The following is a 41623-nucleotide window of genomic DNA, read 5'->3' on the forward strand; positions in this document are numbered from 1 at the left end:
GTCCGGCCCCACGGGTGGGTGGGCACAACCGGTGAGCAGTGCGCTTGCCGCCGTGGCGGCGGCCAGGAGTCGGGACATGGCGTTCATCCGCGGTTCTCCGAAGTCCGGGCCGTGGCAGTCGTGTTCCGGGCAGTCTCGAGGATTTCAACGGTGACCGTCTGGCCTGCCACCAAACGCGCGCCTGAGGACGACTGATCGAGTTTCACGCGCACGGGAACGCGCTGTGCAAGCCGCACCCAGTTGAACGTGGGATTGACGCTGGGAAGCAGGTTGGCGCTGGTGCTGCGGTCACGGTCTGCGATTCCGGCCGCGATGCTTTCGACGGTGCCCTCGAGCGCCGCGGCGCCCATGGGCGTGACTCGTACGCGGTCGCCCTGATGAATCCGAGCCAGCTTGTTTTCCTCGAAGTAGCCTTCGACATAGATGGAACCCGCGTCAACCAACGCCATCACCGGGTGGCCGGCGCTCGCATAGGCGCCCTGGCGCAGGTCGAGATTGGTCACGAGCCCAGCGACGGGTGCGCGCACCTGGGTGCGTTCCAGGTTCAACGTCGAGGTATTCAACGCGACCTGCGCCTGCCGCAATGCCGCTTCGGCCGCTTGAAGTGCGCCTTTGGCCTGGTCAACCTTCAGGCGCGACTGCTCGCGAGCTTCCAGCGAGATCAAATCGCCCAGGTCGGAATTGCGCTTGCTCTCGCGCTGCGCCTGCGCGAGTGTGATGCGCTGGTTGCTGATCGCGATGCGCTGCGTCGCGACGGCGGCCTGGGCCTGCTCTCGCGCCAGTTCGAAGCGGGCCTTGTCCACCGAGAACAGCAAGGCGCCAGCGGCAACGGACTGGTTGTCGTGCACCGCCACATTCGCGACCATGCCAGACACGTCAGGCGCGACTTGCACGACGTTGGCCCGCACGCGTCCGTTGCGTGTCCACGGGGCGAGTTCATAGTGGTCCCATAAGCGCCAGCCCGCCCAGCCGGCTGCGGCCACCATCAGCACGGTGACCAACAGACGAACGACGGAACGGGCAAGACGGGAAGTCCAGATGGGCAAGGGGAGGGCGTCAGATTTCATGGATTGAAGCGGGCCGGGTTTCAAGACGAGGCGGTGGTTGCGCCGGTGAGAGAAGCCAAGGCGCAGAGCAGCAGGACGTACAGCGCAACGTCAAACAGGGCGGGGTGCCAGATCCATCGGTAGGCACCGACGATGGCCAGCAGGCGGCGCGTTGCCCAGGCACACGGCAGCGCGCCGGCTGCCAGCAGCAAAAGCCAGGGCAACTGCACGCCAAGAAGGTTGACTTCGATCATGGTTGGAGCGCGGCGGGAGCGGTTGGAAAGAGGTTGCGTCGAAGGCCCGCAAGTGCCGCGACGGCAGGCCGCTCGGCGCCCGTCATCAGGGCGTCAAGCAACAGCCGATCGATATGCGGCAGCAGCGATGCATGACGCGGTGGCGCTCCTGCCACCTGGGCGCGGAAGACGAGCGCCAATTCCCTGAAGAGGCGGCTGACCGGTTCTCCCGGAAGGCGCCCGCGATGCCGCTGCAGCGCAGCGATGTCTGCCCCCATGCGCAGTTCGCGGAGCGCGCTGTGTGCTGCGATCTGGACTGCTTCGGGACCGTCAGGAGCGACGCGCGGCGCCAACAGCGCGATCCTGTCGAGCATGCGTGAGGCAAAGGCGTCTCGGGCGGATGCTTCCTGCGGAGGGGCGGCCAGATCGGCGAGGTCGTGCCATGTCGCACGGCGTATGCGCCTGGCCGTCCAGTCACGCCCCACGCTGCGCATGAGAGCGGTGACGCGGGCCGCGATCACCGAACCCACGAACAAGGCCAGGTTGGAACTGATGAAGCTCACCCAATCGGCGGTGGCCGTATCTTGAAGGGCGAGCGTTCCGGCGACGCCGAAGAACATGCCAAGGGCCGACAAGGAACTGGCCGGTCGTGCCATGTAGCACCCGACCACCAAGAACACAGGCGCGATGCACAGCACCAGCATGCCAAAGTCATGTGCCAGCGGCATGACCCCCAGGACATAGAAAGCCGACACGGGCAACGACCACAACAGCGCCGTGATGAACTTGTGCATGGCAGGCACTGGATCGTCCATGGTGGCGAAGAAGCTGCAAAAGACTGCAGCGCCCATGGCCATGGCGGATCCCGAGGGCCAGCCCGTCGCAATCCAGAGTGCGCACGAGAGGCAGGTGCCCAACACCGCAGTGATCGCCGACCGCAACGCGAGCCCTCTGTCCAGGTGAAGCACCCTGCGACCCAGGGCCGCGGTGCGCTGCAACGGCACCGGGTTCCCGGCAATACCAGCGTCGATATCGTTGCGCAACGTGGTGCAGGCATCCCAGTGCGCGACCAGGTCCTCCAGGCGGGTTGCCAGATCGATCCGCAGCGCGCGGACCCACGGCGAAGCGGCCGGACCGTCCGCGATGGCGCGAAAGGCGGCGCGCGCTTCGTCCACTCTCGCGTTCGTCGCGCTCGGGGCCAGCCAGCCCGAATGCTGCGCGAAGGTCGAGCCGATGTCATCCGGCACACCGCCTGCGGCGGTGCATAGCGCTTGCAGGCAATCCTCCACCGCCGAGAGCTCCGGGGTCAGGGCGGCGATACGGTCTTGCAAGGCGCCGATGGCGCCCCCGCTCCAGCGCAGAGTGGTGTCAAAGGGCACATGCGTGGACAGCAGACGCAGTTGTGTGATGTCCAGGGCCAAGCGCTGGCGGTCCGCTGCAATTCGAGCGTTCTTGGCTTCGGCCGGTGCCTCGCGCAACAGGTCGGTGAGCCATTGCCGCGCATCGCCAAGTGCGCGATCCATCACGCCCAGCAGGGATGGGGCCAGACCGGCAGGAAGCGCGATGCTGTGGACCACGCTGGCACACAGGATGCCCAGCCCGATTTCAGTGACCCGTGCGACGGCCGTGTCGAACATCGCCGCGGGCGCTTCTACCAGAGGAAAGCCGATCAAAGCGGCTGAGTAGCCAGCCAGCATGAAGACGTAAGAGCGCGCGCTTCGGTCCAGCAGCGAAAGATATAGGCACAGTCCCACCCACAGCGCCAAGGCCAGCGACAGGAGTTCCGGGGACCCGGACAGCGAAGGGACGAGCACCACGGTCGCTGCGCACCCCAGCAAGGTGCCCAGAAAGCGATAGAGCGCCTTGGAGCGCACATGGCTGGCCACAGGGTGGGCCACGATGTAAGCGGTCATCATGGCCCAGAAGGGCCGGGGTAACCCGAAGCGGCTCGACAGGTAAAGCGCAAGCATGGCGGCGACGAAGCTCTTGAGAGAAAAGAGCAACTCCTGCCGAGAGAAACGCGGCAGCGCGATCATGCTGCACCCCGAGAAATCGCGCGAGCACGCTTCCATGGGAAACGCGAGCGCAAGCGCAAACCGCCGAGGGTGATGCTGGCAGAAGCGCGAAGCCATTGATGGGCGGGGCCAGCCAGCTGTGCCAGTTCCTGCGCCGGAATCGTTGGACACAGCGGCGTGCTGAAGCGCAGCGAGATCGATTCCGGCGGGGCGCCTTCCGCGGTACAGCATGACCAGCTCGCAGCGCCAATGAGCACCAGGCCGATGAGAAGAATGAGCAGTGGCAGGGCCGAAACCATTTCATTCTTGTTGCGAATCATTTTCATGCAACGATGCTAGTGACCGGCACTCGAGCCGAGAATTGCAAAGTTGGACGAATGACTTCTCTTTTCGGTCATCGCTGAGACGGGCGTGCCCTGGCAACGATGAGGAGCCTGCACCAACGCGATCCGTTCTCGTTGGGCTTGGGATGGGCGGACCTTGCCCTTCACCACGGCCGGGGTACAGGCGCTGCAGCGTGGCGGCTGTGTGCCTTCGACTCAGCAACTGGAACAATGGCCGCTTGGCCCATGCGCCGATCTCACCCGTTTCGAGCCGAGCACCGATTCCAATGCAGGAACAAGCCGCGATGGCGGGAGCAACACCAACCTTTTCAATATGCGAAGTGCAGAATTCAGCGAACCAGGTCTGGACTATGAACCGTCAGTACCCGTGATGGCACTGCGTGTGGACGTGGCAGCGCGCGAGCGAGAGATTCCTGTGCACGAGCACCGGTCCGGCCAGCTCGTGATCGCATTGCGCGGTGCCGTCTCTTGCGAGGTGACCGGTGCCCTGTGGATGGTTCCGCCCCAGGCTGGCGTGTGGATTCCGGGCGGCACTCCGCACAGCAACCGAGGAACGGCGAACGCGCTGATTTTCTACCTCTTCGTGGAACCTGGCGCTGCCCCCTTGCCTGATCGTTGCTGCACCTTGCGCATCAGCCCGATGCTCAGCGAGATGATCCAGTACCTCGCAGGATTGCCGCCTTTGTATGAAGCCGGCGGGCCGACCGATCGAATGGCGCAGGTGCTGCTTGACCAGCTTTGCGCGATGCCCACGGAAGAAATGTTCCTGCCGATGCCCGAGGATGCAAGGCTTAGAAAGATCTCAACGGCGATGATGCTCGATCCCTCCGATCGCAGGACCCAGACGAACTGGGCAAGCGAGCTGGGCATGAGCGATCGAACGTTGAATCGACTGTGCACCTCGTTGACGGGCCTGAGCTTTGGCCGCTGGCGGCGCCAGCTGCAGATGATCGTGGCGCTTCGCGAGCTGTCCGGTGGCGCGACCGTCCAGCAAGTCGCCTACGAGCTGGGCTATGAATCGCCCTCTGCCTTCAATACGATGTTCAAGAAGGCTTTTGGAAAGCCACCCGCTACCTACATCAACGACCGCTTTCGGGTCGGTGGATGACACGTGATTTCCGGTCAGCGCGTCGCGGACACCAGCGGCCATCCCATGGACACACTCACCTGTAGGCCCGGGCGTGGGTCACACCACCGTCCACCACCAGGGTAGCGCCCATCACGTAGTCACCTGCGCGCGACGCCAGGAAGATCGCAGCGCCTGCGATGTCCTCTGAAGTGCCGATGCGTCTGGCGGGTATGTGTTCGGACAGTTCGTCGCCGCGGTCGCGCGCGTTGCGGTTCATCTCGGACGGAAACGCACCAGGTGCAATGGCGCTGACCGCGATATTGTCCTGCGCCAGGCGCAGCGCCATTCGCCGGGTCAGGTGGATCAAGCCCGCCTTGCTGGCGACGTAGGAGTAGTTCTCCTGAGGGTTGAGCGCAATGCCATCCGTGGAGGCAATGTTGATGATCTTCCCCACACGCTCCTTGGCCGCCGCGCGCAGCGGTTCGGACAGTGCCTTCGTCAAGAAGAAGGGTGTCTTCATGTTGAGATCGACCACCTTGTCCCAGCCGCTTTCGGGGAAAGCATCGAAGTCCTCTCCCCAGGCGGCGCCGGCATTGTTGACCAGGATGTCCAAGGTGCTTTCATGCTGCGCGTAGGCAGCGGCCAGGGCCTGGCAGCCGGTGAGCGTGGAGACGTCGTGCGGCAGCGAGACGCAATGGCCGTGCTTCGACAGCTCCGAGGCCGCCAGATCGCATGCCGCGGCTTTGCGCGCGCTGATGTAGACGCGTGCACCTTGCGCCAGGAATCCCTCGGCGATCATGCGACCGATACCGCGTGAGCCACCCGTGACGAGAGCCGTGCGGCCTCGCAGAGAAAAAAGATCTTGCGTCATCATTGCAATGTCTCGGCAGTTCGGTGAGATCAACCAACCTCGAGGAGGGCTCGCCTCACGTAGGCGGTTCCGTCAAACAGCCGCCGAGCGGTTCGAGTGAAGTGCACTTCTCGGACCGTCCACTCGTCGTCGGCAGTGCGAGCCACGTTCGCAAAAATTCCGATCACACCACTCGGATGGCCGATGTGGATGCGCGTCGGGCCGGCATGACTGCCTCGCGCCTCAGCCGGGATCGTCCCTGCGATCTGTGCTGCCACGGAAAGGCAGACCGAGCCCCCGCCTGGAAAGGCCTTGTGCATCGCGCCGCCATTGAGAACCATGCGCGCAACGAAGTCGACCTCCGACGACTTGACGATTCGATCGCCGCCGATGGTTCGGTAGTCCTGCGCTGCGCTGATGAGGATCTGGTAGGGCGTGAGGGTTCCTGACGCTGGCAGGTTGCAACGATCGGCGGCCCAGCGCCTGACTTCCTCGGCCATCTCGTAGATATCAGGATTGAGCTGACCGGGAAGCTCCGTGCCGGTAACGCCCAGATCCGCGGCGCGGATGAAGACACACGCCGTTCCCACATCGACGATCGAGACGGGTATCTCGCGGCCGAGTTTGGAGACGTAGACCGAATCACGTGCCTGCTCGGTGGGCAGCAACCTGCCCGTGGTGGCACCGCTGGTGCCGGAGTAATCCAACGCGACCTCGGCGCCCTTGGCGGGCACCCCATCCACTTCGGTGTCGCCTTCCACGCGCGGCTCGCCGTGGGCACATTGCACCACCATGCGCAGAATCTTGCCGGTGTTGGTGTTGTGCACTCGCACGGTGGTGGCGGGCTCCTGCACGGGAATCAATCGCTCCTGCAGCGCGTAGACCCCGGTGGCCGATGAAATGTTGCCGCAGACGATCTCGAAGCTCACGCTCGGCTGATCGATCCCGATCTGCACAAAGGTGTAGTCGATGTCTGCGTCAGGTCGCGAGGGCGGCCCGATGATTGCGCATTTGCTGGTGAGGATGTCGGCGCCTCCAAGCCCGTCGATCTGGCGCACGTCCGGGCTGCCGAACAGAGCCAGAAGGAATCGCTGCAGCGCTTGTGGATCGGAGGGCACGTCACGCTGCGCGAGAAAAACAGCCTTGCTTGTGCCGCCGCGCATCAAGGTGACCGGAACGCTGATTTGTTCTTTCATTCATTCAGTATGCGCGTGCGCAGGGCGCGCGTCCTTGCAGTTCGGCTGCTCTGGCTTTAGCAGAACTACACGCTTTGCACGCTTTAGGAAGGCTAAAGAATGCGCAGCACAAATCCAATGACGGGGCGGCCCTGGGTCACCACACTTCCTGTTGCCGTGGCCATCGCCACCGGAACAGGAGACACCTTTGAAGATCATCAAGCGCACGGATTCCCACATCCGTGACACCCCCGGCGGCATGGTGCTTGTGGCCACACAGGCAGGCGGCCAGCCACCCCAGTTTCCGCCGATCGAGTTCGTCCACCACGACCAGCCGATCGAGGAAATCGAGCTCGGCCCGACCGGGTCCCTCTACAGCTTCACGGTGGTCCATCCCGGCAAAGACAAGCCCGCCTACGCACTGGCGATGGTCGACTTCGAGTCGGGCGTCCGCGCCTTCGGTCGGCTCTTGTTCGATGGAAGTCCGCCTGCGATCGAAAGCCGCGTGCGAGTGGTGCCCTTCGCGTTGCCGGACGGCACACCCGACTACGCCTTCCAGGAGCAATGAAATGAAGCAACCAATGATCACCGGCGTGGGCATTACCGACTTCGGCCGCTTTCCGGAGCTCACCGAAGAGGCCATGGTCCAGTCGGCCATTCTTGGCGCCCTGGAAGATGCCGGCACGCGACTTTCCGAAGTCCAGGCGTTCTACTGCGGCAACGCGCTCGGGGCCATGCTGCCGGGGCAGCGTGCACTGCGTGAACTGCATGCGCACGGGGGCGCCGTCTACAACGTGGACAACGCCTGCTCCAGCGGCGCGACCGCATTGAATCTTGCATTGCAGGCGCTCAAGGTCGGTCAGTACGACACCGTCCTGGTGTTCGGAATGGACCATCTGAGCGGTCTGGGGGGCGGGCCGCTGCAGCTGAGTCAGCAAGACTGGAACAACAGGCGGGGGATGATCATGCCCGCCTTGTACGCCATGCGCGCTCGGCGATACATGCACGACCACGGGCTCAAGCTCGAGACGCTCGCGGATATCTCCGTGAAGAACCGAAAGCACGGTGTTCTCAATCCCATCGCCAAGTTTGCAAAGCTGGCGACCCGCGAGGAGATTCTTGCGTCCCGCCCCGTGGCCGAGCCGCTCACGCTGCTGCAGTGCTGTCCCGCCGTGGTCGACGGCGCAGCGGCCCTCGTGCTCAGCACCAAGCCTACCCGAGGCGTTGCAAAGCCGGTTCAGGTCCTGGCGTCCGTGGTGCAGTCCGGCTTGTTCGAAACCACCCCGGTCGATATGACGGAGGCCGAGATCACGGCGCGTGCCGCCAGGCTGGCCTATGAGCAGGCCGGTGTGGGACCGCAGGATCTCAGTCTGCTCGAAGTGCACGACGCCTTCACTATCTCCGAATTGCTCTACTACGAGGCGCTGGGGCTTTGCGATCGCGGCGATGCGGCTGCGTTGCTGCACAGCGGTGCGACCGCCCTGGGCGGGCGGGTGCCTGTCAATCCGAGTGGCGGCCTTCTGGCAAAGGGACATCCGCCCGGCGCAACCGGTGTCGCACAGATCGTGGAAGTCTGCGAGCAGTTGCAAGGCCGCGCGGGAGCACGGCAAGTGCAGGGGGCGCGCATCGGCCTCACGCAGGTGACTGGCGGCGGTATCTGGGGCGTGGATCACGCCGCCTGCGCCATCCATATTCTTTCGCTCTGATCGGGTCGACATGAACCAGACAAATCCAACCGCGCCTGCTTCGTTGCAAGGCCTCGTCGCCGTCGTGACCGGAGGGGCGAAGGGCATCGGCCTTGGCATCGCCCGCGAACTGGCGCTGGCCGGCTGCCGCATCGCGCTGTGGGACTTCGACGACGAAGCCCTGCAAACCGCCCAGCGCAGCCTTGCGAGTGAAGGGGTCGACGTGAAGACCTTCAAGGTTGACGTGAGCTCCGTGGAGCAAGTGGAGTCGACGGTGGCCCAGCTGCTGGCCTCCCATGCACGCATCGACATCCTGGTCAACAACGCCGGCATCGGTGGAGACAAGCTTGTTTCCAAGATGGATCTGGCCTTCTGGAGCCGCGTGATCGAGGTCAACCTCCATTCGCAATTCATTTGCTCCAAGGCGGTCTTGACCCAGATGGCGGAGAACCGGTTCGGACGCATCATCAATATCGGTTCCCGTGCCTGGCTGGGCAATCGCGGCCAGGCGGCCTATTCCGCTTCCAAAGGCGCCGTGGTGAGCCTGACCCGCTCACTGGCGCTGGAATATGCGCGCAAGGGCATCACGGTGAATGCCATTGCGCCGGGCATCGTCGAGACCCCGCTGTTTGAAACGCTCACCGAGGAGGTCAGGCAGGGTCTTCACAAGACCGTGCCGATGGAGCGCATCGGCCAGCCAGAAGACATCGGTCGCGCCGTTCGATTCTTCGCGGAGCCAGGCTCCAGCTACGTCACGGGGCAGCTGCTGTACGTTTGCGGCGGACGCAGTCTCAGCAGTCCGTCGGTGTAATGAACCGATGCGAACCCAACAAGAACATCCAACGAGATCGAAGGTCGCATGCTCGCTAATGCATTGGGCGGATTGAAGGTGATCGACTTCACCCAGGTCATGGCGGGTCCCACGTGCACACTGTGCCTGGCCGACCTGGGGGCCGATGTCGTGAAGGTGGAAGCCCCCACAGGCGATCTTTCGCGAGCGCTGTCGCCCTGGGTTCATGGCGAGGGCGTTCCTTTCCTGGCGCTCAATCGCAACAAGCGCAGCATCGTGCTCGATCTGAAGCAGCCGACCCACCGGCAAGCGGCGCTGCGGCTGGTCGCGCAGGCGGACGTGCTGGTGGAGAGCTTCCGCCCGGGCGTGATGGAACGCCTGGGGCTTGATTACGCCACGGTGGCTGCGGCCAATCCGCGGCTGATCTATTGCTCCGTCTCCGCGTACGGTCAGCACGGGGCCGCAAGAGACCTGCCCGGGGTGGACGGTGTGCTGCAAGCCGTCAGCGGCCTCATGAGCGTCACCGGCACGCCCGATGGGCAGCCGTGCAAGGTGCCAGTGCCCGTTGTCGATCTTGTCACGGGGTCGTTCGCGACCATCTCGATCCTGGCTGCCCTCGCGGATCGCCAACGCACGGGGTTGGGCCAGCACGTGGAAGCAAGCATGTTCGCCAGCGCCATCGCGCTACAGCATGTGAGTTTCGCGTCCTATTTCGCAGACGGCCATGTGCCCGGCCCGCAGGGAAACGCAGCGCCGTATTCGACGCCGAACGAGGCCTTGCGTTGCGCCGACGGGTGGATCATGGTGGCGGCCTATCACCCCGCCCGATGGCAGGCCTTGTGTACCGCAATCGGTGCGCCTGAGCTTGTATCCGACCCGCGTTTCGCTGAGAACAAGGATCGGTTGCAGCACCGTGAGGCGCTGTTGCGCCTGCTCGAAGCACGCATGCTGGCGCATCCCCGTGCCTTCTGGCTCGAGCAGTTCGCGGCCGTGGACATCATCTGCGGTCCGATCAACAACTATGCCGAGGTCGCGCAGTCCGCGCCCTTCGTCGAAGCGGCACTCACAGAGACCTTGCTGCACCCGGTCGCAGGTGCGTTGACGCTGCCACGCAGCGTCATCGGTGCGGTTGGCGAGCGGCCTCAGGCGCGACGGGTCGCTCCAACACTCGGACAGCACACCCGCGAAGTGCTGGCCGAACTCGGCATGCCGCCAGCAAATATCGAGGCGGTCATCGCCGCCGACTCTCCTTCGAACTGAGACAAACCCATGCCCATCGTCAAAACAGTCCAGGATGGCGTCGCCATCGTCACCCTGAATCGGCCCGAAGCCATGAATTCCATCGACCCGGAGTCCAACGAGCAGCTGCTCGCGATCTGGGACGAGGTCTCGAGCGACGAGGAAATCCGCGTACTCGTGCTGACGGGCGCGGGTGAGCGTGCGTTCTGCACAGGTGCAGATCTCAAGAAAACGATGCCGCCGGCCGACAGTGCAGCCCGGCAGGTCTTTCGCGCCGGTACCCGGCATTCCAATTTCGGCACGCTGCAGACCGACAAGCCTGTCATCGCCGCGATCAATGGCTATGCCCTGGGCGGTGGACTGGAACTGGCTTTGCTTGCGGACATCCGCATTTGTTCCGACAACGCGCAGTTCGGCTTGCCGGAAGTGCGTGTCGGCAGCATCCCAGGCGCCGGGGGCACGCAGCGCCTGATTCGCGCGGTGGGCCAGTCGGACGCGATGTGGATGCTGCTGACGGGCGAACGCATCGATGCCACCGAAGCGTTGCGGATCGGATTGGTCAGCAAGGTGGTTGCCCTCTCCGAGCTGCAGGAAACGGCGATCAACCTGGCACGCGCAATGGCCGCCAATGCGCCATTGGCGATGACCGCGGCCAAGCGTCTGGCGATGACCGGACGGGAGCTGCCGCTTGCCGGTGGACTGGAACTGGAGCGCCAGGCCTTTGGAGTGCTCAGGGACAGCGAGGACCGACTGGAGGGGCGCCGTGCCTTCGCCGACAAGCGCGCCCCGGTTTTCCGGGGTCGCTGACTTGACTTGCACAGAGGGCGCAAGCGTCGTGGGTCGCTCTGCGCCCGAATCTCTCGAGTGGCCTCGTGCCGACGTCGCAACAACCGACGTGACTTAGCTGAATTTCCCTGGAGCAGCTCTTGAACAAACCGAGTACCGCCTGGCTCTGTAGCCTCGCACTCATCGTTGCCGCGTCCTTCGGCACGCCGTCGGCCATCGCGCAGTCAGCCAGCCGACCGCCCGCAAGGATTCTGGTGGGCTTCTCGCCTGGCGGGACACTCGATGTCGTCACACGGACGCTTGCGGATCAGCTGCATGAGCCGCTCAACCGCACAGTCGTGGTGGAGAACAGGCCCGGAGCCGGCGGAAAGATCGCGATCGATGCGCTGCGTGCCGCCCCCGCCGACGGAAGCGTGGCCATGTTGTGTCCTGACTTCCTGCAATCGATCTACCCATTCGTCTTCAACAAACTCAACTACGCTGCGCAGCGGGATATCCTGCCGGCGTCGACCGTGGTTGAGTTTCCGATGGCGCTGGCCGTACCCGTATCCTCGCCCGTCAAGACCTTTGCCGAATATGCCCAATGGGTGCGGGCCCATCCTGAGCATGCCAACTTCGGCCATGCCGCACCGGGAGGCCCGACCCATTTCTTGGGATTGCAGATCGCCAAAGTCATCGGGACCCCCCTACAGGACGTGCCGTTTCAGGGCGCTGCCCCGATGATCGTGAACCTCGTCGGCGCCAATGTCGCAGCGGGAAGTTCAACTGTCGGAGACTTTGCACAGCACCACAACGCCGGCAAGCTTCGCGTGCTGGCAGTCACCTCTGCGCAACGCTCGCCGCTTCTGCCTGACGTTCCTACGTTCGGCGAGCTCGGCCGAAAGGAGCTCACCGCAGCTGGCGTATTGGCCATATGCCTGCCTCCTGGAACGCCTGCAGTCGTCGTCTCCGAATGGAGCACTGCGATCCGGAAAGCCGTTGCAACGGAGCAGTTCGCGCGCAAGATCCGCACGCTCGGCTTTGTGGAGACGGGAAGCTCGCCGGCTGAGGCTCGAGCCAGGTTCAGCGAAATGCGTGCCTTTTGGGAACCTGTGGTCAAAGCTTCGGGATTCAAAGCGGATTAGGGCTGTGGCGGCTTGTGATCGCACACCGGCTGGACAGCAACTCGACTGAGGATTGCGGCGCCGAAGAGGAAGAGGCGCGACAGTGCGCTCATCGGCCGCAGCAGGATCAGCCAGGGCCGTCACTCGCGGCTGCAAGCAGCGGCACCAGGATATCGCTGATCGGCGTGGGGATGCCCAGAGCCCGGCCGCGACGCGCGACGACACCGTTGCGGATATCCCATTCGAGCGGCCGCCCGGCTTCGCGATCCGTGAGGATGGAGGTGCCCATGTCTGCGGGAGAGGCCTGGAATCTGTCGAGAATCTCCTGCGGCACCCCGTCGTCGAGTTCTGCGCCCTCGGCGCGCGCCACGGCCAGGCATTCCCGCAGATAGGCAAGGGCGAGCTCGGCGATATCGGACCGGCCGAACATGCCCGAGCGGCGGTGCGTGAGCACCATGAGTCCGGCCACCGCGTTCTGCAGCAGCTTGCGCCAGGCCAGTGTGCGGAAGTTCGCGGCCAGCTCGACATGGCACCGTGTACCTTGCAGCGCCTCGGCCGCCACGCGGGCGTGCGACGCGTCTGGCAGGCTCAGGCGCATGTCTGCGCGCAGGCGCACCGTGCCGTCGGATTGGGCTTGCACAGGGAACCACACGATCGCGGGAACGATCTGCCCGGCCCGGGCATGCGGCGCGATCCGCTCCAACTGCTCGACGCCGTTCTGCAAAACGCACACGACGGTCTTCGGGCCGCTCAACGCGGTGAGCCATCCTGCCGCCGCCTCGATCTGTGTCGCCTTGACCGCCAGAAAGACGAGGTCGACCGTCCCCCCGATTTGTGCGGGATCCACCCGCACCGGACCGGGAACGGTGATGAGGCGATCGCCATCCTGAAGCGTCAGGCAATCCCGGGGTGTGCGGCCACACAGCAACGGTGTGCGACCGACTTCGTGCAGTGCTGCCGCGACCGCGGTGCCGATGGCACCCGGACCCACAACGGCGATGGATGCAGCCCTTGTTGTATTCATGAACACAGACTCCTTCAAGCGTCTCGCTCAGCGTTCGCGCACGCCATGCTTGCGTTCGTCACGAGCGTGACGTAATCTATTACGCATAATGGAAGAATATGGTAACGGAGTTTCAGGCGACGCGCGCTTGTTGCAGTTGATCGGAAGCATCCAGGCCCGAGCTGGCGATCTCGCTGCCAGCGAGGCAAAGGTCGTCGAGCTCCTGCTCGCCGATCCCTTGTTCGTTGGCGCGAGCACGACCGCGCAGGTGGCTGCCCGCGCTGGCGTTTCGCCGCCGAGCGTGATTCGCGCCGCGCGTGCGATCGGATTCAGCGGTTTCACCGAACTGAAGATCGAGATCGCGCGTGCCCGCGGTACCACCGGGTTCTTTGCACCATCTGACGTGCTCACCGCGGATGCGACGACCGCTGCGGTGCTCGAGGCCTCGATCCGCGCAGGCACTGAAGCACTGACCGCGCTCGGCGGAGCCCTGGAGCTGTCGGCGCTCGAGCGGGCGGTCAGCACCATCGAACAGGCGCGCCAGGTGATCGCATTCGGAGCCGGCCCCTCGGCGACGGTCGCCGCCGATGCGGTCTTCCGTCTGCGGGCGGTCGGCGTGACGACCGTCGGCATTGCGGACCATCTGTCGGCAATGATCGCGACGCGGCTCCTGGGCCCCGGTGACGTCGTCATCGCCATCAGTTCGACCGGACGCACTTCGACGACGCTCGCCATCGCCGATGCGGCATCTTCTGCCGGCGCCTCGCTCATCGCCATCACCAACCAGTACGGCACACCGCTGGCGACCCTCGCGAACATCGCGCTTGTCGTCGGCGGTGCACCACTGACGGCCCAGATGGCCGCGGCCGGGAGTCGGCTGGCGCAGCTCGTGGTGGTTGACGCGCTGGTCGCGGCTTTCGCGCTGCGCGACCCGCAGCGCACCCGCCGCGCGGAACGGGCGGGCATCGACCTGCCTGATATCGCCTGATGCCACCCGGCACCGTCGCGATGGTCCTTGCCGCGGCGGTAGCCCATGCGGTATGGAACCTGGCCTCGAAGTACAAGCGCGGTGATGCCTTGCTGTTCGTCTGCGCCTATACCTACGCTTCGGCGCTGCTGTGCGTCCCGATCCGCCTCGTCTTCATGGCGAATGGGCAGCAGGTGCTCAACTGGCAGCTCGCGGCGGGCGCCGCTGTCTCGGCCGTGTTGCACACCGCTTACTCTCTGACCTTGCAGGCGGGCTACGACCGCGCCGAGCTGGGGGTGGTTTATCCGGTCGCCCGCGGCACCGGGCCGATGCTGGCGATGCTGTTCGCGATCCTGCTCCTGGACGAACAGGTCACCGCTGCGGCGATGTTCGGCGCTTCGCTTGTCGTGGCGGGCATGCTCGTCGTCACCGGCAACCCGTTCAGAAGCGCAAGCCGCCGGCCACTTCAGGGCTTGCTCTGGGGCGCCGCGACGGGGCGACGATCGCCGCCTACACGGTCTGGGATGGCTACTCGGTCATCGCGCTGCACCTGGCGCCCGTGAGTTACTACGCGGCCACGCTGCTGCTGCAGAGCCTGATCCTGACCCCCAGTTTGCTGCGCCGACGCCATCGCATTCGAGCGGCCATCCGTGCCGACGCCATGCCGATCCTCGTCGTGGCTGTGTTCTCCCCGCTCGCCTACATCCTCGTTCTCACCGCCATGCTGAAGGCGCCGGTGGCGCTCGTCGCGCCACTGCGCAAGTCCTCCATCGTCATCGGCTCACTCGTTGCATGCAGACTGTTTGGCGAGGGTGATCTTGCGCGCCGCATTGCCGGCGCGGTGATCGTGCTGGCCGGGATCGCAGCGATCAGCCTTTGACGCCTTCTTTGAGCCAGCTCCGCACGCGGTAGCGGGGCTCATGGGTGATGGCTGAGGCCCGTTGCTACCGGACAGAACGGATCCAATCTCTGAAAAGCTTCACGGGAGCCTCTGCGGCTTTCAGCGGATCGCAGACCAAGTAGTAACCGGACTCCGTTCTGGCGACGTGATCCACGGCAATGACGAGCCGCCCGCTGCGGAGGTCGTCATCCACGTAGGCTCGCTGGGCAATGGCGATCCCCAATCCATCAGCCGCAGCCTGGTAGCACAGCGCAGCATTCGCCAAAGTGATTCCATGCAGACGCGGGGAATCTACAAGTTCGACCGAACTGAACCATAGCGACCAGGCTTCCGGTCGCATCATCGAGTGCAGCAGGTTGGCTTGCAGCAGATCCCGAGGTGTCTTCAAATGCCTGGCCAGGTGGGGTGCGCAGACAGGAAGAAATTCGTCGTCGAAGAGGTGGTCCAGCTCGACATCGGCCCACTCTCCCATGCCATGCCGGATCGCGCAGTCGGCGCCCTCGAGCCGGATGTCGTCGGCCATTGCAATGGTCGAAATCTCGAGGTCGATGTCGGGGTGTTGCGCGTAGAAGCCGCGCAGGCGAGGTACCAGCCATCGGATGGCAAGGCTCGGCGTCACTTTCAGGCGCAGCCGCTTGTCCAGCTGGATATCGACCACGTCATTGAGCGCATCGTTCAGGCGATCGAAAGCATCCGAGACGCGGTGGGCCAGTCGTTTGCCCACCGCGGTGAGCTCGATCTCGCGGCCGGATTTTTGAAACAGCTGCGCTCCGAGCCCGACCTCCAGCTGCTTGACTTGCTGGCTGACTGCTCCGGGCGTTACATGAAGCACCTGAGCGGCGCGCGTGATCCCCTTGGCGCGGCACACTGCATCGAACACGCGCAGCGGGCCGAGGAGCGCACGGAGGCTGTGCATTGCGAGCAAACGGAAGGCGCAGCGAACTCAGCGCTCGCTCGAACCCGCCGCTGGGGCCATGCCGCTCAGGTTCTTGGCGGCCCGACGCTCCGTGAGGCAGATCATTGCGGCTGCAAACAGAAGTCCTGCTGCCAGACAGAGCCACGAGACATAGCTGCCGGAAATGTCAAAGAGCCGTCCCGCGAGGAATGGCCCGATGCCTGCGCCAACGGCCACCGTGGCATAGACACCCCCGAAGAGGGTGCTGTAGAGGTTCAGCGGGAATTTCCGGCTCACCAGGTAGGCTGCGAGGTCGAACTCCGCGCCGACCGCGAAGCCAGTCATGAGCAACCCGGGAAGCACCAGCGCCGGTTGGCCTGTTGCCAGAAGCAGCATGCCGGTGGCAGACAGCATGAAGAGCGTCGCCGACAAGCGCGCGGCATCGAACATGTCGAGCAGAAAGCCGGTGACGATTCGTCCGACGATGACCGCCACGCCAAGGATGCTGGCGAGACCGGCGGCGCGGTTCGGGGAAAGCCCGAGGTCGGTGAGCATCGGAACGACGTGCACGATCGTGCCGAAGATGCCGACCGAGCACAACAGGAAGACTGCGGCAATGCGGAAGAAGTGCGGATCGGCCAGAGCCTTCAGGTTACTTCCGGCGGGGGCACGGCGGCCCTTCTCCGCAGGGGCCGCATCCGCACCCCGCAGGAAGTAGGCAATCAATGGCAAAAGGGCAAGGACGACGGCCGCAAGGCCCAGGTAGGTGGCTCGCCATCCGAATTTGGCGATGGCCGGCGTGACGATCAGCGGAATCAGGATGGCCCCGACGCCCGTTCCGGTGATGGCGATGCCCAGGGCCAGTCCGCGTTGCCGAGCGAACTTGCCCACGAGGATCCTTGTGAAAGACAAGGGCGAGGTCGCGCCACCGAGCAGTGTCAGTACAGTGACCAACGCCAGAAAACTGGCCAGCCCCTGCGTCCAAACGCCCAGAAGCAGGAACGAGGTCGATAGGCCCACCAGGGAGAGCAGGGTGACGCGTCGCGCGCCATACCGGTCGATCACCTGTCCGATGAACGGCGCCGCGCATCCGAGCAGCACGCTGCTGATCAGCGAGCCCAGGGACGCGGTGCCTCGGGTCCATCCGAACTCGGCGGCGAGCGGCTTCAGAAACAGACCTGAACTGTAGAAGTACAGCGATGAGACGCCGCTGGCCAGGCCGAGGAAGCAACCCAGGACGTAGCGCCAATGCTGCCGCAGTTCTGAAGGTGAATCAGGAGAGGGTGTCATGTGCGGATCCACGTTGAACCAACGATGAGTTCGTCTTCAGCATTTCTGGATGCCGATGGTGCGGTTCAGCAATGCCTCTTCGCCGCTCAGCACCGCCGCAGACCCGGAGTAGGCGGCCAGGCCCCGTTCCAGCACGATCACGTTGTTGGAAAACTCGAGAACGACATCCACATGCTGCTCCACGATGATGCAGCCAACGCCGAGCTGATTACTCATCCGGACGATGGCATCCATCAACTCCTCGCGCACCATCGGCGCCAAGCCTTCCAGCGGTTCGTCGAGCAACAGGATGCGCGGCTGCCCGACGAGTGCTCGTGCTACCGACAGCATTTGCTGCTCTCCGCCCGATAGCTGTGTGCCTCCGTTGCGTCGGCGCTCCTTGAGCCGTGGAAACAGCGCATAGATCGGTGGCAGGGCAACGCTCGCCGAGCGTCCCTGCAGGCCCGACAGCAGGTTCTCCTCCACTGTCAGTGAGGGAAATATGTCGCGGCTCTGCGGTACGTAGCCGAGGCCTGCGCGCGAGCGTGCGTAGGTGCTCGCGTTGCTGATGTCGTCGCCGCCGAAGTGAATGCGCCCCTTCATCAGGTCGGCGAGGCCCATGGCCGTCGCGAGCGTCGTGGTCTTGCCGGCGCCGTTGCGCCCGATCAGGCCGAGGCGCTCGCCTTCGCGTACGCTGAGGCTGAGATGCTCGAGGACTGGCAGGCCGCCATAGCCTGCGGTGACGTCGTCGAACCGGAGTTCAATGGTGGGCTTGGGCATGACCGTCTCGTCCGAAGTAGATTTGCTTGACCTGCTCGTTGGCAGCGACTTCCTGCGGCGTCCCCTCGACCATTACCGCACCGGCGACCAGGACGATGATGTGCGACGCGAACCGGAACACCAGGTCCATGTCGTGCTCGATCAGCAGGACGGACAGATCTTTCGGCAAGCTCCCGATGGCTTCCATGATCCGGCCGCCTTCTCCCTGCGGTACGCCTGCGCCCGGTTCATCGAGGAGCAGCACCTGGGGCTTCATCGCGAGTGCCAGGGCGATCTCCGCAAGCCGCTGCTCGCCCAGTGCCAGTTGTCCCACCACCCGGTTCGCATAGGGGTGCAGCCCCAGCATGCCGAGTGTCTCGTCGACATCTTCCTGCACGCGTGCGGAACGCGTCGGCGAGGGCCACCACTGCATGGAGGCTCGGTGCCGCTGCAACACGGCGACCCTGACGTTGTCCGCCACGGTGAGCTCCTTGAACAGGCGGCTGATCTGGAACGTGCGAACGATGCCGTTGCGCACGCGTGCGTACTGCGGCAGCTGGACGATCGAGCGGCCATCCAGCTGAATGTCACCCGACTGAGGGCGCAACGCGCCGCTCAGCAGGTTGACCAAAGTCGTCTTGCCAGCGCCGTTCGGACCGATCAATGCCGTGCGGGCTCCCTGGGGGAGGGACAGCGTGACGTTCTGCGTGACCGCCAGGCCGCCAAAGGAGTGACTCAGGTTATGAGTCTGGAGTCGGTGGGTCATCGTGCCACCCCACTGCGGCCAGGCCGCTTGGTGTACATCACGGCACGGTCCACCAGCCCGATCAAGCCTTCAGGCAGGACGATGAGTACGACGATCAGCATCGACCCGATGAAGAACAACCAGTGATAGGGGTTCAAGGTCGATGCGATGTGATGGATGGTCATGTACGCGACGGTGCCGAGCACGGCGCCCGACAGACGGCGTGTTCCACCCAGAACGATCATGACCACGACGCCCGCCGACGTCGTGAAATCCAGCATGAAGAGGTTGGCAACTTTGCTGGTCTGCGCTGTCAATGCGCCAGCCAGCCCCGCCACGATGCCGCCGACGGTGTAAACGGCTAGCAAGTGCAAGTAGACGCGACCCCCCAGCGCCTGAACTCGTCCGGGATCCTGCCGGATGGCCCTGGCCGTGAGTCCGAATGGCGACTCCACGAGGTTCCTCAGCAGGAAGTACACGAGCACAAGTGCGCCCAAGGCATAGAAGTAGCCCGTGTGGCTCAGGAAGTTGAACTCCCAGATGCCCAGCAGGGGGCCGATATTGAAACCGGCAAGTCCATCGTCGCCGCCCGTGAGCCACCTCGCCCAATTGGCCAGTTCAAGCAGCAACTGGGCGACCGCGATGGTCAGCATGACCAGCGTGAGTTTGGTCGACCGCAGCATCACGGCGCCGCTCAGCAGCGCGATCACGCCGCCGCCCAGCCCGCCCAGCAGCAAGCCCACAATCGGATCTGCCGTCAGATACAGCGCCGTCCAGCCCGCGACGTAGGCACCGCTGCCGTACAACGCGGCCTGGCCCAAGGTTGCGATGCCGGCCTGTCCCAGAACGAGGCTCAGCGACAGCGCGAAGATGGACATGGTCGCCATGTTGGTGAGCAAACCGAGGTCCTGCGGGAACAGCACGAAGGCCAGCAGTCCCACCAGCATCAGCACGAGCTCTCCGCGCAGCTGCATCCACGGGCGGGCGCGAGACGGTGCGGTCACCGTCATGGGTGCACTGACCGCGTTCATGCGTGTCTCCCGAACAAGCCTTGCGGTCGAACCAGCAGGACGATGATCATCGTCAAAAAAAACGCAGCCGAGGCGAGCTGCGGAACCATGTATTTCATCGAAGTCTCCACAATGCCGAGCAGCAGGGCTGCAAAGAATGAGCCAAACAGATTTCCGTTGCCTCCCACGGCGACGACGGCCAGGAGGATTACCAAGTACTTGGAGGCGTAGGTCGGCTCCATGGGCAGCAATTCCGCGCCGGCTATACCCCCCAGAGCTGCGAGCCCTGCACCCATCACGAAAGTGGCGGCATAGATCTTCGTCGTGTCGATGCCGATGGCCCGTGCGATGGGCGCGTTGTCGACGGCAGCGCGTACCCGGATGCCAAAGGACGATTTGTCCACCGCCAGCCAGAGAACGCAGACGACCACGAGCCCACAGGCCACAACGATGAGCCGATGCCGAGGGATGGACCGGAAGCCCAGATCGACCGTGCCGCTGAACAGCTCCGGCAGCGCCACCGATGTCACCGTCGAACCGAACAGCAGATTCACCGCGGCGGTTGCCACGAACATCAGCCCGATCGTCACCAGCATCTGATCGAGATCGTCGCGTCGATAGAAGCGCCGAAGCAGGATGCGCTCGAACAGCAGCGCAACCAGTCCGACCAGGACGATGGCCAGCACGAAGCCCAGCCAGATCGGAACGCCCAGGCGTTGCGGGATCGTGGCTGCAAAGAAGCCACCGAGCATCGCGAAGGCGCCATGGGCCAGATTCACCACCCGCATCAGGCCCATCGTCATCGACAGGCCCACTGTGATCATGAACAGGATCATCGCGTACGCGACCCCGTCGATCAGGATGCTGCTAAGAAGCGCGAGAGACATGCTTCAGACTCTGCGTCACTTGGATGCGTTCTGCGTGCGGCCGTAGTCGGGCTGCATCTCGAACGTCCGGAATTCCCGATTGACGTAGCGTCCGGCCGGGTCCTTTTCGACCACGCGCATGTAGACGTTCTGCACGAACTCGCGGGAAGCCGGGTCGATCTTCACGGGGCCTCGCGGACTTTCCCAGGAATGACCCTTGGCGCTGGCAAGCGCCTTGGCGCCGTCCCGCTTCCCATCGGTTGCCTTGACCATGTGATAGATCACATGCAGACCGTCATACGCGTTCGCAAGCTGGACGGTCGGAATGGCCTTGGGGGCAACCTCGCCAAGGGCCTTGATGACAGCGTTGTTCAGCGCAGAGTTGTGCGTTGCCGAATAGAACATGCCCGTCTCGATGCCGAGAAGATCCGGGCCGATCGCTCGCAGCTGGTCCTCATCGGTCTCGGCAGTGCCGAGAAAGCGCACGCCGGCCGTCCTCAATCCAGCCTCGTTGTATGCCTTGACCATCGCGTAGGTCGCAGGACCGCCTGGGGCAAAGACGTAGAGGGCATCGGGCTTGAGCGCCTTCACGCGCTGCATCAGGGGACCAAAGTCGGTTGTCTTCAACGGCGCACGGATGGCCTCGAGCAGCTTGCCTCCGCCGCCGACGAACGCCGTGGTGAAGGCCTTCTCGGCGTCGAGACCGGGACCAAAGTCGCTGACCAGCGTGACAACGTTCCTGACGTTCTTCTCCAGCGCGTACTTGGCCACAGGCACCGCCATCTGCGGCAAGGTGTATGAAGTGCGCAGCAGGAAGTCCGACTTGTCCAGAAGCGAGGACGTCGACGCGTTGAAGATCACGACCGGTACCTTCGCCTCCTGCGCGAGCGCAGCCACGGCCAAGGTGTCAGGAGTGAAATAGAGGCCGGCGATGTACTGGGCGCCTTCCTTGACAATCAGTTCCTGTGCCAGGGCCTTGGCTTGCGCGGGGTTGATCTCCGGAAGGTCGCGATAGATGACTTCGATCGTGTGCCCGCCCACGGTCGTGCCATTGAGCTTCTGGTATGCCTGGGTCGCACCCTCCCAGGTTTGCCCCACGGCTGAAAACGGTCCGGACATCGGAGCGATGACGCCAACCTTGATGACGTCGGCGCGCGCCTGAAAGGCAATCGTCGCGAGTGAAACCGCCAAGGCGGCAACGAATTTGAGGGTCATTCTTTTCTCCAAATGGTGGGGCGTGTCTGGTGCCGTGAGCACCAGGGGTTCGAACGAGGTGACGGACCTTCGAACGGGTATCAGACCGAGGCGCCGATTTCTGCCCTGGTGGTCGCTTCAAGGGCGACATCACGGGCCATCAAGGTCGCGTACTTCTGATTCATGTCGAACAGGTTGGCGTCGTGGGCCTGCAGCGACCGGTCCCCCACGCAGTCGGTGACGACGAGGGGGCGGAACCCATGGCACATGGCGTCGACCACACTGGCGCGGACACAGCCGCTGGTCGTGCAGCCGGCAATCAGGAGGGTCCGTGTGCCCCGCAGGGACAACCAGGCGGCCAGCGAGGTCCCAAAGAAAGCCGAGGGACTGGTCTTGCGCAGCACCAACTCCCCGGCCACCGGCTGCAGTTGGGGCACGATCTGGCTTTCGCTCGCATCCTCGCGCAGAGCAAGGATGGGGGGAACCTTGAGCGCGAAGATGTTGGCATCGGCGCCATCGTCCTGGTACACGACGCGCGTGTGCACGATCGACCATTGGCGCTGGCGCGCTTGGGCGAGAAGCCCGCGCGTGCATTCGATGGCGCTGGCGATGTTGCCGCCGCCAAACGTGAGCGGATCGGCGAAGCCATTGATGAAATCGATGATCAACAGGCCGTAGGGCGCCACGGGCGCCACGGCATTGCCGAATCCTTGCTTCTGGTAGATGTCTTGATCGAAGCTCATTGGAAAGCCTCGTCGATCACCTTGCCATCGCGAACCACGACGATGTCATCGAGTGCCACCGTGCAATTGCGCAGCGGAATATCGAGGTGACAAGGCGTGGTGCGCGAGCCGCCGGCCTCGTTGTTCGGCCCCAGAGAGAACAGGAAATTGCCTTCGAACGAGCGCGCGTCCTGGCCGGTCGTCGCCTCGCGGTCCATCAGCGACAGTGTGTGCCAGTAGCATCGTGGCTGCATCCCCCAGCCGATGTGCGCGATGGCGTAGGCCTCGGGGTCTTTGTAGGCTTCCATGAATTCGCGCAGCAGGGCGGCATCGACGTCACCTTCGATGCTGCGCACGAAACCGCCGCTCAGATTCATCGTGATCTTGTCCGAGACGTAGTTCTTCTGCGGCAGCAGGATGTCGCCGCGATCGATCACGATCGTGCCGTCGCTGCCGCCTTCGTTGGCGAAGGTAAAGAGGAAGCCGCTCGGCCAGTGGTCCCAGCGCCCGGGTTCCTCGCAGAAGCCGTACTCGCTGATGACCGGAAATTCGCCAAGCTGGAACGTCACATCCGTGCCGGTCGGCGACGTCACGTGCATCCTCTTGGCCTTCTTGAGCAGCTTCGATGCGTCCAGCACGCGCTTGCGATCGGCCTCGGTGGGCACCGCCCGCACCAGGACCTCCGGCGGCTCCACGGCCAGCAGGATCTTCGTTCCCGACTCCAGGATCTCCATCTGTTCGGGCGAGAACAGCAGCAGCATCAAGTCCAGGACGAGGTCACTGTTCTTCATCGCCGCCAGCGCGGCCGGGTTGTTGGTCAGGGGCGTTGCGCCCAGGTAGCTCATCAGGTCGCGGCTGGTGGCCTTCTCCGCGTTGATGGGTTGCAGCTCGATCCTGGTCACGATCGCGCCCGCGGCCTGCGCTGCAATCGTCGCTGTCTGGAGCGTCTGCGGGTGCGTGTGGGGGCCGCACAGAATGGAGACCGTCTGTCCGCGCTCCACTTTGCTGAGCTTGAGGACCTCGTCCCAGGCCTTGATCATCTGATAATCGCTGACTGCCATTTTTCGTCCTTTGGAGTGAAGTGTCAGAACTGCAGCAGCGCCAGGTCTTCCGGGCTGCCTAGCTTGAAGAGCCGGCGCGCATTGCCATGGCACACCTGTGCCCGCGTCTTGTCGTCGAGGGGGGCGTCTTCGATGAAAGTGCAGGCCTCGGCGGTTGACTCGTAGGGGTAATCCACCGAGAAGAGCACGGCCTGTGCCCCGAGCTCGCCAATGGCGCCCAGCAGGGCCGGTGCGGAGCACACACCTGACGTGGTGATCAGGATGTTGCTGCCGATGTACTCGCTGGGTTTGCGCGCCAACTTGATGCCGGATGGATACGCGGCGAAGCGGCTGTCCATGCGCCAGCGCTGGTACGGCAGGGCCTCCCCCATGTGGCCCAACACCAGGGTCAGGCGCGGGAATCGGTCGAACACCCCGCCGAACAGCAGGCGCAACGCATGGCCCGCTGTCTCCACGCCCCATCCCCATGCAGCGCCCTGGAGCACCGGCATGCCTTCCAGCAGAGCCGGTGCCTGGCTGAACGCGTTGGGATGCAGATAGATGGGCACCCCAAGCGCCTGCGCGCGCTCCCAGAACACGTCGAACGCGCCACCTTCGTAGTAGCGGCCCAGGGTATGGCCGTTGATCATCGCGCCTTTGAAGCCATATTCGACGACCGTGCGTTCCAGCTCCTTTGCTGCGGCGCTCGGATCCTGCATGGCCACGTGGGCAAAGGCACCGAAGCGTTGCGGATGACGCGACACGCGCTCGACAAGGAACTCGTTGTTCTCGCGCGCTCGGCGGATGGCGGTGTCACGATCGGCCTCGGCCTGTACACCAGGCATCGTTTGCGACAGCACGACGTACTCGATGTTCCCTGCGTCCATCTCCGCAAGGCGCTGATCATCGAAGTCGGTCAGCCTGGCGTCGAGCTTGGCGACGAATTCGGCGGGAAGCGCTCGCGTGTATGGGGCTGAGTACGCGTCGAAGCCGGGGGCCGAGAAGTGCTCTTCCAGTGCGATTTTTGGGGTTTGATTCATGGTCTTCCTAGGTGGCCTCAGACCGGGTACGCCAAGGCGGTGTCGAGAATTTCCGTGTCGTGGACCACTTCGCGGCTGGCAAGAAGCAGCCGGTCGCCTTCGCGCACGAAGCGGTCGTGATAGACCCCGGCGAGATGCACCGTGGATGGGCCCTCCACCAGGGTCTGCATCAGGATGAATGGCGTCTGCGAACTGATCGCGTTCCCCGTCTCTTGCAGTACGCGCGCAATCCCGAGTACATGCAGCATGTGTCGCGGCGCGAACATCTGCGAGTGCGCAACGGCAAGGGCGCGGTCAATGATCATGTCCAGACCCTCGCAGTAGATGAGTCCCACGGGCATGTTCAGAAGCGCGTTCTGGCGCGATGTCACGCGGTACGTCGCTTCCTCGCTGAAGAAGTCCGGCCAGCGTTCGACGTCGTTCGCATCCAGGGCAGCGCAGTACTCGACGTGAAACGACTCGATCTCGGCGCGTAACTCGGCTGCGCGTCGGGGCGAGATGGTGGCCTTGGCATAGGCGAGCCGCTCCTTCATGCTGCTTTCTCCGCGACACGGATGTCCATCACGTCCCGGTAGTACTGGTAGAGGGAGCGGATGCAGGACTCGGAGATGAGATTGCGTGCCGTGCCCTGGTGGCCGGCATCGAGCTTGACGACGTTGTTGTCCGTGGACGAGTTGCGCAGGCCTTCCTGCACGAACTTCAATGCCTCGTTGTCCTCAAGGCCCAGGAAGCCGGCCGGGCCCATCAGGTTGCCCTGACGAAGGCGGTGCCGTGTCATCTCCGGCGTGTCGTCCTCGTATCCGAACATCGTCCATTGCATCACCATGCTGTTCGGACCGTTCGGGATGATCTGGCGCACACCCATCGTGTTCATCTGGCGCTGAACGATGAGGTTCGGCCACATGGTCATCATGTTGGCGGACCAGGGCGACTTGAACTCCCGTACGTAGTCCAGGAACCGTTCGTCTCGCAACCGGAGGTTGTCGCTGAACGATCGCATCTGCGCCTTGTCGTCGTCGGCGACAGTGGCGTAGATCTCGTCCGGCTTGGCCGACGCCATGAAGCCATGGCGGCCATGCGCCTTGTCTGCAAACACGATCGACTTGATGCCGGGAACCAGCAGGCCAAACACCACGAGAAACGAATGCAGCAGCGTCGCGTGGTACGGGTCCTTGAGGTTCTCGTGGTACATCTTCCAGTTGCAGGGAAGCTCGTTGCGGCAGTAGCCCAGGATCTTGAGTTTCTTGCCCGAGAAGGGCACGTCGAACTCCTCGACGATCTCCTCGGTCATGTACTCTTCCAGGGGAGGGGTCTTGTCGGAGTAGGTGGCGAAGATCACGCCGTTGCGCGTGGCCACGCGCAACTGGCGGGTACCGTGGTCGGCGTTCTTGAAGTCCGCCGGCATGCCGCCGACCTTGTTGATGCCGCGCTTGAACGGAACGCCCTGCAGGTTTCCCTTGAGGTCGTAGGACCACTGGTGGTAGGGGCAGACGAACTCCTTCGTATTTCCCTGGCTGGAGCGACAGAACTCCGCGCCGCGATGGGCACAGCGGTTCTCGAAGACGGAGATCGTGTTGTCCTCCGCGCGAACGATCACGACTGCCGTGGCGCCGACGTAACCGCGCTTGTAGTCGCCCGGGTTGGGAATCTCCGCTTCCAGAGCGACAAAGTTCCAGGTGTCCCCCCGAAAGATGCGCTCGATCTCCTGGTCATAGTTCGCCTGGCTGGTGTAGATCCAGTCCGGGATGTTGTTCATGGCGTCCGCTGGCCAGACGCACTGTTCCAAGGGCGGATTCTTTCGGGCATTCGTGATGCCGATGACCGCCTGCGATTGATACATAAAAGCTCCTTAGCTTTGAGAGAGGTGGTTTAAGCCGTGAGCGCGGCATCGGCTTGCATCTGCTTGGCCCATGCACGCAGGTTGGTGGCGTCCAGTTGAAAGTCCTGCAACTGCACGGGCCGCCCACGTTCGAAGAGAGGGCGAACGGCTCGCAGATCGGCGCCTGCATTGATGGCGACGCCGTGCAATGGGACAGAACCCCGATGGCCGATCCACAGCGCCTTGTCATTGGCCGGGTCGCCGCGGCGCACATATTCGAGATCGCTGGCCGGCAGGCCCAGCATCTGGATGTTGTGTTTTCCCTGGTCGGTCCAGAACCATGGCACCACAGGTGCAGGAAGAGGCAGGCCCAGCATGGCAGCAGCGGCAGTGCGCCCCTGCTCGTTCGCGTTCTGCCAGGATTCGAGGCGCGTTGGCGCCGCCTGCCCGGGACGACGCTGGCTGGTGCAGTCGCCACATGCAAACACGTGTGCGTTGCTGGTGCGACAGGACGCGTCGACCAGAATGCCGCCACCTGCCGCGATCTCGAGTCCCGCATCCCGCGCCAGCGCGTCGTTCGGAGACAGGCCGATGGCGATGATCACCTCATCCACTTCAAGATCGCCGGTGCTGGTGCTCAGGCGCAACCGGCCGACTGGCAGTGAATGGACGCCGCTGCAGGAAGCGCCGAGCAGGAGCCTTGCGCCTGCTGCCCGTATTCGCGATTCAAGCCATGCCGACGCCTCCGGCGGCACAAAGCGATCGAGCACGGATGTGGCGCGTTCGAGTACCGTCACCGAAGCGCCTGCGGACAGCGCCGAGTTTGCGATTTCGAGTCCGAGGAATCCACCGCCCAGAATCGCGACTTGCGGCGTTCCTTGAAGGGCGGCTCGCAGCCTGCGCGCGTCATCCAGGGTGCGGATGTAGTGCACACCCGGGCGGCCGGCAGGGACGGATGCGAGCGTGACGGCCTCACCGCCGGTGGCGAGCAGGCAGATCTCGTACTCGAGCACTTGCCCGTCTGCAAGGCGAACATGCTGCTGCACAAGGTCCAGTGCAACCGCATTGCTGCCGCTGAGCAGGTCGATCTTGCTGCGCGTCCAGGATTCGTCCGTGAGGACGTCGAGCCGGGGGGCGTCGGGAGCCACCAAGACGGCCTTGGACAAAGGCGGGCGCTCATACGGTCTGTGGCGCTCCCGACCCAGCATCGTGATGCGCCCGCTGTAGCCATGCTCGCGCAGGGCGTGCGCCGCGACGGCCGCCGACTGACCCGCACCGACGATGACGATGCCGCGTGACGTCATTTGCCGGCAGGCGACAACACGTAGATGTGATCGCCCTCCCGCTTCACGGCATGGGTGCGCAGGTCCACGGTGGCCGGCGCACACATCGCTTTGCCTGTGCGAATGTCGAAGCGGCCTTGGTGCAAGGGGCATTCGACACAGCCGTCTTCCACGTAGCCCTCCGACAGCAGAGCCGTGGCATGGGTGCACATGCTGTCTGTGGCGAAAAACTCGTCGTCGATCCGGTACAGCGCAACACCGTAGCCAGCGACATTGACTGTCTTCGCTTCATCGTTGCTCAGCTCTTGCGCCGAGGCGACCTTGATCCAATCCATGGCTCCATCCAGTCGTTGAAAGATCCGAAATAAATACTCAGTGAACTGTCATATTAAGCGCATCGAATCGTCTTTTCAAGTGCGGGTTTGTACTTGTTGGCGCTGCACCAGAGTGGATAGAAAAGCGCCTGGACGACGGGCAAAAGAGTGTATTTGTGCTCTGGAATAGCACCACGTCGGTGAGTCCGGCGTGTCAGGGTTTTCATCAAGAAATGCTGTCTTCACACGCGGCATTAGCGGATCTATACTTCTGCACGTGTACTGTCATAAAATAGATGTGAGACATTGGATCACGGTCCGGAAGCCGCGATGCAGCATGGCGGGGTCCGGCACGTGGGCGTCTTCTTGATGTGAGCCGATCGTGTGGAGAAGCGCGCGCCGATGTCGCGTGGAAAGTTCCTGCTCATGGCCGCCATTCAAGCGGGTGTGGTCCGGTGTTTTCGAAGTCGCGCGCAGATCGGGGTGCGCCGTGGTCGAGGTCACGGCTTCACTCAGGGGCTTTCGATGGAGTCGGCGATGCGGCGGCGAACGCCAGGTACGCGGCACGAAGCACGAAGTGCCGCCACGGGCCAGTTTCGGACGGGTCATCTGTGCGCATGAATGAGCAGCGGCTGGGATCGCTGGGACAGTGCCGCCGTGCCGCACATCCTGTGCGGCGCGCCCGGGCAAATTAGTCAAGGAAAAGGAAACGCATGAACCAAGCAGACATTCCGGCGAGAGTGCTCAAGCGCGAGGGCATCGGAGCGCGGGTGCCTCGCAAGGAGGATGCGCGCCATATGGTGGGCAAAGGCAACTTCGTGGGCGACTTCGTGCTGCCGGGTCTGCAGGAGGTCGCGTTCCTGCGCAGTCCTCTGGCGCACGCCACCATCACGGGGGTCGAGATTCCGCAAGAGCTTGCAGGGAAGGTGTTCTTGCGCGAGATGATGCCGGATGCTGCGGACATCGGTTCGCCTTCTTCGCTGCCCACATACCAGTACTCAGCCTTGCCGCCGCTGGCTTCGGGCAAGGTCCGGCATGTGGGCGAGGCGGTCGCCATGGCTGTTGCGCCCACGCGTGCAGTGGCGGAAGACCTGCTCGAGGAGGTGCAGGTTTCCTATGACGAGCTTCCCGTCTACCACGGCGCCGAGTCTTCTCTTGCGGCGACGGGAGACTTCCTTCATCCCGGGTGGAAAGACAATGTCTTTCTCACGCTGCGGGCCAATCGCGACTTCGATGAACTTGCCGCGAAGGCGGAGGTGAAGGTCAGCCGCACCGTCGAACTCTCGCGTCAGTGCATCGTGCCGCTGGAGGGTAAGTCGGTGCTGGCCTACTGGGACTTCCAGGCCGATCAACTCGTGGTCGTCAGTGCGACGCAAGTCCCGCACCTGCTGCGCGTCGGTATCGCCCAGCACCTCTCGATGAACGAGGAAGCGGTACGCGTGGTGTCGCCCGACGTGGGAGGCGCCTTTGGCTACAAGGGGCAGTTGTACCCCGAGGATCTGTGCATTGCCTGGCTGGCCAAGACATACCGAACGCCGTTCCGCTATCTTGAGGATCGGCGCGAGCATCTGATCGTCGGTGCCAACACGCGGCAGCATCACTACCAGCTCACTGCCTATGCGGACCGCACGGGAAAGCTCCTCGCTTTGGACGCTGTCATCACCATCGACGGCGGCGCCTATTCCTACTATCCCTTCTTCGTCGGTCTGGAACCTGGCCAGGCGATCGGCAACCTGCCGGGCCCCTACACCTTCCGCGGCTATCGCTGCGAGACCCTGTGTGTCGCGACCAACAAGCCGGGCTTCATGGCCTACCGCGGCGTGGCGCGCACCGGCGTGTGCTTCGCGATCGAGCTCCTCATGGAGGCCGTGGCGCGTGAAGTGGGGCGAGAGCCATGGGAGGTCCGCATGGACAACCTGGTCCCGGCCGCTGCCATGCCCTACGTCAACGTGGCCAACAAGCACTTCGACAGCGGCGACTTTCCCGCGAGCCTGCGCCGCGCCGTGGAGATGATCGGACTCGCTGCAGTCCGTGAGCGGCAAGCCCGGGGAGAGCCGGATGGACGCCGGATCGGGTTCGGGACCGCAACCTACACGGAGCAGTCTGCCCACGGCACGACCGTTTTCGCCAACTGGGGGTTGCCGGTGGTGCCTGGCTTCGATCAGGCGGTTGTCAGGATGACCGCGGATGGTGGACTGGAAGTGCGCGTCGGCGTGCACTCGCATGGCCAAGGCATGGAGACCAGTTTTGCGCAGATCGCCAATGATGTACTTGGCATTCCTGTTGCCCGGATCCGGGTGGTGCATGGCGACACTGCGCTCACGCCCTTCTCCTCGGGGACCTACGCCTCTCGGGCCACCGTCATGTCAGGAGGCGCCATCTCGACCGCGTGCAAGGAACTGTTGCCTCGCATTCAGTCGATCGCCGGCTATCTCATGGGCGTGGACCCGCAGACCGTCGCATTGGTCGAGGGGTTTGCAGTCGCCGGGGAAAAGTCGATTCCGCTGTCCGAAGTGGGCGGTGCGTGGTATCTCACGCCACAGGACCTGCCTGAGAACGTTCATCTCGGTGGACTGGAGGTCTCGCGTGCGTACAAGCCCAGAGTCGACACAGGTACCTTTACGTATGCCACCCATGCGGTCGTTGTCGCTGTCGACACGCAGACGGGCGAGGTCGAGATCCTCGACTACGTCGTCGTCGAGGATTGCGGCACCATGGTCAATCCGATGATCGTGGAGGGCCAGACCATCGGGGGCATCGCGCAGGGCATCGGCACCGCGATGTATGAAGAAAGCCCATACGACGACCAAGGCCAGCCCCTGGCTTCCACTCTGGCCGACTACATCTTGCCTGGCGCCACGGAAGTGCCGCGCATCCGTATCGAGCATTTCGAGACACCTTCGCCTCACACCGAGTTCGGTGCCAAGGGCGTGGGGGAGGGGGGCGCAATAGCGCCGCCGGCGGTGATCTTCAACGCCGTGAACGACGCGTTGCGAGGCACGGGTGCTGCCGAGGTACTGATGACGCCCCTGACGCCGCGTCGCTTGCTCAAGGCCCTCGAAAGCGCGAAGCCGGAACAGGAGCTCGTCAAATGAAGGCGCCGAAATTTGCATACACCCGGGTCTTCGACGTGGATGAGGCGATCGAGGTGCTGGCCAAGGGCGGCGGCACGGCAAAGGCGATGAGCGGAAGCCAGTCCTTCGGTCCCATGCTCAACTTGAGACTGGCGCGACCGGCTCAAGTGGTCGACGTGGCCAATATCCCAACGCTGCGCGCTGTCAGTCGCAAGGGCGAGTGGGTCGAGATCGGCGCAGCCGTCACGCATGCCGAGATCGAGGATGGTGTGTACCCGCCGCTGGCGGCGCATCCCATGCGTCAGGTCGCAGGCGGGATCGCCTACCGCGCGATCCGTAGCCGCGGCACCGTCGGAGGTAGCTTGGCGCATGCAGATCCAGCAGCGGATTGGGTTGTGACGCTCGCTGCACTCTGTGCGCGCATTGTGATCAGGTCGCCGCGCGGCGAACGCACGATCGAGGCGGACGGCCTCATGCTCGGCGCTTATACAACGGTGCTCGAGGCTGACGAGTTGATCCTTGCCGTTCATGTGCCATCCGAGACGCCGGCCACGCGCTGGGGGTATCACAAGGTCTGCCGCAAACCTGGCGAATTTGCCGAGGCCAGTGCAGCGGTTTATTTCGATGTCTCGCGCAAGCGAGCACGCGTCGTTCTGGGGGCCGCGGACGGGCCACCGATCCTGCTGAATGACTTCGCGGCGGAAATTGCCAGCAGGGGCGCGCAGGCTGCGGGGCGTGAAAAGGTAAGCGCGGCCGTCGGCGCCGCTCTCCCTGATCGCGACGCCATCGACCGGAAGCTCTTCACGGCCTGCGTCGAGCGCGCACTCGAGCAGTCCGGTGTTTTTTCCAGCATCAAGCAAGCGGAGTAAGAAGACTTGGACCCCATCTCTATTCAGGTCAATGGCCGCGGCTACAGCCGGCACGCCGAGCCGCGGATGCATCTTGGCGACTTCCTGCGGGACGAGCTGCGCCTGACAGGAACCCACCTTGGCTGCGAGCATGGCGTCTGCGGCGCATGCACGGTGCTCGTCAACGGGCAACCGACGCGCTCGTGCATCACTTTCGCCGTCGCATGTGAGGGCCAGGAGATCACCACCATCGAGGGCTACGACGATGATGCAGTGATGCAAAGGCTGCGCCCGGCGTTCACGCGTCATCACGCACTGCAGTGTGGGTTCTGCACACCCGGAATGCTCACCACGGCGCGCGACATCGTGCTTCGTCTGCCCCACGCCGACGAGGCGCGCGTGCGCCTCGAGCTGTCCGGGAACCTGTGCCGTTGCACCGGATACCAGGGTATCGTGGACGCGATCCTGGATGTGCTGCAACAGCAGCGTGACACCCCCGACGCGCAAGTCGAAAACCTGCGGCAGACACTGAGCTTGCCGCGAACCATTGCACTGGGCCCGGTCACTACACCGAGCCGGGCGCAGCCGCCCGCGCGTTCGCCCGCCAAGCCGCCCACGGCGGATCCGGTGACTGCCGCGGAAATGGCGGAGGTCGATCCCGTCGCGATGGCCAAGGCCAAGGCCAAGGGCAACGCGATCGAAGTGCATTTCGATGTGCCCTATCCGGCGGATCAGGTGTGGGAGTTCATGGGCGACCTGCCTGCGGTTGCGTCCTGCTTGCCCGGTGCGACCATCGACTCGCACGAGGGAGAGAGGGTCAAGGGCACCATTGCGATCAAGTTCGGTCCGATGTCGGCGGCCTTCGCCGGTGCAGCGCGGCTGGAGCGTGACGATGCTGCCAGGTGCGCAGTCCTGCGAGGTGCCGGCCAGGACAGCCTGAGCAAGTCGCGCACCCAGGGAGACATCACCTATCGCCTGGAAGCACTGACGGCGGGCAACACTCGTGTCCACGTGGACATGATCTATGCCCTCCAGGGTCCACTCGCTCAATTCTCTCGCTCCGGACTTGTGAAGGATTTCGTGCGCCGCATGGTCGCGGACTTTGGAAAACAGATCACGCGAAGGCTGGGCGGTCAAACGGTTGCGTCCAATGAACCACAACCCACGGTTTCCGTCGCCGGGATGATGTGGAGCGTGCTCTGGAATCGCATCCGTAGCTGGTTTGGAAAGCCGCCGCAGCTCTGACATGGCTCGCTCCAGGAGAGGCAAGCGGCTCATGCGAGCGTTTCGATGGTTCTTTCAACGCAAGTTTGAACGTGATGCCGGCGTCACAGAGTTGGACGCGTGAATATTTTCGGAGTCTGAATGAGTTCCTTCCTTCTTGGCTATCACTTCCGTGCGAACGGGGTGCGGCTGCACCTCTTGCGCTATGGAGGGCAGGGTCCTCGACTGCTCCTGTTGCCCGGAATTACGAGTCCTGCCATTACCTGGGGCTTCGTCGCCGAACGATTGGCTCGGCACTTCGACGTCCATGTCCTTGACTTCCGGGGGCGCGGTCTGTCCTTCAGCGCGCCGGGGATGGTCGCGAGCCTTGATGCCATGGCGGCCGATGTGCTGGATCTGCTGAATGTCCTGGGATGGTCATCCGTGACGGTGCTGGGTCACTCAATGGGCGCTCGCGTGGCGATTCGCGCCGCGGCGCTCGATCCGAGACGCATGGCCAGGCTGCTGCTTGTCGATCCGCCAATGTCCGGCCCGGGCCGCCGACCTTATCCAGTCCCTCTGGCTTGGTATGTCGAGTCGATCCAAATGGCTGTCAAGGGCATCACGGCCGAAGAGCTTCGCCCCTATGCGCCCACGTGGACAGACGAACAATTGCGGCTGAGGGCCGAATGGCTCCATACGTGCAACCAGGATGCTGTTGTCCAGGCGCATGCTGGCTTCCATGAGGACGACATCCACGCCGATCTACCCAAACTGCGGACGCCTGGACTTCTGATGGCCGCGGGCCGAGGAGGGGTGATGCTGCCGGAAGACCTTGCCGAGATCGAGGCTCTCTCGCCTGGACTGTCGCAATGCACGGCCTTGAACGCCGGGCACATGATCCCGTGGGATGACGAGGAAGATTTTTATCGCTTGCTTGGTGATTACCTGAAGGTCGACCTGCGCTAGCGCAACCTGAAGCGCAGTTTGGTTTCCATTCACACTCAAGGGAGTCGATAAACTCGTCGGCTGACACCTTCAGCGATCTCGAGATGATGACAAAGCGTTCTCCCGCTCAGAAAAAGACGGTCGGCTCAGCCGATGTGGCAAAGCACCCGGTCCCAGAGCCTTTCAATCCATTGCGCCAGGTCATGTGGCGTCGCCCGGGTTTCCTCATCCGCAGGCTGACCCAGATCGGACAGGCGATCTTTTTCGATCTATGCAAGTCCGAAAGCATCACTCCGCTTCAGGTCGGCATGCTGACGGCGCTTTCGATGAACCCTTGGCTGGATCAGAAAGCGATCGGTCGAGAGCTTTCGCTGGACCGGACAACGACGGCGGAAGTGCTCAAACGTCTCGGTGACAAGGGGTTGGTCGAAACCCGCGTCAACCCGGATGATCGTCGATCAAGGCTTTCGGTGATCACCACGGATGGGCTCAACCTGATCAACGACTTGCAAGAAAGCATTCACCGCTCTCAAGAACTGCTGATCGAACCGCTGTCGCCAGAAGATCGCGTTGTCTTCATGAGGTTGCTTGCGCAACTCGTCGATGCGCATGAAAAGAAGGAAAAGGGAATTTGAGTCGTCTGATGGAGTTTTCGTCTTTCGGCGTCTGATGAATATGGGCCCACTGCTTTCTTTCGGCGTCCGTATCGCTTGCCCGCACGTAAGTTGTGTCAATTAAGTAATTTGGAACTGCTCTGGAAGCAGGATTGAGATGAGCTACACCGCCCCCCTCAAGGACATGCTGTTCGACATCGAGCACCTGGCCAACATCGGCGAGATCGCGAAGCTGCCGGGCTTCGAAGACGCCGGCCTAGAAACCGCGCAGGCCGTGCTGGAGGAATGCGCGCGCTTCAACCAGGATGTGGTCGCGCCCCTGAACGTGGCGGGCGACCGCAATCCCTCGTCGTTCAAGGACGGTGCCGTCACCACCACGCCGGGCTTCAAGGAGGCCTTTGCGCAGTACGTGTCGGGTGGCTGGCAGGGCCTTCAGCATCCGGCGGACTTCGGCGGCCAGGGCCTGCCCAAGACCATCGGCGCGGCCTGCGGCGAGATGCTCAACTCGGCCAACATGAGCTTCGCGCTGTGCCCGCTGCTGAGCGACGGCGCCATCGAGGCGCTGCTCACGGCCGGCTCCGACGAACTGAAGGCGGTGTACCTCGAAAAGCTCGTGAGCGGCCAGTGGACCGGCACGATGAACCTCACCGAGCCGCAGGCCGGCAGCGACCTGGCCATGGTGCGCAGCCGCGCCGAGCCGCAGCCCGACGGCACCTACAAGGTGTTCGGCACCAAGATCTTCATCACCTACGGCGAGCACGACATGGCGGAGAACATCGTGCACCTGGTGCTGGCGCGCGTCAGCGGCGCGCCCGAGGGCGTGAAGGGCATCAGCCTGTTCGTCGTGCCCAAGTTCCTCGTGAACAAGGACGGCTCGCTCGGGGAGCGCAACGACGTGCACTGCGTGAGCATCGAGCACAAGATGGGCATCAAGGCCTCGCCCACCGCCGTGCTCCAGTACGGCGACCATGGCGGTGCCGTCGGCTACCTCGTGGGCCAGGAGAACCGCGGCCTCGAGTACATGTTCATCATGATGAACTCGGCCCGCTACGCCGTGGGCATGCAGGGCATCGCGATTGCCGAGCGCGCTTACCAGCACGCTGTGGCCTACGCCAAGGACCGCGTGCAGAGCCGCCCGGTCGACGGTTCCATCAACGCCAGTGCGCCGATCATTCACCATCCGGATGTGAAGCGCATGCTGATGACGATGCGCGCCTGCACCGAAGGCTGCCGCGCGATGGCCAGCGTGGCCGCCGCCGCCTACGATGCAGCGCATCACCATCCCGACGCCGATGCGCGCAAGCAGAACCAGGCCTTCTACGAATTCATGGTGCCGCTCGTGAAGGGCTACAGCACCGAGATGAGCCTCGAAGTGACCTCGCTCGGCGTGCAGGTGCATGGCGGCATGGGCTTCATCGAGGAGACGGGCGCGGCGCAGTACTACCGGGACGCGAAGATCCTCACGATCTACGAAGGCACCACCGCGATCCAGGCCAACGACCTCGTGGGCCGCAAGACCGCGCGCGACGGCGGCCGGACTGCGAAGGCCATCGCGGCACAAATAGAGAAGACCGAGGCCGAACTCGCCAAGAGCGACAGCCCCGCGGCCGTTGCGGTGCTCAAGCGCCTGACGGCCGCGCGCCTGGCGTTCCTCGAGGTGGTCGACTTCGTCGCGGGCCAGACCAAGGCTTCGCCCAACGCCGTGTTCGCAGGCAGCGTGCCCTACCTGATGCTCGCGGGCAACCTCGTGGCCGGCTGGCAGCTTGCGCGCTCGCTGATCATTGCGCAGGACCTTGCCTCGCGCAGCTTCGATACCGACTTCATGCTGGCGAAGATCGCCACCGCGCGCTTCTATGCCGAGCACATCCTCAACAAGGTGCCGGGCATGCGCGACAGCATCGTCGACGGCGCCGAGAGCGTCACCGCACTGGCGCTCGAGGCGTTTTGAATAGGCAAGATGTTGCCCTCGTCTCACCTTGACCCGTATATGCGGTCGAGGACGCCTTGCGCTCGGCCCGTGCCTCGGCGACGGCGTTGGGTGCAACCTTGGTGATGAAGCTTGCCGAGTCGTCGCCAATGACCGCACTGGGCTTGGTGATTGCTGCTTCCCAATTGCTTTCCATCGCGATGTTTGCGGCTTTGCGTCCGCGACGCGTCGGCGCAATGAAATAGGTTGGGCTTCGCAGCTTCGTGCGGGGCGTGAGGACTTGCAGTCTCTGAAAGGGCGACGAGCGGAAGCAAGCGGACGGATCGAGTTTGCCCAGCATGCCGACGAACGTCCGCTCAAATTTCAGGAATCCAAAAATCGTTGGGCATCCCTCCGCTGCGCGGATTCCTCGCACGGCAAATTTCTCGGGCCTGCCGGTCCTCCACTGGCGTTGCGGCCTGCGGTGCGGCGCGCCCGGCACCTTGCCTGACCGGATCACGCCAAGGCCGCGATCTGGTCGCGCAGCAAGGGCGGTGACATGGATACCGTAGCTTCACGGTAGCCAATTCCAGGGCCTACGGCAATTGCACGACTGATGCGGGACGGCCGTCTGGCGCAGACTGCAGGCAATTGCCAGTCCAGGAGCTCGCCATGGATCGCTGCCCCGTTGCCCGTGCTTGCGCTTCGCACGAAGCCCCCGCCCGTCCGACTGCATCCCTGCGCATCGAGGATCTACCCGGGCCGCGCGGTTGGCCCTGGATCGGCAATGCGCTCCAGCTGGAATCGAACGCCACGCACCGGACCCTGGAGGCCTGGCAGGCCCGGTATGGCGACCGTTACCGCTTTCGGGTCGGCAGCCGCACCTTCGTCGTGATCAGCGATCCCGACGCCATCCGGACCGTGCTGCGCGATCGTCCGGAGGGGTTTCAGCGCTCCAAGCGCCTGGTCGACGTGTTCAGCGAGATGGGGCCGCCCGGTCTGTTCGCGAGCAACGGCGACGCGTGGATCGCGCAGCGCTCGCTGGTGATGCGGGCCTTTGACCCCGCGCACCTGCGCGGCTACTTCCCGACGATGGTGCAGGTGACGGGCCGCCTGCTTGAGCGCTGGCGGCGGGCCGCAGCACGCCGCGAGGAGATCGACTTGCTGGCCGACCTCACGCGGTACACGGTGGACGTCGTCGCGGGCCTGGCCCTGGGCATTGACATCAATACCATCGAAGAAAGCGGACCGACGGTCCAGGCGCACCTGGACGCGGTGTTCCCGACCGTCCAGCGACGCCTCTCCGCGCTCTTCCCTTACTGGCGCTACCTGAAGCTTCCCGCCGACCGCGCCTTCGATCGCCATGCACGCGAACTCGATCGGATGGTGACGGGCCTGATCGCCGAGGCGCGTCAGCGCTTGGCCGACGAACCGGACCGGCGCGAGCATCCGACGAACCTTATCGAGTCCCTGGTCTGCGCGCGCGATCATGAGGGGAGCCGGTTCACTGATCGCGATGTCGCCGGCAACGTCCTCACCATTTTGCTGGCCGGTGAGGACACCACCGCCCATTCCCTCGCCTGGATGGTCCGGCTGCTCGCGCGCGAGCCCGGCGCCTGGCAGCGGGCGCATGAGGAGGTGAAGCAGGCGGTCGGTGATGCTTCGTTCCCGAGCGCCTACGCACAGATCGAGCAGCTCGGATACTTGGATGCCTGCGCGCACGAGACCATGCGGCTCAAGCCGGTCGCGCCGGTGCAGGGGCACCAGGCTGTGCAACCCACGGTGGTGGACGGCATCGAGATTCCCGCGGGGACAGTCGTGATGTGCCTGGTCCGGCCGGCCGCGGTCGACGTGCACCGCTGGCCGGACGCGGCGCGCTTCGCTCCGGAGCGCTGGCTGCAGGACGCAGCGCATGAAGCGAACGCTGTCCAGGGCGCGTCGATCCGGCGCATAAGCGTGCCGTTCGGCGGCGGTCCCCGCATCTGTCCGGGTCGCCAGCTCGCCCTGCTGGAGATTCGCATGGCCGCAGCCATGCTGCTGCGCAACTTCCGCGTCGAGGAGCTCGATGCACCACAGGAGCGCGACGGCGAGCACTTTGCGTTCACGATGCGCCCGCGCTCGCTGCGGGTGCGGCTCGCGCCGCTGGACTGACGGGGGCGCATTCCCGCGCGTCCGGCCGCGTTGGCGAGCGGAGTCCTGCCGGAGCCATTCTGGTCGGTAATATGTCGCTATTTGCGGCGTACGACCTGCCATGCATTGGGTTCCGGACATCAGCTTCTGCAGCAGTCGTGATGGCACCCGCTTGGCCAGGGCCACGTATGGCGCCGGACCACGCACGGTGGTCATGGCCACACTGCACGTTGGCGACCACCTCGATGCCCCGTCGATCGGCTCGCGCCACTGGCTGGAACTGCTGGCGCCGCATGCAAGGCTCGTGCGCTATGAGCCGAGGGGCTGCGGCCTGTCCGCGGGCAGCTTCGTCGGGCCCCTGAGCCTGGAGACCTGCGTTGAGGACATGGCGGCCGTCGTGAATGCGGCATCCGATGGGCCCGTGGCACTGGTGTCACTCACGCACGGGGCGCTGCCCGTCATCGCCTTTGCGGCGCTGCATCCGGAGCGTGTGGAGCGCATCGTGGTGCTGGACGGCTACGCGCGCGGACGGATGCGGCGCAACGCCGGGCCGGAGCTGGACCGTGAATCCCAGGCGATTGCCGAAACGATGCAGGTGGCCTACGGCACCGATCTCGCCTACAGCGTGCCATTCCGGCGGGCATTGCTCTCACGCCTCGTTCCGCAGGCCAATGACGAGCAGCTCATCGAACTCGATCGGGCGTCGATCTCGCGGATGACCTCGGCGATCGCGGCGCGGTACACCCGGTTCTCGTTCGAAGCCGATGTGTCGGACCTTGCGTGCCGCATCGCCTGCCCAGCGCTCGTCTTGCATGCGAGGCAGGACCCTGTGGTGCCCTTCGCCGAAGGCAGTCACCTGGCGGCGCTGATTCCTGGTGCGCGATTCATGCCGCTGGAGGGCTGCCTGCATCTGCCGCTCGCGGGCGATCCCGAGTGGCCGCGCATCTCGAGCGTGATCCATTCGTTTCTGGGGTTTGCCTCTGCTCCGGTGGGAATCGGGGCAACGGTCGACGGCGCGGGCGCACCAGCGCCACGGCTGACGCCGCGGCAGCGGGAAGTGCTGCGCCTGGTCGGGCAGGGCCACACTGACAAGGAGATCGCGCGGGTGATGGGACTGAGCCACCGCACCGTCGAGATGCATGTCCGGCACTCGCTGGCGGCGCTCGATTGCCGGTCTCGGGCCGAGGGCGTGCGTGTCGCACTTCAGCGTGGCCTGCTCGGGGATGCGTCTGCGGCTTCGTGACGCCGCTGGCGGCTCGGCTGAGAGCCTATGGCCTGCTTACGTTTCGTCGCCGAGCCGATTTCACAAGGGTCGCGTGACGAATACCGGCAGCCCCAGTTGGTCGGCGAGCGGCTCGACCAGGTCTGCGTCTGGCCGGAATCAACGTGCGGCAGGCTCTTCGAGCGTGATCGGCTTGATGGGAGAGCAGATCCGGTAGTGACCGACCTCGGCCGGAGAGACGCCGCGCTCATGTGCGATGACCTCGGTGGCGGTGAGGCCGCAAAGGCGGCCCTGGCAGGGGCCCATGCCGCAGCGCGTGAAGGCTTTGCCCTGGCTCGGCCCCAGGCAGCCCAGGGCAACCGATCGGCGCAGTTCGCCGGCCGTGACTTCCTGGCAGCGGCAGGCAATCACGTCGTCGGCCGGCACGCGATGCTGGAGCCTTTGATCTCCGTTGTCGCGATGCCGTAGATGCAGGGCAGGGTTCGGCGCGTCGCAGGCGCGGCCTAGAAATCAGCGACCTTGACCCATGCTGAGTCGCTGAACCGCTCGGGCCGGTACGGTATGGGATCGACGATCGGTTTGGCACCGGTGGCAAGGTCCGCGACAAGGTGGCCGGCGCCGGGGCCGATGCCAAAGCCGTGTCCGGAAAAGCCCGCGGCCAGGATGAAGCCCGGCATGCCCGGCACTTCGCCGATGCCGGGCACACCGTCCGGCGTGCTGTCGACGAAGCCAGCCCAGGCGTGCGTGATCCTTGCTTCGCGCAGTTCGGGCAGGAGCTCGACGGCGCGTCGGTGGGTCTCCCTGATCGTGGACAAACATGGCTTCGGATCGAGGATGCGCACCCGCTCCATCGGCGTCGGCGCATCGAGTCGCCACCGCCCCAGCGTTTCGTGGCCACCGCGAATGCCTTCCAGGCCCCCCGGAAGAAGGTTGCGCCAGCGCTTGGCGAACATGGGCACGAATTGCGGGGCGAAGCGCATGAACTGGGGTGTCACGTCCACGCGTGCGCGGCCGCTGATGGCCAGTGCGTAGCGTCCGTCGTTGCGGCGCGTCACGGAGACGCCTGAGGTAAACAGGGCATCCGGAAGGCGGTGCTCCACGGGGGACACGCTGAGGATGGATTGCCGGATCGAGGCCTGCGGAAAACGGATGCCGAGTTGGCGGCAGAACGAGGAGGCCCACGCGCCCCCGGCCAGCACGGCCGTCCTGGTCCTGATGACCCCGGCTTCGGTGATGACGCCGCTGACCCGCCCGCCTTCCGTCTCGATGCCGCGGGCCGCGCAGTTCTGGTTGACGCTGCCGCCAAGCTTGATGAGCGCAGCGGCCACGGCGGGCGCAGCCTTGCCAGGATCAGCGGTGCCGTCGCTGGGCGAGAAGACGCCGCCTTTCCAGGCGCGGCCGGTCGCTCGGCCGCGGGGGGGGGGCGCGCGGCGGCCCCGCCCCGGGGGGGCCCCCCCCGGCGGGGTGGGCAAAAAGGCCCCGGTGGGCCCAACGGGCAGCGCGGGCGCGGGGGGTG

At 64.3% G+C, this 41623-nt stretch carries 40 protein-coding genes and 2 pseudogenes; 18 read left to right on the top strand and 24 right to left on the bottom strand.

Annotated elements, in window-relative coordinates:
- Positions 1–83 precede the first annotated feature (83 nt).
- From ACCC97_RS20250 to ACCC97_RS20265, 4 genes are read right to left on the bottom strand one after another with little or no spacing between them, the layout of a single operon-like run.
- The gene (locus tag ACCC97_RS20250; RefSeq protein ID WP_413334646.1) at positions 84–1067 is read right to left on the bottom strand and encodes an efflux RND transporter periplasmic adaptor subunit; all 984 of its coding nucleotides are present in this window, start codon (positions 1065–1067) and stop codon (positions 84–86) included.
- Positions 1068–1087: 20 nt separating this feature from the next.
- Positions 1088–1300 carry a DUF1656 domain-containing protein gene (locus ACCC97_RS20255; protein WP_145746301.1) on the bottom strand — a complete coding sequence of 71 codons (213 nt, stop codon included), beginning with the start codon at positions 1298–1300 and terminating at the stop codon, positions 1088–1090.
- Entirely contained in the window at positions 1297–3315 is a 2019-nt protein-coding gene (locus ACCC97_RS20260) for an FUSC family protein (protein ID WP_413334648.1), read from the bottom strand. Before ACCC97_RS20260 ends, ACCC97_RS20255 begins: the two co-directional genes overlap by 4 nt.
- Entirely contained in the window at positions 3312–3620 is a 309-nt protein-coding gene (locus ACCC97_RS20265; protein ID WP_413334651.1) for a hypothetical protein, read from the bottom strand. Before ACCC97_RS20265 ends, ACCC97_RS20260 begins: the two co-directional genes overlap by 4 nt.
- Positions 3621–3774: 154 nt before the next feature.
- Here ACCC97_RS20265 and ACCC97_RS20270 point away from each other — a divergent pair, with 154 nt between their 5' ends.
- Positions 3775–4746 carry a helix-turn-helix domain-containing protein gene (locus ACCC97_RS20270; protein WP_413334654.1) on the top strand — a complete coding sequence of 324 codons (972 nt, stop codon included), beginning with the start codon at positions 3775–3777 and terminating at the stop codon, positions 4744–4746.
- Between the two features lie 55 nt (positions 4747–4801).
- Here ACCC97_RS20270 and ACCC97_RS20275 read toward each other — a convergent pair whose 3' ends face one another.
- Together ACCC97_RS20275 and ACCC97_RS20280 are read right to left on the bottom strand one after the other, a co-directional pair.
- Positions 4802–5581 (bottom strand): SDR family oxidoreductase, encoded by a 780-nt coding sequence (locus ACCC97_RS20275; protein ID WP_413334655.1) that lies wholly within the window; start codon positions 5579–5581, stop codon positions 4802–4804.
- Between the two features lie 26 nt (positions 5582–5607).
- Positions 5608–6753, bottom strand: coding sequence for a PrpF domain-containing protein (locus ACCC97_RS20280; RefSeq protein WP_413334658.1), 1146 nt, complete (start codon positions 6751–6753; stop codon positions 5608–5610).
- A gap of 187 nt (positions 6754–6940) precedes the next feature.
- On the opposite strand from ACCC97_RS20280, the gene ACCC97_RS20285 reads away from it, so the two are divergent.
- From ACCC97_RS20285 to ACCC97_RS20310, 6 genes are all read left to right on the top strand, one after another.
- Positions 6941–7300, top strand: coding sequence for a Zn-ribbon domain-containing OB-fold protein (locus ACCC97_RS20285; RefSeq protein ID WP_124961909.1), 360 nt, complete (start codon positions 6941–6943; stop codon positions 7298–7300).
- Between the two features lies 1 nt (position 7301).
- Positions 7302–8438: a thiolase family protein gene (locus tag ACCC97_RS20290; RefSeq protein WP_413334661.1), complete on the top strand. Its 1137-nt coding sequence runs from the start codon at positions 7302–7304 to the stop codon at positions 8436–8438.
- A 10-nt stretch (positions 8439–8448) separates the two neighbouring features.
- On the top strand, positions 8449–9228 hold the full coding sequence (locus ACCC97_RS20295) for an SDR family NAD(P)-dependent oxidoreductase (RefSeq protein WP_413334664.1): 780 nt from the start codon (positions 8449–8451) through the stop codon (positions 9226–9228).
- Positions 9229–9276: 48 nt separating this feature from the next.
- On the top strand, positions 9277–10467 hold the full coding sequence (locus tag ACCC97_RS20300; protein ID WP_413334667.1) for a CaiB/BaiF CoA transferase family protein: 1191 nt from the start codon (positions 9277–9279) through the stop codon (positions 10465–10467).
- A 9-nt stretch (positions 10468–10476) separates the two neighbouring features.
- Positions 10477–11253, top strand: a complete 777-nt coding sequence (locus ACCC97_RS20305) for an enoyl-CoA hydratase/isomerase family protein (protein WP_413334670.1) — start codon at positions 10477–10479, stop codon at positions 11251–11253.
- 119 nt (positions 11254–11372) lie between these two features.
- A complete protein-coding gene (locus ACCC97_RS20310) occupies positions 11373–12356 on the top strand; it encodes a Bug family tripartite tricarboxylate transporter substrate binding protein (RefSeq protein WP_413334673.1) in 984 nt (327 codons plus the stop codon).
- 106 nt (positions 12357–12462) lie between these two features.
- Here ACCC97_RS20310 and ACCC97_RS20315 read toward each other — a convergent pair whose 3' ends face one another.
- The gene (locus tag ACCC97_RS20315) at positions 12463–13359 is read right to left on the bottom strand and encodes an oxidoreductase (protein ID WP_413334676.1); all 897 of its coding nucleotides are present in this window, start codon (positions 13357–13359) and stop codon (positions 12463–12465) included.
- Positions 13360–13447: 88 nt separating this feature from the next.
- Here ACCC97_RS20315 and ACCC97_RS20320 point away from each other — a divergent pair, with 88 nt between their 5' ends.
- The 3 genes from ACCC97_RS20320 to ACCC97_RS20330 are packed head-to-tail and all read left to right on the top strand — an operon-like array spanning position 13448 to position 15185.
- Positions 13448–14326, top strand: coding sequence for a MurR/RpiR family transcriptional regulator (locus ACCC97_RS20320; RefSeq protein WP_413334678.1), 879 nt, complete (start codon positions 13448–13450; stop codon positions 14324–14326).
- On the top strand, positions 14326–14868 hold the full coding sequence (locus ACCC97_RS20325; RefSeq protein WP_413334681.1) for an EamA family transporter: 543 nt from the start codon (positions 14326–14328) through the stop codon (positions 14866–14868). The genes ACCC97_RS20320 and ACCC97_RS20325 overlap by 1 nt, the downstream gene beginning before the upstream one ends.
- The gene (locus ACCC97_RS20330) at positions 14865–15185 is read left to right on the top strand and encodes a hypothetical protein (protein WP_413334683.1); all 321 of its coding nucleotides are present in this window, start codon (positions 14865–14867) and stop codon (positions 15183–15185) included. The genes ACCC97_RS20325 and ACCC97_RS20330 overlap by 4 nt, the downstream gene beginning before the upstream one ends.
- A gap of 64 nt (positions 15186–15249) precedes the next feature.
- On the opposite strand, the gene ACCC97_RS20335 is transcribed toward ACCC97_RS20330, so the two are convergent.
- The 15 genes from ACCC97_RS20335 to ACCC97_RS20405 form a co-directional block, all read right to left on the bottom strand.
- Complete coding sequence (locus ACCC97_RS20335) at positions 15250–16122, bottom strand: LysR substrate-binding domain-containing protein (protein ID WP_192326285.1); 873 nt, start codon at positions 16120–16122, stop codon at positions 15250–15252.
- 27 nt (positions 16123–16149) lie between these two features.
- Positions 16150–17391 carry an MFS transporter gene (locus tag ACCC97_RS20340; RefSeq protein WP_413334686.1) on the bottom strand — a complete coding sequence of 414 codons (1242 nt, stop codon included), beginning with the start codon at positions 17389–17391 and terminating at the stop codon, positions 16150–16152.
- A gap of 36 nt (positions 17392–17427) precedes the next feature.
- Positions 17428–18150 (bottom strand): ABC transporter ATP-binding protein, encoded by a 723-nt coding sequence (locus tag ACCC97_RS20345; protein ID WP_413334688.1) that lies wholly within the window; start codon positions 18148–18150, stop codon positions 17428–17430.
- Positions 18131–18895, bottom strand: a complete 765-nt coding sequence (locus ACCC97_RS20350) for an ABC transporter ATP-binding protein (protein ID WP_413334690.1) — start codon at positions 18893–18895, stop codon at positions 18131–18133. The genes ACCC97_RS20345 and ACCC97_RS20350 overlap by 20 nt, the downstream gene beginning before the upstream one ends.
- Entirely contained in the window at positions 18892–19905 is a 1014-nt protein-coding gene (locus ACCC97_RS20355) for a branched-chain amino acid ABC transporter permease (protein WP_413334692.1), read from the bottom strand. Before ACCC97_RS20355 ends, ACCC97_RS20350 begins: the two co-directional genes overlap by 4 nt.
- Positions 19902–20771 (bottom strand): branched-chain amino acid ABC transporter permease, encoded by an 870-nt coding sequence (locus ACCC97_RS20360; RefSeq protein ID WP_413334695.1) that lies wholly within the window; start codon positions 20769–20771, stop codon positions 19902–19904. Before ACCC97_RS20360 ends, ACCC97_RS20355 begins: the two co-directional genes overlap by 4 nt.
- 15 nt (positions 20772–20786) lie before the next feature.
- On the bottom strand, positions 20787–21965 hold the full coding sequence (locus tag ACCC97_RS20365) for an ABC transporter substrate-binding protein (RefSeq protein WP_413334697.1): 1179 nt from the start codon (positions 21963–21965) through the stop codon (positions 20787–20789).
- An 80-nt stretch (positions 21966–22045) separates the two neighbouring features.
- Positions 22046–22687 (bottom strand): isochorismatase family protein, encoded by a 642-nt coding sequence (locus ACCC97_RS20370; protein WP_413334699.1) that lies wholly within the window; start codon positions 22685–22687, stop codon positions 22046–22048.
- Entirely contained in the window at positions 22684–23727 is a 1044-nt protein-coding gene (locus ACCC97_RS20375; RefSeq protein ID WP_413334702.1) for a 2,5-dihydroxypyridine 5,6-dioxygenase, read from the bottom strand. The genes ACCC97_RS20370 and ACCC97_RS20375 overlap by 4 nt, the downstream gene beginning before the upstream one ends.
- Positions 23728–23750: 23 nt before the next feature.
- Entirely contained in the window at positions 23751–24746 is a 996-nt protein-coding gene (locus ACCC97_RS20380; RefSeq protein WP_413334704.1) for an amidohydrolase family protein, read from the bottom strand.
- Positions 24747–24763: 17 nt separating this feature from the next.
- Complete coding sequence (locus ACCC97_RS20385; protein ID WP_145746279.1) at positions 24764–25279, bottom strand: aromatic-ring-hydroxylating dioxygenase subunit beta; 516 nt, start codon at positions 25277–25279, stop codon at positions 24764–24766.
- Positions 25276–26586, bottom strand: coding sequence for an aromatic ring-hydroxylating oxygenase subunit alpha (locus tag ACCC97_RS20390; RefSeq protein WP_413334706.1), 1311 nt, complete (start codon positions 26584–26586; stop codon positions 25276–25278). Before ACCC97_RS20390 ends, ACCC97_RS20385 begins: the two co-directional genes overlap by 4 nt.
- A 29-nt stretch (positions 26587–26615) precedes the next feature.
- Positions 26616–27869: an NAD(P)/FAD-dependent oxidoreductase gene (locus ACCC97_RS20395; protein WP_413334708.1), complete on the bottom strand. Its 1254-nt coding sequence runs from the start codon at positions 27867–27869 to the stop codon at positions 26616–26618.
- A complete protein-coding gene (locus ACCC97_RS20400) occupies positions 27866–28183 on the bottom strand; it encodes a non-heme iron oxygenase ferredoxin subunit (protein ID WP_369651413.1) in 318 nt (105 codons plus the stop codon). The genes ACCC97_RS20395 and ACCC97_RS20400 overlap by 4 nt, the downstream gene beginning before the upstream one ends.
- A 264-nt stretch (positions 28184–28447) precedes the next feature.
- The gene (locus ACCC97_RS20405; protein ID WP_413334710.1) at positions 28448–28666 is read right to left on the bottom strand and encodes a hypothetical protein; all 219 of its coding nucleotides are present in this window, start codon (positions 28664–28666) and stop codon (positions 28448–28450) included.
- A gap of 209 nt (positions 28667–28875) precedes the next feature.
- Here ACCC97_RS20405 and ACCC97_RS20410 point away from each other — a divergent pair, with 209 nt between their 5' ends.
- The 8 genes from ACCC97_RS20410 (at position 28876) to ACCC97_RS20445 (ending at position 40128) form a co-directional block, all read left to right on the top strand.
- A complete protein-coding gene (locus tag ACCC97_RS20410) occupies positions 28876–31257 on the top strand; it encodes a xanthine dehydrogenase family protein molybdopterin-binding subunit (RefSeq protein WP_413334713.1) in 2382 nt (793 codons plus the stop codon).
- Complete coding sequence (locus ACCC97_RS20415) at positions 31254–32105, top strand: FAD binding domain-containing protein (RefSeq protein ID WP_413334716.1); 852 nt, start codon at positions 31254–31256, stop codon at positions 32103–32105. The genes ACCC97_RS20410 and ACCC97_RS20415 overlap by 4 nt, the downstream gene beginning before the upstream one ends.
- A gap of 66 nt (positions 32106–32171) precedes the next feature.
- Entirely contained in the window at positions 32172–33329 is a 1158-nt protein-coding gene (locus ACCC97_RS20420; protein ID WP_413334732.1) for a xanthine dehydrogenase family Fe-S subunit, read from the top strand.
- A 120-nt stretch (positions 33330–33449) separates the two neighbouring features.
- Positions 33450–34256 (top strand): alpha/beta fold hydrolase, encoded by an 807-nt coding sequence (locus ACCC97_RS20425; protein ID WP_413334719.1) that lies wholly within the window; start codon positions 33450–33452, stop codon positions 34254–34256.
- Between the two features lie 83 nt (positions 34257–34339).
- Positions 34340–34870 (top strand): MarR family winged helix-turn-helix transcriptional regulator, encoded by a 531-nt coding sequence (locus ACCC97_RS20430; RefSeq protein ID WP_413334721.1) that lies wholly within the window; start codon positions 34340–34342, stop codon positions 34868–34870.
- Positions 34871–35006: 136 nt separating this feature from the next.
- Positions 35007–36797 (top strand): acyl-CoA dehydrogenase, encoded by a 1791-nt coding sequence (locus ACCC97_RS20435; RefSeq protein WP_413334724.1) that lies wholly within the window; start codon positions 35007–35009, stop codon positions 36795–36797.
- 630 nt (positions 36798–37427) lie between these two features.
- Positions 37428–38906 carry a cytochrome P450 gene (locus ACCC97_RS20440; RefSeq protein WP_413334727.1) on the top strand — a complete coding sequence of 493 codons (1479 nt, stop codon included), beginning with the start codon at positions 37428–37430 and terminating at the stop codon, positions 38904–38906.
- Positions 38907–39099: 193 nt separating this feature from the next.
- Positions 39100–40128: an alpha/beta fold hydrolase gene (locus tag ACCC97_RS20445; RefSeq protein ID WP_413334730.1), complete on the top strand. Its 1029-nt coding sequence runs from the start codon at positions 39100–39102 to the stop codon at positions 40126–40128.
- Positions 40129–40266: 138 nt separating this feature from the next.
- On the opposite strand, the pseudogene ACCC97_RS20450 reads toward ACCC97_RS20445, so the two are convergent.
- Together ACCC97_RS20450 and ACCC97_RS20455 are read right to left on the bottom strand one after the other, a co-directional pair.
- A pseudogene (locus ACCC97_RS20450) lies at positions 40267–40539 on the bottom strand (FAD/NAD(P)-binding oxidoreductase); the annotation flags it as partial.
- Between the two features lie 71 nt (positions 40540–40610).
- Positions 40611–41623: pseudogene (locus ACCC97_RS20455) on the bottom strand (NAD(P)/FAD-dependent oxidoreductase); the annotation flags it as partial.

Source organism: Variovorax sp. Varisp85, assembly GCF_047304045.1.
Classification (GTDB): Bacteria; Pseudomonadota; Gammaproteobacteria; order Burkholderiales; family Burkholderiaceae_C; genus Variovorax.

What these genes read in the sequence shown, in the direction of transcription:
- ACCC97_RS20250 (WP_413334646.1), bottom strand. Translation starts at nt 1,067, where the DNA reads ATGAAATCTGACGCCCTCCCCTTGCCCATCTGGACTTCCCGTCTTGCC.
- ACCC97_RS20255 (WP_145746301.1), bottom strand. Translation starts at nt 1,300, where the DNA reads ATGATCGAAGTCAACCTTCTTGGCGTGCAGTTGCCCTGGCTTTTGCTG.
- ACCC97_RS20260 (WP_413334648.1), bottom strand. Translation starts at nt 3,315, where the DNA reads ATGATCGCGCTGCCGCGTTTCTCTCGGCAGGAGTTGCTCTTTTCTCTC.
- ACCC97_RS20265 (WP_413334651.1), bottom strand. Translation starts at nt 3,620, where the DNA reads ATGAAAATGATTCGCAACAAGAATGAAATGGTTTCGGCCCTGCCACTG.
- ACCC97_RS20275 (WP_413334655.1), bottom strand. Translation starts at nt 5,581, where the DNA reads ATGATGACGCAAGATCTTTTTTCTCTGCGAGGCCGCACGGCTCTCGTC.
- ACCC97_RS20280 (WP_413334658.1), bottom strand. Translation starts at nt 6,753, where the DNA reads ATGAAAGAACAAATCAGCGTTCCGGTCACCTTGATGCGCGGCGGCACA.
- ACCC97_RS20290 (WP_413334661.1), top strand. Translation starts at nt 7,302, where the DNA reads ATGAAGCAACCAATGATCACCGGCGTGGGCATTACCGACTTCGGCCGC.
- ACCC97_RS20295 (WP_413334664.1), top strand. Translation starts at nt 8,449, where the DNA reads ATGAACCAGACAAATCCAACCGCGCCTGCTTCGTTGCAAGGCCTCGTC.
- ACCC97_RS20300 (WP_413334667.1), top strand. Translation starts at nt 9,277, where the DNA reads ATGCTCGCTAATGCATTGGGCGGATTGAAGGTGATCGACTTCACCCAG.
- ACCC97_RS20305 (WP_413334670.1), top strand. Translation starts at nt 10,477, where the DNA reads ATGCCCATCGTCAAAACAGTCCAGGATGGCGTCGCCATCGTCACCCTG.
- ACCC97_RS20315 (WP_413334676.1), bottom strand. Translation starts at nt 13,359, where the DNA reads ATGAATACAACAAGGGCTGCATCCATCGCCGTTGTGGGTCCGGGTGCC.
- ACCC97_RS20320 (WP_413334678.1), top strand. Translation starts at nt 13,448, where the DNA reads ATGGAAGAATATGGTAACGGAGTTTCAGGCGACGCGCGCTTGTTGCAG.
- ACCC97_RS20325 (WP_413334681.1), top strand. Translation starts at nt 14,326, where the DNA reads ATGCCACCCGGCACCGTCGCGATGGTCCTTGCCGCGGCGGTAGCCCAT.
- ACCC97_RS20335 (WP_192326285.1), bottom strand. Translation starts at nt 16,122, where the DNA reads ATGCACAGCCTCCGTGCGCTCCTCGGCCCGCTGCGCGTGTTCGATGCA.
- ACCC97_RS20340 (WP_413334686.1), bottom strand. Translation starts at nt 17,391, where the DNA reads ATGACACCCTCTCCTGATTCACCTTCAGAACTGCGGCAGCATTGGCGC.
- ACCC97_RS20345 (WP_413334688.1), bottom strand. Translation starts at nt 18,150, where the DNA reads ATGCCCAAGCCCACCATTGAACTCCGGTTCGACGACGTCACCGCAGGC.
- ACCC97_RS20350 (WP_413334690.1), bottom strand. Translation starts at nt 18,895, where the DNA reads ATGACCCACCGACTCCAGACTCATAACCTGAGTCACTCCTTTGGCGGC.
- ACCC97_RS20355 (WP_413334692.1), bottom strand. Translation starts at nt 19,905, where the DNA reads ATGAACGCGGTCAGTGCACCCATGACGGTGACCGCACCGTCTCGCGCC.
- ACCC97_RS20360 (WP_413334695.1), bottom strand. Translation starts at nt 20,771, where the DNA reads ATGTCTCTCGCGCTTCTTAGCAGCATCCTGATCGACGGGGTCGCGTAC.
- ACCC97_RS20365 (WP_413334697.1), bottom strand. Translation starts at nt 21,965, where the DNA reads ATGACCCTCAAATTCGTTGCCGCCTTGGCGGTTTCACTCGCGACGATT.
- ACCC97_RS20370 (WP_413334699.1), bottom strand. Translation starts at nt 22,687, where the DNA reads ATGAGCTTCGATCAAGACATCTACCAGAAGCAAGGATTCGGCAATGCC.
- ACCC97_RS20375 (WP_413334702.1), bottom strand. Translation starts at nt 23,727, where the DNA reads ATGGCAGTCAGCGATTATCAGATGATCAAGGCCTGGGACGAGGTCCTC.
- ACCC97_RS20380 (WP_413334704.1), bottom strand. Translation starts at nt 24,746, where the DNA reads ATGAATCAAACCCCAAAAATCGCACTGGAAGAGCACTTCTCGGCCCCC.
- ACCC97_RS20385 (WP_145746279.1), bottom strand. Translation starts at nt 25,279, where the DNA reads ATGAAGGAGCGGCTCGCCTATGCCAAGGCCACCATCTCGCCCCGACGC.
- ACCC97_RS20390 (WP_413334706.1), bottom strand. Translation starts at nt 26,586, where the DNA reads ATGTATCAATCGCAGGCGGTCATCGGCATCACGAATGCCCGAAAGAAT.
- ACCC97_RS20395 (WP_413334708.1), bottom strand. Translation starts at nt 27,869, where the DNA reads ATGACGTCACGCGGCATCGTCATCGTCGGTGCGGGTCAGTCGGCGGCC.
- ACCC97_RS20400 (WP_369651413.1), bottom strand. Translation starts at nt 28,183, where the DNA reads ATGGATTGGATCAAGGTCGCCTCGGCGCAAGAGCTGAGCAACGATGAA.
- ACCC97_RS20410 (WP_413334713.1), top strand. Translation starts at nt 28,876, where the DNA reads ATGAACCAAGCAGACATTCCGGCGAGAGTGCTCAAGCGCGAGGGCATC.
- ACCC97_RS20415 (WP_413334716.1), top strand. Translation starts at nt 31,254, where the DNA reads ATGAAGGCGCCGAAATTTGCATACACCCGGGTCTTCGACGTGGATGAG.
- ACCC97_RS20420 (WP_413334732.1), top strand. Translation starts at nt 32,172, where the DNA reads ATGCATCTTGGCGACTTCCTGCGGGACGAGCTGCGCCTGACAGGAACC.
- ACCC97_RS20425 (WP_413334719.1), top strand. Translation starts at nt 33,450, where the DNA reads ATGAGTTCCTTCCTTCTTGGCTATCACTTCCGTGCGAACGGGGTGCGG.
- ACCC97_RS20430 (WP_413334721.1), top strand. Translation starts at nt 34,340, where the DNA reads ATGATGACAAAGCGTTCTCCCGCTCAGAAAAAGACGGTCGGCTCAGCC.
- ACCC97_RS20435 (WP_413334724.1), top strand. Translation starts at nt 35,007, where the DNA reads ATGAGCTACACCGCCCCCCTCAAGGACATGCTGTTCGACATCGAGCAC.
- ACCC97_RS20440 (WP_413334727.1), top strand. Translation starts at nt 37,428, where the DNA reads ATGGATCGCTGCCCCGTTGCCCGTGCTTGCGCTTCGCACGAAGCCCCC.
- ACCC97_RS20445 (WP_413334730.1), top strand. Translation starts at nt 39,100, where the DNA reads ATGGCCACACTGCACGTTGGCGACCACCTCGATGCCCCGTCGATCGGC.